The organism is Anaerocolumna sp. AGMB13025, assembly GCF_029689925.1.
Lineage (GTDB): Bacteria > Bacillota > Clostridia > Lachnospirales > Lachnospiraceae > Anaerocolumna.
Genome location: NZ_CP121445.1, coordinates 350,686 through 408,356, shown reverse-complemented (window position 1 = coordinate 408,356; position 57,671 = coordinate 350,686). Strand labels below are relative to the sequence as shown.

The 57,671-nt window shown below is 38.8% G+C and carries 49 protein-coding genes, 2 pseudogenes and 1 other annotated feature (2 of these 52 only partly in view); of the genes and pseudogenes, 2 read left to right on the top strand and 49 right to left on the bottom strand.

The window, feature by feature from the left end:
* The 36 genes and pseudogenes from fusA to QA584_RS01485 all read right to left on the bottom strand — a co-directional run.
* A protein-coding gene (gene fusA, locus QA584_RS01660) for an elongation factor G (RefSeq protein ID WP_278272784.1) crosses the window boundary here: on the bottom strand, nt 1-1,662 show its 5' portion. The gene continues 459 nt to the left of window position 1, outside the view; 1,662 of the gene's 2,121 nt are visible here — the first part of the coding sequence; the start codon lies at nt 1,660-1,662; its stop codon lies off the left edge, out of view.
* 178 nt (nt 1,663-1,840) lie between these two features.
* On the bottom strand, nt 1,841-2,311 hold the full coding sequence (rpsG, locus tag QA584_RS01655) for a 30S ribosomal protein S7 (protein WP_278272783.1): 471 nt from the start codon (nt 2,309-2,311) through the stop codon (nt 1,841-1,843).
* A 271-nt stretch (nt 2,312-2,582) separates the two neighbouring features.
* Entirely contained in the window at nt 2,583-3,002 is a 420-nt protein-coding gene (rpsL, locus tag QA584_RS01650) for a 30S ribosomal protein S12 (protein WP_185257749.1), read from the bottom strand.
* A gap of 179 nt (nt 3,003-3,181) precedes the next feature.
* Nucleotides 3,182-5,281, bottom strand: coding sequence for a ribonucleoside-triphosphate reductase, adenosylcobalamin-dependent (gene nrdJ, locus QA584_RS01645; protein ID WP_278272782.1), 2,100 nt, complete (start codon nt 5,279-5,281; stop codon nt 3,182-3,184).
* Nucleotides 5,282-5,753: 472 nt separating this feature from the next.
* Entirely contained in the window at nt 5,754-6,965 is a 1,212-nt protein-coding gene (locus QA584_RS01640) for a nitrogenase component 1 (RefSeq protein WP_278272781.1), read from the bottom strand.
* A 1-nt stretch (nt 6,966) separates the two neighbouring features.
* Nucleotides 6,967-8,256: a nitrogenase component 1 gene (locus tag QA584_RS01635; RefSeq protein ID WP_278272780.1), complete on the bottom strand. Its 1,290-nt coding sequence runs from the start codon at nt 8,254-8,256 to the stop codon at nt 6,967-6,969.
* 23 nt (nt 8,257-8,279) lie between these two features.
* Nucleotides 8,280-9,020: a nitrogenase iron protein NifH gene (locus tag QA584_RS01630; RefSeq protein ID WP_278272779.1), complete on the bottom strand. Its 741-nt coding sequence runs from the start codon at nt 9,018-9,020 to the stop codon at nt 8,280-8,282.
* 133 nt (nt 9,021-9,153) lie between these two features.
* Nucleotides 9,154-9,975, bottom strand: a complete 822-nt coding sequence (locus QA584_RS01625) for an ABC transporter ATP-binding protein (protein ID WP_278272778.1) — start codon at nt 9,973-9,975, stop codon at nt 9,154-9,156.
* A 48-nt stretch (nt 9,976-10,023) separates the two neighbouring features.
* Nucleotides 10,024-11,046 (bottom strand): FecCD family ABC transporter permease, encoded by a 1,023-nt coding sequence (locus QA584_RS01620; protein ID WP_278272777.1) that lies wholly within the window; start codon nt 11,044-11,046, stop codon nt 10,024-10,026.
* The gene (locus tag QA584_RS01615) at nt 11,047-12,078 is read right to left on the bottom strand and encodes a FecCD family ABC transporter permease (RefSeq protein WP_278272776.1); all 1,032 of its coding nucleotides are present in this window, start codon (nt 12,076-12,078) and stop codon (nt 11,047-11,049) included. It lies immediately after the preceding gene.
* A 98-nt stretch (nt 12,079-12,176) separates the two neighbouring features.
* On the bottom strand, nt 12,177-13,250 hold the full coding sequence (locus QA584_RS01610; RefSeq protein WP_278272775.1) for an ABC transporter substrate-binding protein: 1,074 nt from the start codon (nt 13,248-13,250) through the stop codon (nt 12,177-12,179).
* Nucleotides 13,251-13,371: 121 nt separating this feature from the next.
* Complete coding sequence (locus QA584_RS01605; RefSeq protein WP_278272774.1) at nt 13,372-14,214, bottom strand: helix-turn-helix domain-containing protein; 843 nt, start codon at nt 14,212-14,214, stop codon at nt 13,372-13,374.
* A 570-nt stretch (nt 14,215-14,784) separates the two neighbouring features.
* Nucleotides 14,785-18,525 (bottom strand): DNA-directed RNA polymerase subunit beta', encoded by a 3,741-nt coding sequence (gene rpoC, locus QA584_RS01600; protein WP_278275099.1) that lies wholly within the window; start codon nt 18,523-18,525, stop codon nt 14,785-14,787.
* A gap of 139 nt (nt 18,526-18,664) precedes the next feature.
* Nucleotides 18,665-22,495, bottom strand: coding sequence for a DNA-directed RNA polymerase subunit beta (rpoB, locus tag QA584_RS01595; protein ID WP_278272773.1), 3,831 nt, complete (start codon nt 22,493-22,495; stop codon nt 18,665-18,667).
* A 745-nt stretch (nt 22,496-23,240) separates the two neighbouring features.
* The gene (rplL, locus tag QA584_RS01590) at nt 23,241-23,606 is read right to left on the bottom strand and encodes a 50S ribosomal protein L7/L12 (RefSeq protein WP_278272772.1); all 366 of its coding nucleotides are present in this window, start codon (nt 23,604-23,606) and stop codon (nt 23,241-23,243) included.
* An 80-nt stretch (nt 23,607-23,686) separates the two neighbouring features.
* Nucleotides 23,687-24,181, bottom strand: a complete 495-nt coding sequence (gene rplJ, locus QA584_RS01585) for a 50S ribosomal protein L10 (protein WP_278272771.1) — start codon at nt 24,179-24,181, stop codon at nt 23,687-23,689.
* A gap of 104 nt (nt 24,182-24,285) precedes the next feature.
* Nucleotides 24,286-24,420 (bottom strand) — a sequence feature (ribosomal protein L10 leader region).
* Between the two features lie 55 nt (nt 24,421-24,475).
* Nucleotides 24,476-25,171, bottom strand: coding sequence for a 50S ribosomal protein L1 (gene rplA, locus QA584_RS01580; RefSeq protein ID WP_278272770.1), 696 nt, complete (start codon nt 25,169-25,171; stop codon nt 24,476-24,478).
* Between the two features lie 154 nt (nt 25,172-25,325).
* A complete protein-coding gene (rplK, locus tag QA584_RS01575) occupies nt 25,326-25,751 on the bottom strand; it encodes a 50S ribosomal protein L11 (protein ID WP_278272769.1) in 426 nt (141 codons plus the stop codon).
* Nucleotides 25,752-25,882: 131 nt separating this feature from the next.
* Entirely contained in the window at nt 25,883-26,398 is a 516-nt protein-coding gene (gene nusG, locus QA584_RS01570; RefSeq protein WP_278272768.1) for a transcription termination/antitermination protein NusG, read from the bottom strand.
* Nucleotides 26,399-26,413: 15 nt separating this feature from the next.
* Nucleotides 26,414-26,623 (bottom strand): preprotein translocase subunit SecE, encoded by a 210-nt coding sequence (gene secE, locus QA584_RS01565; RefSeq protein WP_278275098.1) that lies wholly within the window; start codon nt 26,621-26,623, stop codon nt 26,414-26,416.
* A 119-nt stretch (nt 26,624-26,742) separates the two neighbouring features.
* Entirely contained in the window at nt 26,743-26,892 is a 150-nt protein-coding gene (rpmG, locus tag QA584_RS01560; protein ID WP_161836870.1) for a 50S ribosomal protein L33, read from the bottom strand.
* Nucleotides 26,893-27,237: 345 nt separating this feature from the next.
* Nucleotides 27,238-28,257 (bottom strand): LacI family DNA-binding transcriptional regulator, encoded by a 1,020-nt coding sequence (locus tag QA584_RS01555; RefSeq protein ID WP_278272767.1) that lies wholly within the window; start codon nt 28,255-28,257, stop codon nt 27,238-27,240.
* A gap of 276 nt (nt 28,258-28,533) precedes the next feature.
* Nucleotides 28,534-29,043, bottom strand: a complete 510-nt coding sequence (locus tag QA584_RS01550; protein WP_278272766.1) for a Gx transporter family protein — start codon at nt 29,041-29,043, stop codon at nt 28,534-28,536.
* Nucleotides 29,044-29,180: 137 nt separating this feature from the next.
* Entirely contained in the window at nt 29,181-30,038 is an 858-nt protein-coding gene (locus QA584_RS01545; protein WP_278275097.1) for an RnfABCDGE type electron transport complex subunit B, read from the bottom strand.
* A 33-nt stretch (nt 30,039-30,071) separates the two neighbouring features.
* Nucleotides 30,072-30,647, bottom strand: a complete 576-nt coding sequence (gene rsxA / locus QA584_RS01540; protein WP_278272765.1) for an electron transport complex subunit RsxA — start codon at nt 30,645-30,647, stop codon at nt 30,072-30,074.
* A 15-nt stretch (nt 30,648-30,662) separates the two neighbouring features.
* Complete coding sequence (locus QA584_RS01535) at nt 30,663-31,430, bottom strand: electron transport complex subunit E (RefSeq protein ID WP_331487815.1); 768 nt, start codon at nt 31,428-31,430, stop codon at nt 30,663-30,665.
* Between the two features lie 13 nt (nt 31,431-31,443).
* Complete coding sequence (locus tag QA584_RS01530; protein ID WP_278272764.1) at nt 31,444-32,082, bottom strand: RnfABCDGE type electron transport complex subunit G; 639 nt, start codon at nt 32,080-32,082, stop codon at nt 31,444-31,446.
* Nucleotides 32,075-33,079, bottom strand: a complete 1,005-nt coding sequence (locus QA584_RS01525) for an RnfABCDGE type electron transport complex subunit D (RefSeq protein WP_278272763.1) — start codon at nt 33,077-33,079, stop codon at nt 32,075-32,077. The genes QA584_RS01530 and QA584_RS01525 overlap by 8 nt, the downstream gene beginning before the upstream one ends.
* 18 nt (nt 33,080-33,097) lie before the next feature.
* The gene (rsxC, locus tag QA584_RS01520; protein WP_278272762.1) at nt 33,098-34,417 is read right to left on the bottom strand and encodes an electron transport complex subunit RsxC; all 1,320 of its coding nucleotides are present in this window, start codon (nt 34,415-34,417) and stop codon (nt 33,098-33,100) included.
* A 363-nt stretch (nt 34,418-34,780) separates the two neighbouring features.
* Nucleotides 34,781-35,839 (bottom strand): FAD:protein FMN transferase, encoded by a 1,059-nt coding sequence (locus QA584_RS01515; protein WP_331487814.1) that lies wholly within the window; start codon nt 35,837-35,839, stop codon nt 34,781-34,783.
* 131 nt (nt 35,840-35,970) lie between these two features.
* Nucleotides 35,971-37,104, bottom strand: coding sequence for a hypothetical protein (locus tag QA584_RS01510; RefSeq protein WP_278272760.1), 1,134 nt, complete (start codon nt 37,102-37,104; stop codon nt 35,971-35,973).
* Nucleotides 37,105-37,251: 147 nt separating this feature from the next.
* On the bottom strand, nt 37,252-38,157 hold the full coding sequence (locus tag QA584_RS01505) for a UbiA family prenyltransferase (RefSeq protein ID WP_278272759.1): 906 nt from the start codon (nt 38,155-38,157) through the stop codon (nt 37,252-37,254).
* Between the two features lie 69 nt (nt 38,158-38,226).
* Nucleotides 38,227-39,204, bottom strand: a complete 978-nt coding sequence (locus QA584_RS01500; protein WP_278272758.1) for a polyprenyl synthetase family protein — start codon at nt 39,202-39,204, stop codon at nt 38,227-38,229.
* On the bottom strand, nt 39,197-41,230 hold the full coding sequence (locus QA584_RS01495) for an NAD(P)/FAD-dependent oxidoreductase (protein WP_278272757.1): 2,034 nt from the start codon (nt 41,228-41,230) through the stop codon (nt 39,197-39,199). The genes QA584_RS01500 and QA584_RS01495 overlap by 8 nt, the downstream gene beginning before the upstream one ends.
* A 440-nt stretch (nt 41,231-41,670) precedes the next feature.
* Nucleotides 41,671-41,835: pseudogene (locus tag QA584_RS01490) on the bottom strand (sporulation transcriptional regulator SpoIIID); the annotation flags it as partial.
* Nucleotides 41,836-41,852: 17 nt separating this feature from the next.
* Nucleotides 41,853-43,136, bottom strand: coding sequence for an HD domain-containing phosphohydrolase (locus QA584_RS01485; protein ID WP_278272756.1), 1,284 nt, complete (start codon nt 43,134-43,136; stop codon nt 41,853-41,855).
* Nucleotides 43,137-43,453: 317 nt separating this feature from the next.
* Here QA584_RS01485 and QA584_RS01480 point away from each other — a divergent pair, with 317 nt between their 5' ends.
* Nucleotides 43,454-43,678 (top strand): helix-turn-helix domain-containing protein, encoded by a 225-nt coding sequence (locus QA584_RS01480; RefSeq protein ID WP_278272755.1) that lies wholly within the window; start codon nt 43,454-43,456, stop codon nt 43,676-43,678.
* Between the two features lie 96 nt (nt 43,679-43,774).
* Here the strand turns inward: QA584_RS01480 and QA584_RS01475 are convergent, their stop codons facing one another.
* From QA584_RS01475 to QA584_RS01450, 6 genes are all read right to left on the bottom strand, one after another.
* Nucleotides 43,775-45,409, bottom strand: a complete 1,635-nt coding sequence (locus QA584_RS01475; RefSeq protein WP_278272754.1) for a recombinase family protein — start codon at nt 45,407-45,409, stop codon at nt 43,775-43,777.
* Between the two features lie 543 nt (nt 45,410-45,952).
* Nucleotides 45,953-46,588: an ABC-2 transporter permease gene (locus QA584_RS01470; protein ID WP_278272753.1), complete on the bottom strand. Its 636-nt coding sequence runs from the start codon at nt 46,586-46,588 to the stop codon at nt 45,953-45,955.
* A gap of 220 nt (nt 46,589-46,808) precedes the next feature.
* The gene (locus QA584_RS01465) at nt 46,809-47,663 is read right to left on the bottom strand and encodes an ABC transporter ATP-binding protein (RefSeq protein ID WP_278272752.1); all 855 of its coding nucleotides are present in this window, start codon (nt 47,661-47,663) and stop codon (nt 46,809-46,811) included.
* Between the two features lie 4 nt (nt 47,664-47,667).
* Entirely contained in the window at nt 47,668-48,042 is a 375-nt protein-coding gene (locus QA584_RS01460) for a GntR family transcriptional regulator (protein ID WP_278272751.1), read from the bottom strand.
* Between the two features lie 442 nt (nt 48,043-48,484).
* The gene (locus tag QA584_RS01455) at nt 48,485-49,018 is read right to left on the bottom strand and encodes a dihydrofolate reductase family protein (protein WP_278272750.1); all 534 of its coding nucleotides are present in this window, start codon (nt 49,016-49,018) and stop codon (nt 48,485-48,487) included.
* A gap of 612 nt (nt 49,019-49,630) precedes the next feature.
* Nucleotides 49,631-51,049 carry an NCS2 family permease gene (locus QA584_RS01450; RefSeq protein ID WP_278272749.1) on the bottom strand — a complete coding sequence of 473 codons (1,419 nt, stop codon included), beginning with the start codon at nt 51,047-51,049 and terminating at the stop codon, nt 49,631-49,633.
* 506 nt (nt 51,050-51,555) lie between these two features.
* Between QA584_RS01450 and QA584_RS01445 the strand changes: the two genes are divergently transcribed.
* Nucleotides 51,556-52,491, top strand: a complete 936-nt coding sequence (locus QA584_RS01445; RefSeq protein WP_278272748.1) for a magnesium transporter CorA family protein — start codon at nt 51,556-51,558, stop codon at nt 52,489-52,491.
* Nucleotides 52,492-52,612: 121 nt separating this feature from the next.
* Here the strand turns inward: QA584_RS01445 and recQ are convergent, their stop codons facing one another.
* The 7 genes and pseudogenes from recQ to QA584_RS01410 form a co-directional block, all read right to left on the bottom strand.
* Nucleotides 52,613-54,502 (bottom strand): DNA helicase RecQ, encoded by a 1,890-nt coding sequence (gene recQ, locus QA584_RS01440; protein WP_331487813.1) that lies wholly within the window; start codon nt 54,500-54,502, stop codon nt 52,613-52,615.
* 12 nt (nt 54,503-54,514) lie between these two features.
* Nucleotides 54,515-54,745 carry a hypothetical protein gene (locus tag QA584_RS01435; RefSeq protein ID WP_278272747.1) on the bottom strand — a complete coding sequence of 77 codons (231 nt, stop codon included), beginning with the start codon at nt 54,743-54,745 and terminating at the stop codon, nt 54,515-54,517.
* A complete protein-coding gene (locus QA584_RS01430) occupies nt 54,738-55,229 on the bottom strand; it encodes a DUF3990 domain-containing protein (protein ID WP_278272746.1) in 492 nt (163 codons plus the stop codon). The genes QA584_RS01435 and QA584_RS01430 overlap by 8 nt, the downstream gene beginning before the upstream one ends.
* Entirely contained in the window at nt 55,219-55,440 is a 222-nt protein-coding gene (locus QA584_RS01425; protein ID WP_278272745.1) for a DUF3791 domain-containing protein, read from the bottom strand. The genes QA584_RS01430 and QA584_RS01425 overlap by 11 nt, the downstream gene beginning before the upstream one ends.
* Before the next feature lie 118 nt (nt 55,441-55,558).
* Nucleotides 55,559-55,684, bottom strand: a pseudogene (locus QA584_RS01420) (sporulation transcriptional regulator SpoIIID); the annotation flags it as partial.
* Nucleotides 55,685-56,016: 332 nt separating this feature from the next.
* Nucleotides 56,017-56,502, bottom strand: a complete 486-nt coding sequence (locus QA584_RS01415; protein WP_278272744.1) for a ferritin-like domain-containing protein — start codon at nt 56,500-56,502, stop codon at nt 56,017-56,019.
* 251 nt (nt 56,503-56,753) lie between these two features.
* Nucleotides 56,754-57,671 carry the 3' portion of an APC family permease gene (locus tag QA584_RS01410; RefSeq protein WP_278272743.1) on the bottom strand. 441 nt of this gene lie beyond the right edge of the window, so 918 of the gene's 1,359 nt are visible here — the last part of the coding sequence; its start codon lies beyond the right edge, outside the window — the gene reads right to left on this strand; its stop codon occupies nt 56,754-56,756.

The following is a 57,671-nucleotide window of genomic DNA, read 5'->3' as shown; positions in this document are numbered from 1 at the left end:
AACTGCTGGGATGTATTCCTTAGGAATAGCACCACCGACAACGGTTGATAAGAATTCAAAAGTCTTCTCTGCATTCGCATCCATAGGCTCGAATTTAACTTTACAGTGTCCGTATTGTCCACGACCACCGGATTGTTTTGCATATTTACTGTCAACTTCAACTGCTTTGGTAAAGGTTTCCTTGTAAGCAACCTGAGGTGCACCTACGTTAGCTTCTACTTTGAATTCTCTTAAAAGTCTGTCTACGATAATTTCAAGGTGGAGCTCACCCATACCTGCAATAATAGTCTGACCAGTTTCTTCATTGGTATAGCATCTGAATGTAGGATCTTCTTCTGCAAGTTTTGCAAGAGATTCACCCATCTTATCCTGTCCGGCTTTTGTCTTAGGTTCGATAGAAACTTCGATAACCGGTTCAGGGAATTCCATGGATTCAAGGATAACAGGTGATTTTTCATCACAGATTGTATCACCGGTTGTGGTTATTTTGAAACCAACTGCGGCTGCGATATCTCCTGAATATACTTTTTCAAGGTCTTCTCTCTTATTAGCGTGCATCTGTAAGATACGTCCAACACGTTCTTTCTTTCCTTTTGTAGAGTTAAGTACATAAGAACCGGAGTTTAATGTACCGGAATAAACTCTAAAGAAAGCAAGCTTTCCTACGAAAGGATCGGCCATAATCTTAAATGCCAATGCTGCGAAAGGTTCATCATCAGAAGATCTTCTGTGAACTTCGTTACCATCATCATCAACACCCTTAATATCAGGGATGTCAGTAGGAGCTGGCATGAATTCAATAACAGCATCCAGTAACTTTTGAACGCCCTTATTCCTGTATGCGGAACCGCAGGTAACAGGGATAAGTTTTACATCTATGGTTGCTCTTCTAAGAGCAGCTTTTAATTCTTCTGTAGTAGGTTCTTCACCTTCTAAGAATTTTTCGATTAATTCATCATCTGTTTCACAGATTAATTCGATCATTTCAGCTCTGTATTTATCAGCTAATTCCTTCATATCATCCGGAATCTCTTTTATTGAAATATCTTCGCCCTTATCATCATTGTAATAATAAGCTTTCATTTCAAATAAATCGATAACACCGATAAAGCTGTCTTCCTTACCGATTGGTAATTGAATCGGTACAGGAGTCTTGCCAAGTCTTGTTCTGATCATGCTTACTACGTTGTAGAAATCAGCACCGGAAATGTCCATTTTATTAACAAAGGCCATTCTGGGTACGTTATATTTATCAGCCTGACGCCATACTGTTTCAGATTGGGGTTCAACACCGCCCTTAGCACAGAATACACCCACGGCACTATCAAGTACACGTAAGGAACGTTCAACTTCTACTGTAAAGTCAACGTGTCCCGGTGTATCGATAATGTTGATACGATGTTCTAAAGCACCAGGAATTTTCTTATGTTCAAATTCCTGAGTCCAATGACAGGTTGTGGCGGCTGAAGTAATTGTGATACCTCTTTCCTGTTCCTGCTCCATCCAGTCCATGGTTGCAGTTCCTTCGTGAGTATCACCGATTTTATAGTTTACACCGGTATAGTATAAGATACGTTCGGTAAGTGTTGTCTTACCAGCATCTATATGAGCCATAATACCAATGTTCCTAGTTCTCTCTAATGGATATTCTCTTCCAGCCAAGGAAATTCCTCCTTAATTCAAGTGGTTCACCCATTCGATCATAATCGATAACAGGTTATATCAATAATTTCATAGTAAAATGCAAAAAAATGCCGCTTCTGATAATATACCACTAACGGCAGTAATTATACTCCTAGTACGATCACTGCCAAAAGTTTTCCTATTATCTGTAGTCTTCTTACCAGCGGTAATGAGCAAATGCCTTATTTGCATCCGCCATTTTATGCATATCTTCTTTCTTCTTAACAGAGGATCCAGTATTGTTCGCTGCATCCATAAGCTCATTGGCTAATTTTTCTTCCATTGTCTTTTCTCCTCTTTTACGAGAATAAAGTGTAAGCCAACGAAGAGCCAAGGCCTGTCTTCTGTCCGGTCTAACCTCGATTGGTACCTGGTATGTTGCACCACCGATACGTCTTGCTTTAACTTCTAATACTGGCATGATATTGTTCATAGCTTCTTCGAATACTTCGATAGCTTCCTTACCAGTTTTAGCTGCTACTTTGTCAAATGCTCCGTATACGATCTTTTGTGCAGTACCTTTCTTACCATCTAACATAATGTTATTGATAAGTTTCGTAACAATCTTGCTGTTATAAATCGGATCTGCTAATACATCTCTTTTTTGTATATGTCCTTTACGTGGCACGTTTCTTCCCTCCTTAATAATCCTTATTGGAATCCAATAAGATTTTCTTAATTCATCGGTACTCACATAGCCCCAGAGTCTGGGTCAGTACGGGTATTCCCCATACTATCATTGTGTTCGCGCACAGTTTAACTCTCTTTCAAATCTATTCGTCCTTCTGAAAACAAGTTTCTTAAACGTCGGTGATAAAACGCAACCCTTAAAATTTTATCCGAAATCTGAAAATAAAAATTAACCCGGCACTTAATGATTAGTGAAAAAAACCTTTATATTACTTACCTGCTTTCGGTCTCTTCGCTCCGTATTTGGAACGGGCCTGTCTTCTCTTAGCAACACCTGCTGTATCCAGTGTACCTCTGACGATGTGATAACGGGTACCAGGTAAATCCTTTACCCTACCACCTCTGATCAGAACAACACTATGCTCCTGAAGGTTGTGACCTTCACCAGGGATATAGCTTGTTACTTCGATTCCGTTAGAAAGACGAACTCTGGCAATTTTTCTAAGAGCTGAATTAGGCTTCTTAGGAGTAGCTGTTCTAACTGCTGTACAAACACCTCTTTTTTGTGGTGATGAAACATCAGTTGATCTCTTATTCAAGGAGTTAAATCCTTTTTGAAGAGCTGGAGAAGTAGATTTCTTTTCTACTGTCTTTCTACCTTTTCTTACTAATTGATTAAATGTAGGCATTAATTTTCACCTCCTGATGATTATTAAAAATACTTGGGCTGCTGTTGGTTTTTGCTTGAATGCACATAAACATTGACGCAATATAAAATCGCGCTTACTGATTATACTTTATATTTTAAAGATTGTCAATAGTTTATAATTAATTCCTGTAACCATAAGGTTAAATCTCTGTAAAATAGCTAACGGATAGGGCAAAAACCACTTTCACAGTCTGCCTCCATAAGTTCCTGAGTCTCATCCACGTCAAATTTTGATAACAATTCATAATCAATGGGTTTTATGCTGTTTAAGCGTTTTTCATAATCCTCTTTGGTAGTCCTCTCAAAAGGCAGCAAGGGATAGGTTTCTTCATATAATGGAAGGAACGTAATGCCAACACCGCAGTCAAAATTATCATAAAGCCAATCAGCAACCTCCCCCCACTCCTGTTCCCTGACATGGACCGTTATGGAGGTATTATGATCTGTCCAGTTTAGCATAGATAACTTATATAGCTCAAGCTGTTCGATGGCACCTACATCATATTTTGTCCGACCCTCCGGTGCTTTTACTGGGAATTCTATTACTTTAATGGTACAGTTTTCATCTGTTTGCCCCACCTCATTATAGATAGGATAGCAGCCTTGCTTCTCAAGCATTTTATAGAGGGGGTCCGAGGTGGCAATCCGGACTCTGCGGATATAATAATTCGAATGTGCATAATGGATTCCGCTGCTTACGCAAGGAAGTGTTGATAAGGTTCCCTCCGGCTTTATGGTGGTCATTAAAGACGGGACAGGTATAGTTAGTTCCTCACAAAAACGCTTTCCCTCTTCATGGACCGTTTCCCTTAACTGTTTAAAAAGTCTGCCTAGTTCCTCATAACTCATACCGGTTTTATTCACCATATCCATAATACCGGTAAGGGATATGCCTACAATCCGGTCTTCCTCCATAACTTTATTCCACTCCGGCAGTTCTGCCTTAACCAGAGTCATCCTCAGGGCAACCCTAATAGAGAGCCTCAGGATTTTTTTAAGTTCTGCCACATCTAATTTATTATCCTCATCCACAAATGCAAGTAGATTATTCGTAGTCAGGTTGCAGCATTGCTTCGAACTTAATAAGATTTCTCCACAGGGATTAAGTCCTTTAAAAGTACCTTTTCTTCTCAAAGCTTCCTCTGCATTAATAAATCCCGGTTCACCGTTTATCCTGATAGACTCAAGGATTTCTCTGATTCTTTTAAGAGTAGGTTTACCCGTATAGATTACAGAATTATTACTCATTTTTCTATGGGAGATTTCCGTATCTTCCACCCAATTACCATCTACAACGGTGTAAATATTTTTTTTTGCATTAATTACTGCATCATCAGTTTCATCGCAGATAACCATCATGGCACTTCGCCTAACACCGCCGGACACCACATTTTCGCTGATTATTGTGGCAATATCAAGCATATCGATGGATTGTAGTTTACCGTTTTCATTTTTTAGTATTACTGAGTTGATTTTTTCAAACATTCTTTTTAAGGATTTATGACCGGAAGCTCTTCCGCCAAATCTGCGCAGTCTCTCACCCTCTGGTCTAACATAGCTGTAATCGATTTCTATTTTAACTATATCTTCGTACTCTTCTTTTGATATTAACTTAAAATATAGATCAAGAGCTTCACACCAGCCTTCTTTGCTGTCACCTACTGTAAGCCGGGCGGTTTTGCCATTGCCTGTTTTATCAGTCTTAGTATCTATAACAGTATTCTCCATTAAATCTTTCGGTGTCTGCCTGCGTATATCCGCATTATAAATGCCTTCTAATTTGACTTTTCTTACCCTTGGAAATAAGCCGATTAATTGCAAATCCAGACGGACACCCACACCGCAGCCTAACATCAGCAGATAAAATACATCGACAAAATCATGAAAGTTTTCTATTTCGGTAAAACAGCAATTATAATTAGAAAGCGGGTATTCCTTTACAATGTCGGTTCCGCCCATGTATAAAGTCCTTCCAGAGGTAAAAGTACGCAGATGAAAAAGGTTATCAAATAAAAGCTCTGCTTCCTTTTCTTCCGCTGCCAAATCGACAGCTATACCCTGTTTCTTTTTATAAGCGATTCCCAGGTCTATATTATACTCGGCAGTCCGAAGTACCGTTTCATACCAGTTTTCCCTTCTTTTTTTATCCTCTAAGTATCTTGAATAAGTCCTCAGATAAACAAACTCGCCGATTGGACTTAAGGGTGTCTTTTGATTTTTGTATTTATTTAAGAAATGTTCCGATAATATGTTTGCCATAGGTTTTCCTCCGAACTAAATAATTCAATACTATTATGATTCCATTGCCTTATATTTACTCTGTAAATTTAGGTCTGTTATCATACTTTCATTTGTGGAATATGTTTTTATATGTTTTTTAATGTTTTTTAATGTTTTTTATGTTTTTTAATGTTTTTTATGTTTTTTATGTTTGGTTTTTTATGTTCTTTCTGTTCTTTCTGTTTTACTTACGCATATTCAACACACTATATATTGTGTTGCTAATTATATCACCATACTATATATATGTCAATACAGATGAAATGTTACTAAAGCACAAAAGCTGCGTTGCAGTTGCAAATATATAACCAAGAGATTCTCCTTTTGATAATTCACGGGATCTTTTATAATCTATTAACCAATACAAAAAAGGTATTGAAAAGTTTAGTTCATTTTTCAATACCTTGATTGCATATTTTCTTCCTAAATCAATTATTACCCTGTAAGAAAGCTATAACAGTTCTTCCAGCCACAGTGAGCACAGATTCATTGCTCCCCGAAAGCCCATATAAGGAGATTCATACTTATTAAAATTTCTGTTGTTAAGGCTCCGGTTTATGATGGGACCAGATATTCTGCCTGCCATCTGGTACGCTGCTTTATCCGCCATTAATATGCCGCTAAAGCCTGTTGTGATATTGTTAATCAGATTTTCTTCTGTCTGATAGGGTATAGACTCGTCTTCGTAGTCTTTTACATCACACCAGACATACTTTTTCTTTAAACCGGCTTCCGTAATACCAAAATCCAGAATCCCTTTCACAGCATCATAATTTCCTCCAATAGAAATACAGGCTTTTTCGGGGCTCATGACTGCAACCCGCCGGCAGTAACGGAGGATGTGGCTTCCTTCTTCCAGTTCACGGTCAACAAATTCCAGGTTAAGGGTCAGGTTGAGTTTATCTCCAATCTCCTTAAGCCATCTGAGAGTTCCCTGATATCCATACGGACTGCCATATAGATAATCCGTCTGAAAAGTTTCTTTTAGTAATTCTGCTGCTTTTATTCCTTCCCGCCTAAGAACCAGGTTAATATGTGCCCCTCCCATATTCTTTATTTGACCGGCGGAAGTATCCAGTGGGAGCATACAAAGGGCCTCCATGCCAAAAGCACCTTCTAATATTCTTTGCACCTCATAGGCATCTGCCTGGAACTTAGCTGCATCAATACAGGTTCCAATCAGGTTATAGGTTATTTTTTCCGTCCTGTTAATCTTTTTTTCCGGTACTTTTTTAACCAGGCAGTATAACCCTTCTTCGATACCATGATGAAGCTTTTCATGAAAACCTCCCTTTCTTGGCAGAATGATTTTTTGTCCAAACTCTGATTCTGCCTCTTTACATAAAATTTCCATATCCATACCTGTGATTTCCGGTATGGCAGACGGAAGGACAAAGATAACCTCCGGTCTTTCTTTCTCAATAATTTCCCTGACGGCAAGGGAAAATCGTTTTGTAATCCCAAGGGCAATATCTTTTTCGTCCAGATGGGTGGTATAAAGTTTTCCCTGGTGGCTGGGGACAGACTGCCACATCCATCTTTCTGCATAGAGCATATGACCCATGGATCCAAATTCCAGGAGGGCAGTATCCTTTATAGATCCTAATGTCCATAACAATCCCATTCTCCCGGAGGGTTTTGGTGCATAACGGTATAATCCCATATTATTTTGCTTCTCCTCCTTCGGTTTTAAGAATCATGCTTAGAAGTTCCCTGCTTCTTTCAAAGCCGCATAAGGAAGATAGGGAAGCCAGGGAAGAATCCGGTATCCAGCTATTCTGTTTTAAACCGGTACAGCTTCCAAGGGATAGCTCAGGTATCGGATCAAAGAATGTCTGAATTACTTTTGAACGGTCTGTGATATAAGTTATATACGGATTATGCCCCATAGCAATGATGTTTTCTTTATGTAAAAAACTATCTTCCTCAAACTCTTCTACGTGGAGCAGTTCCGGTATCATACCAAGGCTGCATAAATATCCGGCAACAGGGAGGATGTCCAGTTCCGGATAGGTTGCAATATAAGTAATTCCCTCAAATTTCTTCTGAATCTCCTGCTGAAATTTCAGCAGATATTCTTTTCCCTTCCTAAGTCTGCTATAATCCATAAGGTTCAATAATTGCCGGATTTTTTTATAACCTTCTTCAATGTCCACAGCCGAATACCTGTCAGCCATATTGACATAGGGTACACCTTTATTTTCCAGCGCTTTCCCTGCTTTTAACATTTTACGGTTAAAAATAATACTTAAAACCGCTTTCTCCGACCTGCATAAATCATCAAAGGAAAACCCACCGGAATACTCATTGATTTCGTATCCATTTTCTAAAATTATCTCTTTTAGCAATTCAAATTCTTTCCCGCCGGCCGCACCAAATAAATTTACACTTGCTGTGGAAGGATTGATAAAGCCATCTTGAGATTCTGCCTTGGTTTCGGTATTATTCAGTATTCCGATTAACTGCTCTATGATTCCAAAATACCCATACTGGTACCCATTTCTTTTAAAATGTGCAGCATCTATAAATACTATCTTTGCAGCCATAAGAGGCTTTAATTCATCAATTAATGAGGCTGTATCCTCTCCAATCAAAGCCGGAACACAGGTTATAATAACTGTGATTACTTTAGCACCCTCCCTGTCCATGGAAAAAAGAGCCTCTTTTAAGCCTTCTCTGCAGCCAAAGACTACCTCACTGGAATCCAGTTCATAAACGTAATGAAGCTCCCCGCTGCCGCCATAGGGTGAAGCCGCCACAAATCTGCTGTAATAGCCGCATTCTGCCATACCAACCACAAGACTAGAGACTCCCTTTATAGCTTTTATTGTTCCAAGCGCCATGTGGAGCGGACAATGGCTTCCGGGAGCTGCTGCTCTGCTTAAAAATTTTACTCCGGCATTATTATTAATATCCGAAAGACGGTTTATAAACGCAAACTCTTCTTTAATCATAAATCTCCTTATCTGGTAATTCCTCAGCCAAATAATAACTCTGTCAATTTCTTATATTCTAAAGCCATATCACTCTCCGGGAAAGCAGAAACCACTGTTTTTCCTTCCTCTTCTGCCCGCTGGACCAATGGATTACGTTCAATTTTGTATATGATATCTGTTTCGATTTCCTTTGCCGCATTCCTAACAAGCTCTTCTTCTTTTTCTATATTTTTGGCATTTAATATCAGACCTTTTAAAGAAGCATATCCCCGTTTTCCAAAGCTTTTGACCGCATGGGCTATGTTGCTTGCCGCATATAACGACATCATCTCACCGGAAGTTACAATGCAGACCTCTTCCGCATATCCTCCTCTTATGGGCATAGCAAAACCGCCGCATACCACATCTCCCAAGACATCATAAATCACTATGTCCGGCTGATAGATTTCATAAGCATTGAGTTCCTCCAGTTTTTCAAAGGCGGTAATGATTCCTCTTCCTGCACACCCAACGCCGGGAACCGGCCCGCCTGCTTCCACGCATAATACCCCCAGGTCGCCTTCCATAACAATATCCTTAAGCTCAACCTTATCCTTCTCTCGGAGTATGTCAAGCACTGTCGGAATCTTTATGCCCTTTGTCAGATTTCTGGTGGAATCAGCTTTCGGATCACAGCCAATCTGCATTACCTTAATCCCTTTTGAAGCTAAAGCAGCAGAGAGATTGGACACTGTTGTGGATTTTCCGATTCCGCCTTTTCCATATACCGCTATTTTTTTCAACTCATTATCACCTATAACATACCATTTGGCCGGTATGTTATTGCCACGGACAGAAACCGCTCACGAAATCTATCCGCGGCACTCCTTCCTTTGTTCTTCTACCTGTTTCATATCAAAATTTGTATGAGAAAGATTAAGCTCCTCTTTTTATCCGTTTCTTTTTCTTATCATTATTTAACAGTCCGTAAGACATACAGACCCGACAGCCTGTCTCTGGGTCGGAAACAATATTCGCCCGTATCTGGTAGACCGCCTCCAATACCTTTTCTGTCATAACCTCTTTTGGAGAACCCGACTTTATTATTCTTCCGGAACCCATGGCAATCATGAAATCTGCAAATCTGGAAGCCAGATTCAGATCATGCAGCACCATAATTATGGTACAGCCATGCTCTTTATTCAGTTGCTCTAACAATTCCAATACTTCCAGCTGATAAGCCATATCCAGATAGGTGGTAGGCTCATCCAGTAAAATTACGTCTGTTTCCTGAGCCAGTGCCATCGCAATCCAGACCCGCTGTCTTTGACCTCCTGATAAGCTATCAACCATTTCATACTTTAATTCTTCCAGGTTTGTAGCTTCCATGGCCCAGGATATTATTTTTTTATCCTCTGCCTTTAACTTCCCCATTCCTTTCTGGTACGGGTACCTTCCATATGAGATCAATTCTTCCACCATCAACCCTTCCGGCGCTGCGGGGGATTGGGGTAAAATCGCCAGCTTACAAGCCAGCTCCTTTGTGGACATCTTATGTATTTCTTTTCCGTCCAAATAAATGGCACCTTTTTTTATTGTTAAAATACGCCCCATTGTTTTTAATAGCGTAGATTTTCCACAGCCATTGGGTCCAATAATGGTTGTAATTTTACCCACTGGGATTTTAGTAGATAAATCATTTATAATAACTTTATCACCGTATCCTGTCTGAATGCTTTCCACACGGATTCTTTCCATTTTGCCTCCATTTTCCGTATACGTTTATGTATATCATTCTTCCAATTATCATGACACTGCTGCCCTTCGATTTATTATTAATAAAACTATAAAATAAGGTGCTCCGATAATGGACACGACAATCCCGTTAGGGATTTCAGCCGGTTTTATAATCGTCCGGGAAATAATATCTGCTCCAGTCACCAGTATGGCTCCAACCAAAGCACTAGTTGGAAGGAGTATCTTATGTCTGGCTCCCACCAGTCTTCTGGATAAATGAGGAGCAATCAACCCTACAAAATTAATATTACCGCTGATTGCAACACTGGCCGCTGCCAAAGCTACTGCAAGAAAGAGTAATTTTCTTTTTTCTTTCACCACCGCTATCCCTAAGCCAAGGGATATTTCATCTCCCATAGCCAGAATATCCAGCTTTCCAGCCATAAAGATAAGGCATATAAAACCCATCAATATCCATGGCAGTAAAGCGATTACGGAATTCCAGGTTGAATTCCATATGCTGCCTGCCTGCCAGGCTGCCAGAAATTCTGCCTGAGTATCATCTAATTTTAAGACCAGCAAAGTCATGACTGCATTGATTCCTGCCTGTATGGCTACACCATTTAACACTAACCTCATAGGCGATATTCCGTAATCTTTCCGGTTTGACAGCAGATAAATGACACTTCCCGTTAATAAGGCCCCTGCTAAGGAGAACACCGGAAGGGATAGTATCCAGCCAGTTGTCAGTGTACCGCTTAGAACCATAAACGTTAATACCACAATGCCCGCACCGGCATTGATTCCCATTAATCCCGGATCTGCCAGGGGATTTTTTGTAATCCCCTGTAAAATGCAGCCGGATAATGAAAATCCCGCACCTACCAGCATGGCAATTACGATTCTTGGGAGCCGGAACTGGAATACCACAATATTATTCCTGGGCGAACCTCCACCGGTCATCACTTGAAACAACTCCGTCAGCTTGATATCCGTATAACCTACATTTATACTTAAGAAAAACAGCAAGGGAAGTAAAAGAGCAAGCAGTAACACTATTTTATATTCTCTTTTTGTATTTTTTTGCTTCACTTATAGTCCCCCTTTTTGTTTTCCTGCCAAATATAAGAATACGGGGACTCCTAACAACGCTATAACTGCACCTACAGGCAGTTCTGCCGGAGGGATGAACGTTTTTGAAAATAAATCTGCCGCAGTAAGTAATATTGCCCCTAAAACCCCGCTTACAGGAATAATAAGACGATAGTCCGGACCTACCAGAAATCTAGCAAAATGAGGTATCATCATACCGATGAACGTAATCGTACCTGCGATCGCAACGGAGGTCCCCGCCAGCAAGACTACCAACACGGTTCCAAGTAATTTAACCAGCCTTGTTTTTACACCAAGACCCAGTGCCACTTCTTCTCCCATACTTAAGGCAGAAACGCCCCTGGAAATACAAATTGAACCGGCAAACGCCGCTAATATAACAGGAAGCGCAAATTGTATCTGCTTCCAACTGGTACCAGCCATGGAGCCCATGGTCCAAAAGGTAATGTTTAAAGTAACATTGCCGCTAAGTGCGATACCCTGACTTAAAGCTGATAAAAGGGTACTGACAGTAGCTCCGGCTAAAACCAGCTTCATAGGATGGTTCCTGCCCGGAACCAAATTACTGATAATATAAACCAGCGCGACTCCAAGAGCTGCTCCGAGAAAGGAAGCCATTATGATCTGGGTATAGGATGTTCCTTTTAAATAAGCAAAACATAAAGCTACCGCCAGACCTGCACCTGAATTAAGTCCCATAATGCCCGTATCCCCAAGGGGATTTCCCGTCATTCCCTGCATAAGTGCACCTGCCACAGCCAGAGCACAACCCACAAAAGCGGCCCCGATTACTCTTGGCAACCGCATGTCCCGGATCAGTAAATGTCCTGAATTATCATGTTCAAAGGAAGTAAAGGCCTTAATTACCCCTGAAACAGGAATAGATGCCGCTCCTTGAGTGATGGATATAATCATTATAAAGATAAGAAGAGCCAATCCAACTGCTATTACAACTGCAGCAATAACACCTCTGCTCTTATTTATATTAGTGGTTCCGTTTTTATCATTCATTGCTGATACTGCTCCCGGATATTATTCTGTCTGAAACTATTTCACTGTTATAATCATATTATGGTGTTTCAAGCAGCTGCCTTGCTTATACCCTGTTCTTATTCAATCAAAAGTGCGTTTACGATTTTATTAATGGTGTATTGCATTGCCAGTCCGCTATTGGCATGACCAGCCCCGTCAAGCTTTACTACATGGTCTGCCTGCACTGCTTTTAATGACTTCCATACAGAATTATTTGTAAGTTCTTCATAAATTGCTTCATCTCCATCAAAAACGTTAACAAAAATATAATCCGGATTCATTGCTACTATAGCTTCCATAGATACCTGCTCATAATTTTCTGACGTAGTGTGACCTTCCGGGGCAGTCAAACCAAGTCCTGCTTTCTTATCATATAAAACAGGACGGTATGAGCAGTAGTATTTATCCACATCCATTAAAGACATCTGAAAAACTGTCTGTCCTTCATATTTTCCCTGTAATTTTTCCCTGGAATCCGCTATTTTTTTATCAAACTCAGCTATTACTTCTTCTGCTTTTTCTTCTCTTCCGACCAGTTTACCGACTTCACGGAGGCTTAACCTCCAATCCATCTTCGTTTCGGGGCCAAATACCGCTACAGGTGAAATCTTTTCAAAATTGGCAACATCAATATTGCTTGGATCCGCTACCTGATGTAAGAATACATCCGGTTGAAGCTCTAATAACAGCTCCAGATTTACCTCAGAAGAACCAAGGTCTATTATCTCTCCCATATTAAGATCCTGAAAAGGATCCCAGGTAGCCAGGTAATTTTCTGCACCGGATGCAGCAACCGGCGTTATATCAAGTAAAAGTAAGGTCTCCCAAAGTGGCAGATAATCCGTTGCAATTTTTACCGGTTCCTTCTCAAGGATAACTTCTCTCCCGGATACATCTACATAGGTATAGGGATATCTTTTTGCCGGTACACCGCTATCTTCCTGGGTAGCTTGATCCTCTGTACCCGCTGGCCCAGTATCCTCTTTTGTTGTACCTTTTTCCAAAGCCCCTTCGGTTTCTCCATCCTCAGAAGCTTCCTGATCTGTTTTCACTCCCTCAGTTGTGGTTATCTTGCTGCTTTCTTTACCACATCCCGCCGCAAAAACTGCTATCATTGCTGTTGTTATCATTAACCTGATTAGTTTTTTCATATTAAACACCTATATACCTTGTGGTATTCCTTTCTTCGACACGTTACACTGATTATGATTTTCATTCTCATTAGACTCATAAAATATAACATACCTTCAGGAATTGTAGAATAGGTTTTTTTCAAATCCGCCATGGATTTTTTTCAAAATTATTTCGGTAATGACTTGGGGAGATGCCAGTATTCTTCTTGAAAATTCGGCTGAAATGCAGAGCATCTTCATATCCCACCATTGCAGATATCCGGGTTATGGAATAATTTTCATCCTCTAAAAGTTCTTTTGCGCGCTTAACCTTGCATTGTATCAGATATTTCTTCGGACACATTCCCATTCTTTTTAAAAACAGGTAATAAAACTGCCTGGAGTCCACACCTGCCTTTTCTGCCAGTTGGGATATACTTAACGGCTTATCCAGGTTATTCTCAATATAATCTAAAATGAAATCCATCGTTTCTTCCTTTGAGGCAAACATAGTTTCTCTGGCTGCTTGCAGTAACTTCTCTAAAAATGCATAAAGCAGGGTTTTGCTTTTTAAACCGCTCATAGGTCCTCTCTCCTCCTGCAGTTTTAAAAGTTTTTGCAACTTTGGTTCTAATTCCAGGCTTTTATTTAAACCAATATGAAACGTAAAATTACTTGTTTCCAGATGCTTTTTGGCACTATCTTCTCCATTTAATTTATAGTGAAGCAGTATATATTTCCATTCCGAGTTTCCCAGAACTTCCTTATCCAGTTCTATTCCTGAGCCGGCATGCAAAATGACTCCGGGTTTTAATTCAACGGGATGCCGGTCTATAGTAAACCTGGCCTTACCTTTAAGCGGAACCACAATTCCACAGACCCCTTGAGAAGTAGTTCTATTTAAGGATTTACCCCCAGGAAGTATGGTTACGCAGTATATGTCATACAGTTCAATGTTTGCTTTTGCAACAGACTGGATTATTTCATTTAAATCAAAATCCATGACTCTCCTTTCTTATATATAGAAGACATTTTGGTAAGTGCGAAACTATTTAGTTTTCTGAATCTGCCATACAATTAATACGAATTTCAGAGCTTCAGTTGCCCTTTAGGCAAGATTCAGCTCTGAAATTGCATTAATTGCATGGTAGATAGATACAATAATAGAGTTTCGCAATTGCCTAATATAGAAAACATTAAGTAGTGTTATTGTCAGGTTAGACATAGCTAACTCCTTGATATTACTATGTTTCCAGAAATTTTGCAAGTACCTAGTTTTAGTATAATTAAAAGTCATATCATTTAATAGGTTTATAAAATATAATTAATTTAATAGAGATAGAAATCTATTGTTATTTATCGCCATGAATATTTCAGGCAGAAGTATAATTTATTATATTTTACATTCACTGAATGTACTTTCAAATTGCTTATAAGAATTCTTTAATAAATAAAAAAATAAATTAAACCTTGAATTAATGAAAAAATCCGCTCAGAAATGATAAAAACTTTCATCTCCGAACGGATTTCTCTTTTAAATTAACAATCTATACATAAACTAAAACCAATTTTATTAATCGTTATTCTCTGAATAACTTTCTGCAACAAATTCTTCTTCATCTTCAAAGTCTTCGTCCATTAACTCTTCCTCGTCATCAAATTCATCAACCTCAATACCGTCAATGTCATCCATTCCAGACTCAGAATAATGGAAGTTTTCATAGTCATCATCTTCGAAATCTTCAGAGATTAATAATTCCTCATCCATATCACTGTCTAATTTTACGGAACGGTATCTCTTCATACCGGTACCTGCAGGAATTAATTTACCAATAATAACATTTTCCTTAAGACCGATCAGTGGATCAATTTTTCCGTTAATAGCAGCTTCTGTTAAGACTTTCGTAGTCTCCTGGAAGGAGGCGGCAGATAGGAAGGAATTCGTAGCTAAGGATGCTTTGGTAATACCAAGCATTACCTGTTTACCTTCTGCAATTGGTAAGCCTTCGGATTCCAGCTTTTCATTGATATCATCAAAGTCCAGAGTATCCACTAACTTACCAGGTAATAATTCGGAATCACCGCTGTTTTCAATACGGATCTTCTTAAGCATCTGGCGTACGATAACCTCAATGTGCTTATCGTTAATTTCAACACCCTGTAAACGGTATACTCGCTGTACTTCCTGAATCATATAATCCTGAACGGCACGAACACCTTTAATCTTTAAAATATCATGAGGATTAACACTACCTTCTGTTAATTCATCACCAGCTTCCAGTATATCGCCGTCTAAAACTTTGATTCTGGAACCGTAAGGAATTAAGTAAGCTTTAGATTCGCCGGTTTCCTCATTGGTTACAATTACTTCACGTTTTTTCTTTGTATCTTTAATGGTTACAACACCGCCGAATTCAGCGATAATTGCAAGACCCTTAGGCTTTCTGGCTTCAAAAAGTTCTTCGACACGGGGAAGACCCTGTGTGATATCATCACCCGCAACACCACCGGTATGGAAGGTACGCATGGTAAGCTGTGTACCGGGTTCACCGATAGACTGAGCCGCAATAATACCTACCGCTTCACCAACCTGTACTGCTTCGCCGGTTGCCATGTTGGCGCCATAACATTTTGCACATACACCGATATGGGATTTACAGGTAAGAATCGTACGAATCTTAATCTTTGCATTAAAACCAGCTTCCTGTACTTTCTGGGTTGCAACGATTCTGGCTGCTCTTCTTGGTGTAATCATGTGATTGGCTTTTACGATTACTTCGCCATTATCATCTGCAATGGTTTCACAGGAATATCTTCCGGTGATACGTTCTTCCAGACTTTCGATTACTTCATTTCCATCGGTAAAAGCTTTAATCCACATACCAGGAGTTTCTTTGCCTTCGCAGCAGTCTACTTCACGAATAATTAAGTCCTGGGATACGTCTACAAGACGACGGGTTAAGTATCCGGAATCGGCGGTACGAAGTGCGGTATCGGAGAGACCTTTTCTGGCACCATGGGCAGAAATAAAGTATTCCAATACGTCAAGTCCTTCACGGAAGTTGGATTTAATAGGCAACTCGATAGTACGACCGGAGGTATCCGCCATAAGTCCACGCATACCGGCAAGCTGTTTAATCTGCTTATCGGAACCACGGGCACCAGAGTCAGCCATCATATATATATTGTTATATTTATCAAGACCAGTTAAAAGTGCATCCGTAATATCATCATCGGCAACTTTCCAGGTATCAATAACTGCTTTATATCTTTCATCTTCCGTCATAAGACCACGGCGGAAGTTCTTAGAGATTTCTTCCACTCTCTTTTCCGCATCCGCAATAATGGTTTTCTTCTGAGGCGGCACTGTCATATCGGAAATAGAAACCGTCATGGCAGCTCTTGTGGAATATTTATATCCTAAGGCTTTGATTGCATCCAAAGTTTCAGCAGTCTTAGTAGCACCATGAGTATTGATGCACTTCTCAAGAATCTTCTTTAACTGCTTTTTGCCTACATGGAAGTCAACTTCCGGCACTAAGAAGTTTTCTGGCTTTGTACGGTCAACAAAACCCAAATCCTGACTGATAATCTCATTAAAGATTAACCGGCCTAACGTGGATTCAATGGTTCTGGTTTCCATTACACCATCATTGTTCATACCGGATTTCCTTACTTTAATTAAGGCATGAAGAGTAATAGCACCATTCTCATAAGCGAGAATTGCTTCATTTACGCTCTTAAAGCAGTGACCTTCACCCATATCGCCAGGTTTTTGTAAAGTCAGGTAATAGATACCAAGTACCATATCCTGTGAAGGAACGGCAACCGGTGCACCATCTGAAGGCTTTAACAAGTTATTCGGAGACAGTAATAAGAATCGGCATTCTGCCTGTGCTTCTACAGATAAAGGCAGATGGACAGCCATCTGGTCACCGTCAAAGTCGGCGTTAAAAGCAGTACAAACCAGAGGGTGAAGCTTAATAGCCTTACCTTCTACTAATACGGGTTCAAATGCCTGGATACCAAGTCTGTGAAGGGTTGGGGCACGGTTTAGCATAACCGGATGTTCTCTGATTACTTCTTCTAATACATCCCAAACCTCAGACTGAAGTCTTTCAACCATCTTTTTTGCTGATTTTATATTATGAGCAGTTCCCCTGGCAACTAATTCTTTCATAACGAAAGGTTTAAATAATTCGATTGCCATTTCTTTGGGAAGACCGCACTGATAAATCTTTAATTCCGGTCCTACTACGATAACGGAACGTCCAGAGTAGTCAACACGTTTACCAAGTAAGTTCTGACGGAAACGTCCTTGTTTACCCTTTAACATATCAGATAGGGATTTTAATGCACGGTTTCCTGGTCCGGTAACCGGTCTGCCTCTTCTGCCGTTATCTATAAGGGCATCCACTGCTTCTTGAAGCATTCTCTTTTCATTACGCACAATAATATCCGGTGCGCCAAGTTCTAAAAGTCTCTTTAAACGGTTGTTACGGTTAATAATTCTTCTGTATAAATCATTCATATCGGAAGTCGCAAAACGACCACCGTCTAATTGTACCATTGGTCTTAAATCCGGAGGGATAACCGGTACTACGGATAAGATCATCCAGTCAGGTCTGTTGCCGGATTCTCTGAAGGCTTCTACTACTTCAAGTCTTTTGATGATTCTTGCTCTTTTTTGACCGGTGGAATCTCTTAGACCTTTCTTCAGGTCCGCAGATTCTGCTTCCAGATTAATGGCAAGTAAAAGCTCCTGAATTGCTTCGGCACCCATTCCTACACGGAACTTGTTGCCATATTTTTCATAGGCTTCTCTGTATTCTTTTTCATTTAAAACTTGTTTGTACTGTAAATCTGTGCTGCCTTTATCCAAAACGATATAAGCTGCAAAATAAAGTACTTTTTCCAAGGTCCTGGGAGATAAGTCTAAAATAAGACCCATTCTGCTTGGAATTCCTTTAAAATACCATATATGGGATACTGGTGCTGCAAGTTCAATATGACCCATACGTTCCCTGCGGACACTTGCTTTGGTAACTTCAACACCGCAGCGGTCACATACTACACCCTTATATCTGATCTTCTTGTATTTACCGCAGTGACACTCCCAGTCTTTACTGGGTCCGAATATTTTCTCACAGAATAAACCGTCTTTTTCCGGTTTTAAGGTTCTGTAGTTTATTGTCTCAGGCTTTTTCACTTCACCTCTTGACCATTCTCTGATTTTCTCAGGAGAAGCTAAGCCAATTTTAATCGCGTCATAGGTAATTTCCCCGATAGTTTCATTGTTTACTACTTCTGGCATCATCTGGCACTCCCTTTCATAGTAACGGATTGCTTTATCCGCTTTTTTGCATTCGACATCAGCTATAACGGATGCCTGGTATCCGGGGATGGTCAGGAACAGACAGCTTTACTGCCTATCCTGACTTCTCCGGTCTTATTTAGTCGTCAAGGTCATCGTCCATATCACTTATCTCAACCGTATCCTCTTCAAAGGAATCAAAGAAACTTTCTTCCTCTTCCGCAGTTGTTTCACGGTAGCCGGCGTCACTGTAATCTTCATCGTATCTGAAGTTGTTGTCGCCTTCGATTAATGGTGTTAAATCTCCATCGCCGTAATCTATATTCTCTGTCATCTTAACTTCCTGACCATTTTCATCCAATACAATAACATCCAGTGCCAATGACTGTAATTCCTTAAGGAGTACCTTAAAGGACTCAGGAATTCCAGGTTCGGAGATGTTTTCACCTTTGATAATTGCTTCATAGGTCTTAACACGTCCGGTAACATCATCGGATTTTACTGTTAATATTTCTTGTAGTGTATATGCAGCACCGTATGCTTCCAGTGCCCAAACTTCCATTTCACCGAATCTCTGTCCACCAAACTGGGCTTTACCGCCGAGAGGCTGCTGTGTTACTAAGGAGTAAGGACCGGTAGAACGTGCATGGATCTTATCATCTACCAAGTGGTGAAGTTTTAAGTAATGCATGAAACCTACGGTTACAGCGCCGTCAAAGAATTCTCCGGTACGTCCGTCACGAAGTCTAACTTTACCGTCACGGTTAATAGGAACGCCCTTCCACTCTTCTCTGTAAGCTTTGTTATTATCTAAATAATCAAGGATATCCGGGTCTAAAACATCTTTATACTTTTCTTCAAAAGTATCCCATTCTTCATTGACATAATCATTGGCTAATTCCAGGGTATCCATAATATCAAACTCGTTGGCACCATCAAATACCGGTGTAGCAACTTTAATTCCAAGTGCTTTTGCAGCAAGACTTAAATGGATTTCCAGTACCTGACCGATATTCATACGGGAAGGCACGCCCAAGGGATTTAATACAATATCAAGAGGTCTTCCGTTTGGTAAAAACGGCATATCCTCAGCAGGTAATACACGGGATACTACACCCTTATTACCGTGACGGCCGGCCATCTTATCACCAACCTGGATTTTTCTCTTCTGTGCAATATATACACGTACGGTCTGATTTACACCTGGTGACAATTCATCACCATTTTCTCTGGTAAATACTTTCGCATCAACAATAATACCATATTCACCATGAGGAACTCTTAAAGAAGTGTCTCTTACTTCTCTTGCTTTTTCACCGAAAATTGCACGTAAAAGTCTTTCTTCTGCAGTCAGTTCAGTTTCACCCTTGGGCGTAACTTTACCAACTAAGATATCTCCGGCACGTACTTCTGCACCGATTCTTATGATACCTCTTTCATCCAGATCCTTAAGGGCATCATCACCAACACCGGGAACATCTCTTGTGATTTCTTCCGGTCCCAGTTTTGTATCCCTGGATTCTGCTTCATATTCTTCGATATGGACAGAAGTATAAACATCCTCCTGTACCAGTCTTTCGCTTAAAAGTACAGCATCTTCGTAGTTATAACCTTCCCAGGTCATAAATCCGATTAACGGATTCTTACCAAGTGCCAATTCACCTTCCGAAGTAGAAGGTCCGTCAGCAATAACCTGACCGGCATCCACCTTGTCACCTTTGAACACAATTGGTCTCTGGTTGATACAGGTTCCCTGATTACTTCTTGAGAATTTTAACAATTTATAGGAAGTCTTAGTTCCATCCTCATTCTTAATAACAATTTCCTTGCTGGTAGATTTTTCTACAGTACCTGATTTTTTGGAAACCACGCAGACACCGGAGTCAACTGCAGACTTCATCTCAATACCAGTTCCAACTACCGGTGATTCGGTAATTAATAGCGGAACGGCCTGACGCTGCATGTTAGAACCCATTAACGCACGGTTCGCATCATCATTCTCAAGGAATGGAATCATGGCTGTTGCCACGGAAAATACCATCTTAGGGGAAACGTCCATCATATCAATCTTGGACTTTTCAAACTCAGAGGTATCCTCTTTATAACGACCGGATATGTTAGTTCCAATAAAGTATCCGTTTTCATCCAAAGGTTCGTTTGCCTGCGCTACAACATACTTATCTTCTTCATCTGCCGTCAGATAAACAACTTCATCTGTTACTTTCGGATTTGCTGGATCTGTTTTGTCAACTTTACGATAAGGCGCTTCAATAAATCCGTACTCATTAATCCTTGCATAAGAAGCAAGGGAGTTAATCAGACCGATGTTAGGACCTTCTGGCGTCTCGATAGGGCACATTCTGCCGTAATGGGTATAGTGAACATCTCGAACCTCGAAACCTGCACGGTCACGGGACAAACCACCCGGTCCCAAAGCGGATAAACGTCTCTTATGAGTTAATTCACCTAAGGGATTATGCTGATCCATAAACTGTGACAACTGGGAACTTCCAAAGAATTCCTTCACTGCGGCAGTTACAGGCTTAATATTAATTAAAGACTGAGGGCTTACGCCTTCCAAATCCTGTGTAGTCATACGTTCTCTTACCACACGTTCCATTCTGGAAAGACCGATTCTGTACTGATTCTGCAGTAATTCACCAACTGCCCTGATTCTTCTGTTTCCTAAATGGTCTATATCATCTGCATTACCAATACCATATTCCAAATGGATATTGTAATTGATAGATGCAATAATGTCTTCTTTTGTTATATGTTTAGGTATTAATTCATTGATATTTTTCTTAATTGCAGTCTTAATATCTTCTATATTCTTAAACTCATCCAAAATACCTTTTAATACGGGATAATATACTTCTTCCGTAACACCGAGTTCTTCTTTATCGACATCAACATAATAAGCTAAGTCAACCATTAAGTTTGACAGAACTTTTACATTACGTTCTTCCGCTTGTACAACAATAGAACGAACAGCAGCATTCTGAATTTCTCTTGCAATCTGTTCCGTAATCACGGTGCCGGCTTCTGCAATGATCTCTCCGGTTTCTTTATTAATTACGTCTTCTGTCAAAGTAAAACCAACGACACGGTTTTTAAGGGCCAGCTTCTTGTTGAACTTAAAGCGGCCAACCTTAGCAAGATCATATCTTCTAGGGTCAAAGAACATGCTGTTGATTAAGGATTCTGCACTTTCTACGGAAAGCGGTTCACCGGGACGTAATTTTTTATATAATTCAAGTAAACCATCCTGATAATTATCAGATGGATCTTTTGTTATACTTGCTACAATTTTAGGTTCTTCACCAAATAACTCCTGTATCTCAACATTACTTCCTATACCAAGTGCACGAATCAGAACGGTAATGGGCACCTTTCTGTTACGGTCTACACGAACATAGAAAATATCATTGGAATCTGTTTCATACTCAAGCCAAGCTCCACGGTTTGGTATTACAGTTGAGGAATACAGTTTTTTACCGATTTTATCATGTCCAATTGCAAAATAGATCCCGGGGGAACGTACTAACTGGCTAACGATAACTCTTTCGGCACCGTTAATAACGAAAGTTCCAGTCTCTGTCATTAATGGTAAATCGCCCATAAAAATATCGTGCTCATTGATTTCATCGTTCTCTTTGTTGTGAAGTCTGACTTTAACTTTAAGTGGAGCTGCATAAGTTGCATCTCTTTCCTTGCACTCTTCAATTGAATATTTCACATCATCTTCACACAGCACAAAATCCACAAACTCTAAGCTTAAGTGACCGCTGTAATCTTCGATAGGAGAAATGTCTTCAAATACTTCTTTCAGTCCTTCATCTAAAAACCACTGATATGAGTTTTTCTGAACTTCAATAAGATTTGGCATTTCCAATACTTCTTTTTGCCTCGAGTAGCTCATTCTTACGCCGTTACCAACTTTGATTGGACGTATCCTGTTTTTATCCATTGACGTTTTCACCCCTTGAAATTTTATTTAGCATGTGGCTTTTATCCTGACATCTGCCCGGATAAATTCCATCGTCTGAATCCCATAAATATTTCCAAGAAATAGCCCACTTTTACTTCCAATTATCATATTTAGAAATATTATAGAATAATTTTGTGAAAATACTTTTCATTTTCCCATATATGTGCTATAATAGATGTTGTAGGCATATCACAGCACAATAGTGCATCTTTCATATTATCACAAGGTTTTCAAGATGTCAACATATTTTTGTTGACTTTTTCTATTTCAGCATGAATTTATGCAAATTATCCCTTAATTATATTGTTTGCCCAAAAATACCAGCTCTATACCGGAACCCCTGCCTTTTCACGAATTATATTATAGTATGAATTGATTACTAAAATAAGCGGAGCAAATAATATGACGAGTCAGACTCTAACCCTAACAGCTGTCACATCCGTGATACCTTTTTCTTAAATCTAATACGCAGCCTTCACAAAGTACTTTTATTTTACCGGATAGTTCGGAGAATTTTCCAGTAGAACAAAGAGTCTGGCTCGCCAGACTCTAGCGCTGACGCGCTGTCACGACAGTGACAATCTTCCTTAAGTGCGTCATGTGCGTCATGCGCATCCTGCCTGGAAGGCTTTTTATTTATAGGTAAGTTCGGAGAACTTTCCTATAAATAAATAAAAAGTCTGTCCCAAATACATATGAGACAGACTTCATTATAAGGCATAAATTACTTAATTGTAACTTTAGCGCCTTCAGCTTCAAGCTTAGCTTTGATATCAGCTGATTCATCTTTGGATGCTGCTTCTTTCAGTGTCTTAGGAGCTCCATCAACAAGATCTTTTGCTTCTTTTAAGCCAAGGCCAGTGATTTCACGAACAACTTTGATAACCTTAACTTTGTTAGGACCAACGTCTGTTAATTCTACGTCGAATTCAGTCTTTTCTTCTTCTGCTGCTCCACCTGCTGCAGGACCTGCTACTACTACGCCTGCTGCTGCAGATACACCAAATTCTTCTTCACATGCTTTTACTAAATCATTTAATTCTAATACTGTTAAGCTCTTAATAGCTTCAATAAATTCTTGAGTTGTCATTTTAAATACCTCCGTTTATATTTGTTTTACTGTTATTCTATTATTCTATCTTTGTCCATAACATTCCGTTATGACATTCCTTATGCTACTTCCTCTTGTTTCTCAGCGATTTGCTTAAGAACACGAGCGAAGTTGGTAATAGGAGACTGTAAACTTCCAAGTAATTTGGAAATAAGTACTTCTCTTGAAGGGATTGTTGCGATAATCTGAATACCTTTTTCATCGTAGTAAGTTCCGTCAACAACACCAGCTTTAAACTCTAATTTAGGAGCAGTCTTTATTGCATCGTTAATGATTCTTGCAGGAGCTGTTGCATCTTCAAGACCGAAAGCGATAGCTGTTGGTCCTTCTAAATGTTTGGTCAATGCTTCGTATTCTGTTCCTTCAAATGCACGCTTTAACAATGTATTCTTGTAAACCTTATATACAACACCTGCTTCTCTTAACTGTTTACGAAGTTTTGTATCTTCTTCTACAGTAAGTCCACGGTAGTCTACAGCCACAACTGCCTTTGCGTCTTTTACATAACCTTTAATTTCGTCAACGATAGGTTGTTTTAATTCTACTTTTGCCATTCTAGTACACCTCCTTATAGATTTTACATAAATGCATGACCGCATTCACGTTTAGATAAGCTTATCTATCTGCTTCACTGCTTTACAACACGTTCTCTATCAGGATATTCCTAAAAAAGTCCCTTACTGAAAAACAGTAAGGGACTTCATAAGTCATCTAAAGATTCTTATCCCTCGGTAGGCGTTTTCACCTTATGCCTTACGGCACCTACTGTCTTCGGCAGTTATTGCATTCAAAAGTATAACATTAATCTATTATAGTGTCAACCATAAATAAAATTTTCTTTTGCAAAATTACTGGCTTAATTTAGCTGTGTTTAATTTAACACCAGGTCCCATAGTGGAAGCTAAGGTAACGCTCTTAAGATATTGTCCTTTTGCAGCAGATGGTTTTGCTTTATTGATTGCACCGATCAGCGTATGGAAGTTGTCCGCTAATTGATCTTCGCTAAAAGAAGCTTTTCCCAACGGCACATGAATAATATTTGTTTTGTCTAATCTGTACTCGATCTTACCTGCTTTAATATCTTTAACAGCTTTTGTTACATCCATGGTAACAGTACCTGCTTTCGGGTTAGGCATTAAGCCTTTCGGTCCAAGTACACGTCCTAAACGACCTACAACACCCATCATATCAGGAGTTGCAACTACAACGTCGAAATCTAACCATCCATCATTCTGGATCTTAGGTACTAATTCGTCACCGCCAACGTGATCTGCTCCGGCTGCTTCTGCTTCTGCAACTTTATCGCCTTTTGCGAATACAAGCACTTTAACAGTTTTACCAGTTCCGTGAGGTAATACTACCGCACCACGAACCTGCTGGTCAGCATGACGTCCATCAACACCAAGTCTGATGTGTGCTTCTACTGTTTCATCGAATTTAGCAACTGCTGATTTTTTAACTAAACTAATTGCGTCTGCTGCATCATAAAAAGTAGCTCTGTCGATAAGCTTGGCAGCTTCAGCGTATTTTTTTCCTCTTTTCATTCTATTAACCTCCTAGTGGTAGTATCGGGAGTAGCATAAACTGCGTTTATGCTTAAAAAATTGCTTCGCAATTTTTCATGGCGGCTACAGCCACTGTTGCTGTGCTGCCACTGGTTGTCTTGCAACCATTACCCTCCCACAGTATTACGATATCTTAGTCAACTACTGTGATTCCCATACTTCTTGCAGTACCGGATATCATGCTGATAGCTGAATCAATGTTTGCTGCATTTAAGTCAGGCATCTTAAGTTCTGCTATTTCCTTAACTTTTGCTTTAGTGATTGTAGCAACCTTTGTCTTATTCGGTGTAGCGGAACCAGACTTAAGGTTACATGCTTTCTTTAAAAGAATTGCAGCAGGCGGAGTCTTTGTGATAAAGCTGAAGCTTCTGTCCTGATATACTGTAATTACAACAGGAATAATCATTCCTTCTTGATCTGCTGTTCTTGCGTTGAATTCTTTTGTAAATTGTACAATGTTAACACCGTGCTGACCTAAAGCTGGTCCAACCGGTGGAGCTGGTGTAGCCTTTGCAGCAGGGATTTGTAATTTAATATAACCTGTAACTTTCTTTGCCATTATAGCATACCTCCTAAAATTGTGGTCTTATCGGGATTGCCCTCCCACCATCCGGATTGGTTTTGCAACGGAAAAATTAGTATCCGGATGTTTTTTGTCTACATTCTGTAACTATAGCGACTTAAAAGCCACTACATTTTTTTGATATCTGTGAAACTTATTTCGACAGGAGTTTCACGACCAAACATATCTACACTGATTGTGACGATCTGCTTATGCGTATTAATCTGCTTGATGATACCGGTTGTATTCTCCCACACACCGGAAATAACTTCTACGGCATCACCCAATTCAAAGTCTATCACAACATCGTCTTTTTTGATTCCCATGGATTTCATCTCTAAATCCGTTAAGGGAACTGGTTTGGATCCGGGACCGACAAAGCCTGTAACGCCTCTCGTATTACGAACTACGTACCAAGTATCGTCGTTCATTTCCATGTTAAGTAAAACATATCCAGGGAACATCTTCTTCTGAACTTTTTTCTTAACGCCGTTCTTCACTTCGATAACATCCTGAAGCGGAACGGAAACCTCTAAGATCTGATCTTGAAGTTTTCTGTTTTCAATTGTTTTCTCAATGTTGGCTTTAACCTTATTCTCATATCCTGAGTAAGTATGAACAACGTACCAATTCGTCTTTGACATATAATCACCTATATCCTATTTGATAAGAACATCTATACCATATTTAATACCCAAATCCAGTATAGAGATTATTACACCTAAAATTACGGATATTACAATGACTGCCACTGACTGCTTCGCTAGTGATTCTTTGTCAGGCCATACTATCTTATTAAATTCAGCTTTCAGACCTTTAAACCAACTTTTCTTTGGAGCTTTCTCTGTGGTATTAGCAGTTTCTCCCATGTTTTCACTTTCCTTTCTTAACAATGCAGTTATAAAGCTGCCTAAACCATCTTGCAAAGATGCCTTATGCTTATAAATCCTTTATAGTGTTTCTCTGCTTGTATAGAAGATTAGACATTTTATTTTGTTTCTTTGTGTAATGTGTGTGACTTGCAGAACTTACAATATTTCTTTGTTTCCATTCTGTCTGGATGTGTTTTCTTTTCCTTTGTCATGTTATAATTACGTTGTTTACATTCTGTACATGCCAATGTGATCTTTACGCGCACAACTATCCACCTCCGCTTAAATTTTAAATTATGTGGACTTTCATTTTACTTTATAAATTAAGTTATTGCTTAAGTATTTCGTAAAACAACAGTACACTGGGTTTTTAGGCATAAAAAAAAGACCTCTTCCATCGCTAGTCTAATATAACATACTCTATCCCGTACGTCAATATTTTTTTTAAAGTGCTCTATTATTATAATACTTTGCTCTCTATATTTCAAGAAAAAATTAATAATAGAATGTAAATTAAACATGAAGTCCTCTTTACTTGCTGTCTGGGTTAAATTATTTACGGACTTGCGCCGTAAATAATTAACCGTTAAATAACTGTCTGAATCCGCTTTTTATCTGTTTTCATTTAAGTTCTTGACAGACGCTCCCTTAACCAGCTGGACTTTAAGATAAATGTTATCAAGAGATGTAGTCATTGGACTTTCAATGAGATTGATTAACTGCTTGGCTGCTTCCGTACCAATCTTATCTGTATCCTGTTTCACCGTGGTAAGTTTGGGTTCCAGGGCCTGAGCCACTGAGATACCGTCATACCCTGCCACCGAGATGTCCTCCGGTATTTTAATACCTAATCTTCTGGCAGTATTCATTACCCCAAGGGCCGCATAGTCATCAGAGGCCAGAATACAGGTCGGCGGATTGGGAAGCTTAAGAAGCTTTAGGGCAAGTTCCTCCGAGGACTCCGCGCTGCGATAAATGCCTTCCACAAAATATTCATCGGGAATGGAGATTCCATTTTCTTTTAATACATTATGAAAGCCTACCAGGCGGTTATGGGTTACAGAGGATTTCGTCCCGTGGATATAGGCTATCTTTTTATGTCCCTGATCGATGATATACTGGGTTAACTGCCTCATTCCGTCAGCATTATCAGACAATACTGATATTGCTTCATTAAAGGCATGGTCTATCGTCACCACCGGATAATCACTGTTCACCAGTTCCAATACCTCCGCTTCGCCGAATTCTGCACAGGCAATAAATACACCATCAAAATTCCGGTAACGGCAATGATCCAGATAAGTCATCTTACGATTACCTATATTATGTTCAATGAAAGTTATATCATAACCCCGTTTTGCTGCTTTTTCTTTAAAGGATGCCAGTATGTGGGCGAAATATTCATTCCTTAATCCGTGTTTTGACATGGTGGAAAATAAAACACCAATATTATAGGTTTTCTTCATCTTTAAGGCCCTGGCATTGGCATCTGGAAAATAGCCTGCATCATTGGCTGCTTTTAATATTCTTTCTCTTGTTGCTTCACTGATGTCCTGATAACCGTTTAATGCCTTACTGACCGTTGAAACTGACACACCGCATCTTAATGAAAGATCTTTAATTGTTGCCATTTTTTATACCCGCTGCATATCGCAAGTCTTCTTGTGATACTGCCACATATAAAATGTGAAACAAGTTTCACAGGTTGGAAGAATCGTATAGTGGCATCCCTTCAATTCTTATATTTTCTTTCAACCTTCCCGCCACGATGCTGCAGAAGCAGCATCTCAAACAATAGAAGAAGCTGATTATGAAATTCCTTGATTTCATTTTGAAGTTCTTCCAGTGTTAAGTATCTTAACTCTTGTGAAGATGCTTTTCTTCACACTTTTAATACCATTTTCCCTTTATGAGTTAAATATTTTTATTTGTACTTTTAATATCCAACCCCCAAGAAGTCCAATTAACAGTCCGGTTACTGTACCAGATATAAGCAGTACGGGTAAGTAATAACCGATACTTTTTGTCTGCAGCACGATAGCTGCCACAACGATCTGACCAATATTATGGCTGATACCTCCGGCTATGCTGACACCTGCAATGCTTAAGGATTTTATCTTTTTACAAAGGCACATAACCCCCCAGCTTAATAGTCCTCCTGCCAGGCTGTACAAGATACTGAACATATTGCCAAAGGTAAATCCTACCAGAACAATACGGATACATGATATTACAAACGCTTCTTTTGCCCCCATGGCATACAATGCCGTGAGTACCACTATATTAGCAAGTCCAAGCTTAAAACCAGGAACTCCTACCGCCGAGAAGGGAATTAATACTTCTATATAACTAAAAACAAAAGCCAGGGCAACAAACATGCCATATAAGGCAATCCTTTTTGATCTAGAATTCCTCATTCCAGTTACTTCCTTTCGTAAACTCCCTTTTTCCCCATTCTTATGGACAAGAGTACAGGAGCTGTTACCATTTATCCTGAAAGAAATATCGTGCAACAGCTCTGTATTCTACCCTGTCTGTTTAAGCTTTTACACTTTTAAGCACTGATGTTTTTCTCCTTCAATTCCCCAAGGATGACTTTAGTCGGACACTTCTGGGCACATTTGCCGCAGTTGGTGCATTTGGCATAATCAATACGGGCAAGATTATTCTCAACAGTCACTGCCTCGAACTCGCAGGCCTTTACGCACATCATACAGCCGATACAGCCGATACTGCAGGCTGCCTTAACGTCCTTGCCTTTATCTTTGGAGTTGCAGCGTACAAAATGACCGGTTTCATATGGTACTAGTTCAATTAAATGATTGGGGCATTCCTTAATACATAAACCGCAGGAAGTACATTTTTCTTTATCAACAACCGCCACGCCATCTATTACATGAATAGCATCAAACTGGCAGACCTTTACACAGGAACCAAAGCCGGTACAGCCGTAGCCGCATTGTTTTGGTCCTTTACCTGGGGTAAAGGCAGCTTTTTTACAATCAGGAATTCCATAGTAATTGTATTTCACTTTGGTTTTATCGCAGGTTCCGGCACATTTTACAAATGCCACCTGTTTTTCACCCTCTTCTATATTAGTACCCATTACCTCGGCAATTCCTTCATGGGCTTTACTATTTGCCACAGGACAGGCGTTGGCCGGTGCATTACCGGAGGCAATTGCCTGGGCCAGATTATCGCATCCCGGATAACCGCAGGCCCCGCAGTTATTACCTGGTAAGAGTTCACGCACCAGCAGTTCTTTTTCATCCACTTCAACTTCCAGCCTTTTTGCCGCTACACCCAGAAAAATTCCGATTATAATTCCGGTTACACTAATTAATAGTGTTGCGATACCTACTCCCTTAAAATTCAGTGCAAGGATCGGAAAATTGTTAACGATATCCTGCATTACTATCAGATTTAAATTCATATCTTCCTCCTCCTATAATAAACCAGAGAATCCGAAAAAAGCAATAGCCATAAGTCCAGAAGTTATTAAAACTATGGGCATTCCCTGAAAGGATTTGGTTATATCATTGTTCTCGATCCGCTCACGTATTCCAGCTAAGAGTACAATTGCAATCAGGTATCCGGCTGCTGTTCCCACTCCGTTTACCACACTGGTAATAATGCCATAGTCTTTTTTAACATTGATCAGGGCTACACCCAGTACGGCACAATTGGTAGTTATAAGGGCAAGATATACACCCAGAGCATTGTATAGCGCAGGGCTGTATTTCTTGATTACCATTTCAACAAATTGCACCAAAGCGGCGATAACTAATATAAATACGATAGTCTGTAAATATTCCAAACCGCTTGGTATCAAAATGAACCGGTAGATTAAACTTGCACAGATTGAAGCGATAGTCATAACAAATACTACTGCAAAACCCATTCCTGCTGCTGTCTTTATTTTTCTTGAAACGCCTACAAAGGAACATAAGCCAAGGAACTGACTTAGCACGACATTGCTGACAAGGGCAGATCCTATAAATATCAGTAATAATTCTCCCATCTAAATCCTTCCTCCTTATTTTTTCTCTGTGTTTTCATTTATTTTTTCTATTTCCAGTTTCTCTCTGTTCACCATACAGGAAATCCCGCCACAAGCCTGGCAGTCTCCTCCGCAGGCAAGATTAGAGCTAGGCGCTGATCCGTTGGTGGCAGACTTTAACTGAAATTTATTCTGCAATGCCGTCAGTACGGCCAGGACAAAGAAAGCACCTGGGGCCAGTATGAATATAATGGCAGGTTCATAGGATTTTGGCATAACCTGTATATTAAAGATTGTGCCATTGCCAAGGATTTCCCTGAACATACCAATTAAGAGAAGTCCCACGGTAAAGCCAAGACCCATTCCAATACCGTCCATTACGGATAACCCGACAGAATGCTTATTGGCATAGGCTTCCGCTCTTCCGAGGATAATACAGTTTACTACAATAAGCGGTATATAGATACCCAGGGAATCATAAATAGCAGGTACATATCCTTGTAACAGGAACTGTACTATCGTTACAAAGGACGCAACAATTACAATGTAGGAAGGCATTCTTACTTTATCCGGAATTATATTTCTTAATAGAGATATTAATAAGTTCGACATAATAAGTACGGCTGTGGAAGATAACCCCATGCCTATAGCATTACTTGCGGAGGTGGTTACGGCTAAGGTTGGACATAAACCCAGCATTAAGATAAAAGTAGGATTCTCTTTTATCAGTCCGTTTATTAACGGTTCCATGTAATTTGGTTTATCTGTCTTTTTATTGTTAGTGTTCTCGTTATTATTACTCATCCTGTCCCCTCCTTTAGTTTCCATTTTTCAGGTCCGCTATGAAGCATAATCCTGAATTCACTGCATTAACAACGGCTCTGGTGGTAATCGTTGCACCGCTTAGAGCATCTATCTCATTATCACTTTTTGCTCCGGTCTTGGTATAGGCAAATTCCGTCACTTTTTTCTCTGCGAATTGACTCTTAAATTCTTTACCACTGGCTTTTGCACCAAGCCCGGCTGTTTCGTTCATGGATAAGAGTTCGATTCCATTAACAGTGCCGTCTAAGGTATAACCAAGGGATAATGTAATTGCTCCGCCATACCCCTCCTGTGTAGTAACTACGACTACATATCCCAGTTTGTTATTATTTTCATCGGTGGCAGATAGTGCTTCATCGATTGTTATATTGGTGTATCCTTTTGAGGTAAGTAACTCAGGTGCCGCTAATAGTTTTTCTTTAAGTATATCTTCTTCCGTGAATTCGGCTGCACCAGGAAATACAGTACGATAGGCTTCCATCTTAGCCTGAAGCTGTTGAGCTTCTATCGCCGGAAGGGTAATTTCATGTACAAATCCTAAGGCAAAACCAGCAATTAAGGTTATAATAAACAAGATAGCCGCATCTTTTAAAATCGTACCGCTTTTCTTTGCATTCGCTTCTTTACTCATTGGCTTTTGCCTCCTTTCCAAACATGTTTGGAAGTGTTACCTTCTCTATTAAAGGCACCAGCATATTACAGAATATAATGGCAAAGGAAACTCCTTCCGGTGAGGCTCCAAATAAACGGAATACTCCCGTCATAATACCAAGTATAATGCCATAAACAACATGCCCCATCCTTGTAATCGGACTGGTTGAATAGTCGGTTGCCATGAAGAAGGCACCTAACATAAGTCCGCCGCCAAAGAGATGTCCTATAAGAAAATTCATATTAAAACCTCTGCCCCCAAAAAGCAGGACAAAGACGGAAAAAGACGCAAGATATAAAACCGGTATTCTCCAGGTAATTACTTTTCTAAGCAAAAGATAGATACCACCAATTAATATGGCAGCAACACTGGTTTCACCTATGGTTCCTGCGGTTTTGCCTATGAATAAGTTAAGAAGATCAACTGTTTCTCCAGCTCTTAAGGATGCAAGGGGCGTTGCACCGGATATACCGTCAATTGCAACGACTCCTTTACTCAAGTATTGGAATATCTTGGGGGTGGAAGCAGATCCGCTTACCTGTTCAATTACATAATTATTCATTCTTCCTGCAAAACTGATTAATAAAAAGCACCTGGCAGCCAACGCTGGATTCATAAAATTCTGTCCAATGCCGCCATAAAGCATTTTAACTACCAAGATTGCAAATATACTTCCTATTACGGGAATCCACAAGGGAACGGTAGGTGATAGATTAAGTGCCAGTAATAAACCGGTTACAACCGCACTGAAGTCTCCGGTGGTTAAAGGCTTTTTCATGGCCTTTTCATATATATATTCTGTCAAAACACTGGTCACAATAGAAGTTAAAATTATTAATAGGGCATTCATCCCAAAATTAAAAATTCCAAAGATACTGGCAGGAATTAATGCAATGGTAACATCCTGCATGATCGTCGCGGTTGTTGTCCGGCTTCTTGTATGGGGAGAAGCGGACACATTATACAATTTATTCAAGGTCGGCACCTCTTTCTTTTACTTTTTTCTGTTATTTAGTATGCTTGCTCTCATTTCTTTAAATGACTGATTTAGATTCAGCTTTGCAGGGCATACAAAAGTACAGCATCCACAATCACAGCATTCCATTCCATTATACTTTTCAAAACTCTCGCCATCAAAACGAATAGAATATTCATACAGCTTCTGTGGCACGATACGGCTCGGACAGGCCTCTACGCACCTGCCGCAGCGGATACAGGCAGCTGGCTGCATTTTGGCCGCCCTGTCTCTTCCATATGCTAATATGGCAGATGAGGTTTTTGTTACGGGAATATCCAGCGAATATAATGCCTGACCCATCATGGGACCTCCGGAAATTATCTTTTCCGGCTCTCTGGTAAAACCGCCTGCAGCTTCTATAAGCTCGCTAAAGTTTGTTCCTGTTTTTACAATAAAGTTACGGGGATCTTTTACAGCATCACCGGTTACGGTTACGATTCTTCTCATTAATGGTGTAGATTCCGCCACAGCCATATGGATTGAGATTATAGTATCTACATTATTAACAATGCATCCCACATTCAAAGGAAGCAGGGAGGAATTGATTCTACGTCCGGTACAAGCAGAGATCAGCCAACGTTCCCCGCCTTGAGGATATTTAGTTTTTAACGCTTTAACCTCAATTCTTGGTTCATTTTTAACCACTTCCTGCATCTTTATAATGGCATCGGGTTTGTTATCTTCAATTGCAATAATTCCTTTGGCATTAGGGAATAAACTAAGTTCGATTTTAAGCCCGCTTGCAATTTTCTCAGGTTCTTCCATTAACATCCGGTAATCCGATGTTAAATACGGCTCACATTCCGCAGCATTGACGATAACATAATCAATTTTGTTATCATCTTTCGGAGTTAATTTTACATGGGTAGGAAATGCTGCTCCTCCAAGTCCTACAAGACCGGCTTCTTTTATGATATCTCTTATTTCGGATTTGCTTAATTTGGTATAATCTCTTTGTTCTCCCAAGCCTTCAATAGCACTGTAATTATTATCATTTTCAATAATTACAGATAATACCATTGCTCCGGATACTGTCATTCTGGGTTCAACTGCCTTTACCGTTCCCGATACGGAACTGATAATATTCGCTGAAACCATGCCGTCTGCTTCTCCGATTTTTTGGCCCATCCGTACATAATCACCCTTAGATACAAGCGGCATTGCCGGTTTACCAATATGCTGTGCCATTGGAAATACCATATCACCCTTTGGCATTAAAACTGTAGTCGGCTTGTCTTTCGACAGATCCTTGCCTTCATAGGGATGAATTCCGCCTTTAAATGTCGCTGTTCCCATATTACTAGCCTTCTTTCTGTATTATTTTATTAAATCACAACTTAATTCCGGACTGAATTAGTCACGTAATATAATACTAACATAAAACCAATGATTTTTGTAGTTTTTTTTATGGAGCCTTATACCTTTACCATGTTCTGGATAATATTTTGATGTGTTTTCATTACTATTTCGGCATAAAATTTAAGCCCGGAAAGCGGATTATTTTTATCATACTTTGTCCTAAGTCCCTATAAATAGACAGCTGCCTTCCAATCGGCAGCCATCCCGTGTACTTTGCACAAAGTCTGAACAATACATAATCCATATTCCAGACCATTCATTTTAAATTATTTTTTAATTATTCAAACTTCTCAGTTATTTTTATTGTTTTATATAAGAAGTCTTAATATAAGATTCAAAATGCGAGCTGTATTTCACCTCACCATTTTGAAACACCCATAAGGCTTCGGTATCCGGTATGGATTCAATTAACTGAAGCCCCTCTTTAAAAGGCATATTAATTATTTTAGCAAGACAGTCTGCCATACCAGAATCCTTGGTAACAATGGATACGGATAAATAGCCTTCTGCAGGCATCAGGGTATCGGGATCAATTATGTGGTGATATTGTTTGCCGTTTACCGTATAATACCGCTCATATACACCGCTGGTAACCAACGACATATTCTTCAGATTTAATATATATAAATATTTATCCTTACTTTCCAAATCAGGATTTTGAATGCCGATACTCCAGGGTTCTTTGGTATCCGCTTTGGAATCCAAGGTACGGACATTACCGCCAACACTGATGGATCCGCTTTTAAAGCCCTGTTCATAAGCATACTTTGCTACCTGTTCCGTAGCATATCCTTTGGCAACTGCACCGACATCCAGACTCATTTCGGGATCCTCAAGGTATACGGTTGAATCTTTTTCATTGATGATTACCTTATTGATATCTGTATGCTTTGCTCTTTCTTTTAGGACATCCATAGGAGGCAGTTTGGCATTAGCGGGGTCATTTACCCCACTGGTGCGGTAATCATGCCAAACACTGAGAACGGCACCGAAGGCTACGTTCATCTGCCCGCCGGTAAGTTCATATCCTTCCTTGGCAAAGGTAAGCATATCTATAATTTTCTTGTCAACTTTAACCGGTTTTATTCCGGCATTTTCATTAATGGTTTTAATATTGTTAATTCCATCATAATCATTGTATATATCATAGAGCTGATGATAGACCTTTAAGTTATCGTATATCATCTGGGCATATTTCGTGAATTCTTCCTTGTCACTGGCATATCCCGTAATGGTTGTTACCGTATCAAAAAGTTCCAGGAAGCTTGCATCAAAACGTTTTAGTTTCGTTGTGTGGCAGGCAGTCAGATTAAAGACAAAAACTATGGACAATAAACATGCTAGTAATTTCCTGCTCAAATTAATCACCTCATATCAGTAACCGACAGGCCGGCTAACTTTTCATGAAAATAGGGCTGCTGCATAAATCATAAATTTATGACCTGCAGCAGCCCCAATGTAACGTATTAAACTACATCGTAATATTGTAATTACTGTGCTGAGTTTGCAATCGCTTTATCGATAGATGTTACGAAGTTTCTGATATCGATAGTTACTGAGCTTGTTAAGTCAGCAATGGTAGGACCGCCTTCTTCATTAACAGCGATTCCCTTTAATTCGTCTACAGTCTTGCCAACAGCATACTGAGCAAATGCATTTGCTTCTTCATACCATTCTTTACCAAGACCGGATGCTTTCTTCATACCATAAGCTTCTTTTAACTCATCTTTTGTCTGAGGAGCAACTGTAATATCGTTTGTGATCTTACCTGTTGTATCAAAGTTAACAACACCTTGAGATGCATCGATTAAACAGCTTGTGATTTTGCCTGCTGCATCAGAAGTTGTTACTACATAGTAGGAATATGCCTGAGCTACACCAGGAGCATCTGCTGTTGCATCTTTGGAGTTTTCCATATTAGTTGATACGCCAAGTCCAAGTTTATCAGCATCTGTTGCACCGATATCCTGTGCATTAGCAACTGCTTTTTCTACTGCAGCAACGAAATCTCCGATATGTACTGTTACAGAGGAAGCTAAGTCAGCATCTGCTGCTGTTCCTTCGTCACTAATTGTAATACCTTTTACTTCATCTACTGTTTTGCCTGTTACATAATCAGCAAAAGCATTAGCCTGTTCAAACCATTCTTTGCCAATACCGGAAGCGGATTTCATTCCATATTCTGCTCCAAGTTCCTGTTTTGACTTAAATGTTGATTCAGCAGGTGTAGTTAATTTACCTTCTTTAGAGAAGTTGATTTTTGTCTGAGCCATATCAAGTTTGCAATCCAGAATCTTTCCATCCTGACCAACTAATACTGCTACTACAACAGAATTAGTCTGGTTAACACCATCTGCATCTGCAGTTGCATCTGTAGATGAGCTTATGTCATTGATAACAGCAAGACCGGTTTTTGCCGGATTTCCTGTACTTGTTTCTGTAGGTGCTGCTGTTTCTTCCGTTGCTGCTTCAGTAGGTGCAGCATCCTCTGTTGATTCAGCTGTTGTAGGTTCTACTGTAGGTGTTGTTGTTGAATCACCACTGGTTTCGCTTGATTTGCCGCATCCGGTAGCCATAACAACAACCAGAATTAAGCTAAGTAATAAAGCTGATAATTTTTTCATTTTTTATCCTCCTAGATAATTTTTTTTATTTCAATCCGTCTCTTATCAATTTATATAAAAGTTAAAAACTTTTATAGAATGATAAAAACGGAAGAATAAACTGTAACATATGAATCAGTACCAATTAAGTACTACAAAAGCTTACCTTTAACGAAGAAAGGAGCTTAGAAATATCAGGATTCCATTGCTGCCCATGATAATGATAAAATTCCTGATGGAAAGTATAAAGGTAGTGGATTTCTCCTGTTTTTTATTAAACTTATTAATATTCCCCTGGACTGCAATTATGGTAAGCAGAGAAAGCAGGCATACCGGCGAGAGAATTTTAACAATGACCATGACAATCACCGCTGCATAAGTCATGTAATAAAGCAAAGCAAACAACACAAGCGCTGACTTCCTCCCAATATAATAAGGCAGTGTATGCCTCTTGACCAAGATATCTTTTTCCATATCACAGATGTTATTAGCCAGCATAATATTGGCTGTTACACAAAAAGGTATAACAGAATAGATAAGCAGGGATAAAATTGGTACTACCTGTAAGGTGAAAGAAACTGTGTTAAAATTTAGACTAAGTAAGACATACGTTCCTTTCGGGGCATTGATATAAAATAAAATAAATGGAATTAGTATACCGTAAAAAGCTCCCGACAAAACCTCTCCGAGAGGCTGCCTGGATATGGGTACCGGTCCATAAGTATATAAAATACCGCACAAAAAGCAGAAACCTCCTGCAATTAAAATTACAATATCAGTAAACCAGGCTAACAATAAACCGGTCAGTATACTAAGACCCAATAATACATAAACCAAAATCAGTGCCGTTTTACGGTCAAAGGGTAACTTTTGTCCATTACCCTTTGAATCTATATAATTATTTATTGCTGTAGTTGTTAAATCAAATAAAAACATGGAAGCGAAAAACAGCAGAGACAGTTTCCAGTCGATGGTCCGCTTCTGGTATAAAAGCAGGGCAATCGTCATGAAAAAGGTAAATGTACTTGTTATCTTAGTCCTTATCTCTACATAATCCAAAAATCTATTAAACATGAATCTCCTTATCAGACCCTTATTCCAGTTTAAATTAACCACCTGTATCATACCCGAATTCTTGTTCTATCACATACGGGAGGCTTTCTTTAAAACTGTCATAAGCTTCTCTCTTTTGCTTTCCAAAACATCTAATTCATGAATAATCTTTTCAGCTTTACGGTAATATTTTTTAACTACCATATGGGTATAAGTAAGACCACCGCTTGTTTTTACCGCTTCATTGATTTCAGCTCGGGAAACTCCATCGTTTATGGCTTTCTCATTAAAACTGCTGATGTTTTTTAATGCATGGATAAGGGGCAGCGTTATAACTCCCTGCTCATAATCCGACTGTACCGGCTTCTTCGCTGACTCTTTTGTATCTTCAAAATCAATACAGTCATCCGTCAGCTGAAAGATCATACCAATATAATACCCCAATTGTTTATATCTCTTGCATTCTTCCTTGCTGCTTTTTGAAAAAACAGCACCGGCATGGAAAGAAGCCTCGAAAAGAGCAGCGGTTTTTCCTGAAATAATCTTTAAGTACTGGTAAACCGATAAATTAATATTGGCATTATTAACGTGCTGATTTAACTCGCCCAAACAGACTTTACCCATATAATCCGGCATATCGATGTCCAGATAATCCTTTTTATCGGATATGGAAGCCGCCAGATTAAGTGCCGTACACAAAAGATAGTCACCGCATATAACTGCAGTTCTTTTTCCGTACTTTTTCTGTAAGGTAACTTCGCCACGTCTTAAATCAGCGTTATCAATTACATCATCATGCACTAAGGTAGCAAGATGAAGAATTTCAATCGCTGCGGCAATCTTAACGGCATTAGGATTTACGAAGCCGTCTTTATCCTCCGCGCATATAATGACTGACCTGGCGCGGATAAACTTGCCATGGGAAGCCATCAGATGCTTGGTATAACTGCGAATTATAAGCGGTGCTTTGGCCAGGGTGTTATCCGAGACCTCTTTCACCAACTCGATTGCCTTATCAAATCCTATCAATTCAATCTTGTCATTCACTTTTGTTTTATCATTAATCATTATAAATATACAACTTTCTTACGAGTGGTATTCTCTTCCATAATTTTTTTAATCCAGGCATTGCATAATAGTCAAGACCTAAAGTTCTGCCTCCGCCGATTAATACTGCCACTCCGGCAAATATCATCCAGAAGGTGTTTAAATATAATCCAGTTGTAGTTACAAACATAAAATTAAGTATCAGTGATAATGCTGCTGCAGGTGTTGTTAATAATCCGCCAATCAAAGCAAGACCAATTAAAATTTCTGCAAGTACGATGAAGATCTGCATTGCTGTCTGAACTGCTGCATGAGGTAAAATAAAAGTATTAACAAACCAGTTCATTGCAGGTACGTCTAACTTAAATGCTAAATCACTGATAGTGGAGCTTGCTAAATCTTTACCGCTTACGAAAATAACTTTGAATATATTTAAAAAGTTAAAATGTACTAATACCTGACCAATTGCATCGGCTACTGCTCCAGCTGCATCCGTTGCTGCTCCGGTTGCACTTGCTACCGCATCGGCTACTGCAGGGGTAGGGGTTGCTGCGGCTGCTGTCGCACTAGATACCGCATCAGTTCCGCCAGGCGTACTGGTGGTTATATTAAGAATACTGTTATACCAGGAATTTGCTCCGCCAAAGAAGCCAGTAAGCTTTGGTCCTTTAAACCAGCCTTCTACTATCTTCATAACACCTTCATATACCCAGACTGCGCCAAGCCATACTCTTAAAGGCATTAATAAAAAGCTAGGTGTGCGGTTGGAGAAATGACCTCCCACAAAACTTCTGCAATTACGAACCGTAAAGAATTCGTGCTTTATATAACTGAATATCTTGTTCCAGCCAAGTACCTGGATAAAATAGATAATATTAATAAAATGCTTTGCAAACATTGCAAAGAAGGAGGGCAGGCTAAAGAAATGATTCGGAAGTCCAACATGAGCCACACCATAACGTCCGCCGATGCAAACCATTACACCGTGGAAAGAAGGTTTATAAACTTCCATACTACCTTGTCCGGTAATCGCACAGGCAATGTTATGGGCTGCTACATCAGCACATTGTTCACAATTTTCAACCATCTGAGGAACGGGACGTTCTTCCCCTTCCGGGATATAAAACATGTTATCACCGGTAATGTACACATTCTCATCTTTTACGGAGCGCAGATAAGTATCTACCTGAATACGTCCGCCTCTTGTAAGTTCAAGAGTTTTTCCTGCTTCCTGGGTTACATCTGCGCTTTGGATTCCGGCAGCCCAAATAACAGTTCCGGCCGTGTTATGAAGTACCTTGTCATTCTGCTTTAACTCGATAAAATCGGTTCCTACAGCACTAACCGTAGCATTCATGATAAGTTCAATACCCATTTTGTTCATACGTTTTGCAACTTTGTTAGATAATTTTTCAGGCAGGTTAGGAATTGGTCTGCTTAAACCGTCAACATTGACCATAGTAACTTCCTGTCTGTTTATTTCATATTTTTCACAAAGTATTGGTACGTATTCTGCTAATTCACCAATCATCTCAACACCGGTAAATCCAGCACCTACTACATAGAAGGAAAGCAATTTCTTCCTTACTTCTGCATTAGGCTCGCAGGCTGCTTTTCTGAAGGTATTATGGATGTGGTCCTTTAATAATACAGCGTCTTCATAAGACCAGAGCTTAAAGGTATATTCCTCTGCGCCTGGAACGCCATAAAAGGTAGGCTTGGAACCTGCTGCCAATACTAAAACATCGTATTTATAAGAAGTACCTGCTCCTACAACCGTCTTTTTGCTAAAATCTATGGAAGTCACAGTATCAAGCTTTACATCAACTTTTCTACCTGCAAACACTTTTTTCAGACTAATCTTAATACTATCCTCATCAACACGGTTTGCTGCAACTTCATGAAGTTCAGTAAGCATTGTGTGGAAAGGATTTTTGTCAATGATGGTAATACTTACATCATTGTTCTTTTTAAATTTCTTTGCTAGTTTCTTTGCAGTCAGAATACCGGAATACCCAGCACCGACTATAACAATCTTTTTCTCCATTTTCTTCTCCTTTGCCAAATTTACAGATGCATTGTAACAAATTTCACCTAATCCGTCAATGAATTGTTAAAATTTTAATAATCGTTCTCATTATTCTAAATTAACAGATTTTGTGAATCAAAAAAATCAATGATATCATTATAACATAATGCTCGCAAAAATAATACATCTAATTTATGTAATATTTTTAAAATAACAATTACGCTCCTATATTTTTCCAGATGATGTCTGCATTTTGTGGGTTATGTTACTATTTACATAGATTTTATAGGTTTTATGGTGCAAATTAGCAAGAACCGGCTCTCCTTCCTGAGGTCACCGGTTCTGTGATTTTTCATATTCTGTTTGATTTTCTTATTTTTATAGAAGGGACAGGCGGAAAAATCTTTAACAATAGTTTCTGCAGGCCCTCCTATTTTTATGTAAAATCTTAATCTCTGTTAAAACACCTGACTGTATTTTGATTTATGAAGGTACTTTTCTTTTGTGGCTAAACCTCCTCTTATGTGTCTTTCGGATTTGTTAAGGTCTAATACCACTCTGGCTCTGTTGGCAAGGGATGGATTGATCTGTCCAAGACGTTCTGTAACATCTTTATGTATGGATGTATTTAAATGGAACGTTAATCCTTTCTTTCGTATTCCTTACTCAGCACTATCATATCCTCGTTAAATATTAAATTCCAATTCATCTCAGTACAGACCTGGATGCAGGCATCCACCACTTCTGCGTCATAATATATTCCGGAATATTTCTTAATCTCTTTTAAGGCATAGGAAATTCCCAGGGCAGGTTTATAGGGTCTGTGAGCCGTAATCGCTTCGACTACATCGGCAACGGATATAATTTTAGCTTCCAAAAGAATATCTTTGTCTTTTAGACCATGCGGATAGCCTGACCCATCAAGTTTCTCATGGTGCTGTAATACGATGTCTGCTACCGGCCACGGAAAATTAATCTGGCTTAAAATATCATAAGCATTCTGTACATGGGTTTTGATCAGCTCAAACTCCGCTTCCGATAACTTATCTGGCTTTGATAATACTTCTGAGGGTATACCAATTTTGCCGATATCATGCAGCATGGCGGCAATGTATAAACCTTCAAAGCAGTCTTTTTCAAGTTTCATTCTGGCTGCAATCTTGCAGGCTAAATATGCCACTTTTTTCTGATGTCTAGCGGTATATAAATCCCGTTTTTCTACGAGAAGCCCCAGTGCCGTAACCGTATCCATCAGATACCTTTTCTCATTGGCTGATATTTTCTGCTTCTTTATGGTATCTTCTTCACCTAATCTTTGCTGCAGTTCCCAGAGATTAAATTTTAAGTCATTATTTATAGTAATCAGTTGTTCATAGGATAGCTTCATCTCTGCATAATTATCCAGCAACTTATTACTCTCTTCCTGATCTTTTAGCTGATATGACAAGAAGTTGCTTATCAGGATTACATGGTTCTCAATAAAACCTATAATCGATTCCAAATAGTCCGGTTTTTCCGCAGAACATTCATTCGTTTCAAAAGGATCCTTCTGCTCTTTTTCAAATCCCTTCCATGTGCTGTTATATGGGGTTTCTGTCATATTTTCACATAAAAAAATATTAGCTATTACCGTATCAATTATGTATACTGGTATCCTATACATTTTTAATCCGCAAAGGCAGCTGACTTCCCTTTCACATTGGAGACAATCCGCATTATTTTTCCAATATTCCTTTAAACATAAGGTATGAATCTCCTCATATTTACACTGAATATTGGAACAGGTCGTTTTCCAGCCCGCACACACAACGACTTCCCCGCTGATATCAACTATGGATATCGGCACTTTAGCGATTTTATAAAAATCATGCAGCAACTTATCCAATAAGTTTAAATCAAACAGTTCCTTGATTTTATATTGCATTTCTATAACCCCCAACAAAATTGTTATCCGGCAATAGAGTCGACCTGGTGGCGTTCTATTGTTTAAATTAACGGATACCCTCCCACGTTTCATGATTTTGTTAATGAAAACAATCTTGTACCAAATTACTATGTCATACATTTTTGTATGTAACTTGCTTAATAAGCAAATTATACCATTAAACTTACTCTATAATCAAGTTATATCAGCAAAAAAATACATAAAAAAGAATATTTTGGTATAATTATGTAATTTTGTGGAGTTTTATTCTATATTTACCCAATATAAAAATAAGAAAAGTGATGTGATGCATGAAAATGAAGAATTTAATAGGCGACCGAGTGCGAGAAGCACGCCATAGAAGGAATCCAAAGATAACACAGTTAGATTTATTGGCAAGACTGGCAATCCGCGGAATTTATATGGAGAGTACTTCCATTTCTAAGATAGAATCCTATAAACGTCCGGTTACAGATATTGAATTAGTTGCGATTGCCGAAGCTTTGAATGTTAGCATTCTTTGGCTTTTGAAAAAAGAGTAGTTTTTAATCGTATGATTATTTTTTGCTGATATTCGTAAAGCACTATCAGCTAATTCAACCTGATAGTGCTTTAAAGATGAGTTTGTATGTAAACCTTTAAGTAAATAACTTTAAGTATACGTCGATTTTACCGGCCGCATCAACTTCGATACAATCTATCAGCTTTCTCACAATACATCCACAGGTATCCGGATTTTCAAAGAGTTCTGTAATTTTCTCCATAAAATCATTATTGGTATAGGTAACCGGCTTTTTATTTTTCTGTGTCTTATAGATTTCCAGTTCCAGCTTCAATTTTTTAATTTCACTAGTAAGCTGATTTGACTTTTCTTTTAATTCTTCTATTGTTATTATTTCATTGGTATACATATCCATATATTTTTGTTTTTCTCTAATATGCTTATTCAACCGGCAGGTGCAGGCTTGCTCTTTCTCCTTACTATCCCCGTTTCGCAGGGTTTTACGGCTGTACTCCATTACAGCATTCAAAACAATACCCGGATTTTCTTTTAAACCCATAAGAAAATAATCCTTAACCGCATCCGACAGCACTTTCTCATCTACTGACGTTTTATTGGCACAGTACTCTGTTCCTTTACTGTTACGCCCGTTACAGACCCAGGTGATATAGGTATTTTTGTAGGTCCTGACCAGCCTTCGAAACGCAGAGCCGCATTGACTGCACCTTAGCAGCTGACTGAACAGGTATTTATTGTAGTTGTATTTATTATTACTGCTAATATCGATGTTTTTGCTCCCGTCGATGTTTCTCCTGCTGTTACTGCTATCGCCGGCATTACTATAATTGTTATTGCTGTTGCTGTTATGACGACTGCTGTTATTGCTCCTGTTGTTACCGCTTCCGCTTCCATTATCTTCTGAATAAAATAATCCGGATCTTTCCTCCCGTATTTTCTGAGCCTTATAAAATACTTCTTCTGAAATAATCTTAAGCTCTGTATTGTTTACTACCAGCCACTGATTTTCTTCTCTGTTTTTCCTTTTACCTGTAAGGAAATCTTCTATTTCCTGCTTACCGTTTATAACCTTACCGGTATATATTTCATTGGATAAAATTCGGGAGACAGCATTCTGGGTAAAGGTACATCCCCGTTTTGTTTTTATGCCTTCTTTATTAAGCAGGCAGGCAATCCGGTTTGTTCCCATATACTGTTCGGTATATAATTCAAATATGTTTTTAACTGTCTGAGCTTCAATTTCATTTATATTCAGATGAAAATAATCTCCCGGCGTTTTATCATAACCGAATATTAAATTGGGCACCCTTCCCTGTTCGGCATTTTGTTTCTTTCCAAACCGGACACGTTTGGAGGTATTGGCACTTTCCTCCTGAGCAATGGCGCTTAACATGGTCAGCATGAATTCAGAACTGTCTGAGGAGGTCTGATCATAATTCACAAAAATCACCCGGACCTTTAGAGCACGCAGCTTACGTATGCTTGTCAGAAAATCGACTGTATTACGGGCCAGACGGGATATGTCTTTAATCAGTACTACCTCAAAGCTCCCCAGCGCGGCATCGGAAAGCAGTTTTAAGAGTTGGGTTCTGTTCTTCATCTTCGTACCGCTTTTTCCCTCATCTGCATATATGTTTACTAAGTCATAAGCGTTCTTTACTGCATATTCGGCAAAAAATTTCTGCTGGCTCTCTAAACTGTCCAGCTGCTCTTCTTTACTGGTGGATACTCTGCAATAAGCTGCTGCTCTCATCCCTTGTCCCCTTTCCCAAACTTTAGTTACTTACTATCTGTGGGTCTTTATGGTTTTAACTGTCCCTTAAGTAACAAAGCAGTAATTTCAGGACGTACGCAGCCGTATCCTCTGCTGTATTGGGATTGTGGAAGTTTATTTGATACCGGCTGGCTTTTTTATTTTTTTTAACCTGCTTTTTGGGGGGTGTTGTTTTGACTGGCGGAGTCTTTTGTGTGAATTGTTTTTCTTGTTCCATCTTTTCTGCCAATTAAGTGATTTGTACATATTATGTTTGTTTTATTTTAGATATGCTTGTTTTAATATGAATGCAGGTGGGATTATATGCAAAAAAGTGAATTTTTGTGACCTGGGTGGGGAAAAATGAATGAAATCAACTTTTGATTACTGAAAAAGCAGCAGCTGTCCTGTCGTTTGAAGGCTTAGATTCTTTGCCTGAATTTACAGACTTTGAATAAACCATAATCAAATGACGGGACAGCCGCTGCTCCTGTTTGGAGGTTTTGGGCTGATTTCATACTGCTTCTATTTTGGATGTGTGACTTATAATTCTTTTTTATTAAATATTTTTACGGATATATTATAAGATAAGAATAGTACAATTAAAACAATGACCGGAAAAGCATAGCATAACATTTCTATTTGCTCCTGGCTAGGTTGTGGTACATTTAGTTTTAGCATAAGTTTAACAAATAAGGTGACTAACAGAATTGGTATTCCAAATACTGCAAACATAAGCATTCTCGCTTTTTCTATTCCATATTTGTACAATACCGGTATTAATATACCAAATAGAAATAGCATTACTAATGAGACCGCTCCACTTGCCAATAATAGTTCTTTGAGGCTTAGTAACTTCATAAATGCCGACATAATAAGGGCCAGTATAGTAGATAAAGCTGCTCCTGCTACGGTGCTTAATATTAACAGAAGGTATTTTGACAGTACAATATCTTTTTTTAATATCGGCATGGTTAAGGCGTATTTATCCCATTTGGCATACTCATCATAGGACATGGAGGTTATTACCATCATGGAGGTCATCATGGTAATCATGCCAATTAAATATGCCGGGTTTTTCAGATTAATGGCAAATAATCCAAATACCACTATCGAAATGCTGATTTGTTTTACATATCTCCTTAAGTTGTAGATATCTTTTAATAATAATCCGTACATAGTTCTACCCTTTCAGATTGCAAGTTCTTTTGCAATACTGCCTTCCTTTCCTTTTCTTATATTTTCTATCAACCTTTGAAAGAATCATATTGATGCAGTCTTTCAATTCATAGATTATCTTTCTTCCTTTCCATCATGATAGGATTCCTGAGGTTCATGAATTTTAAGAAATTTATGAAAATCTAATTAATTGGCTTTTATATCTTTAACAGGCTGAATGTTATTCTCCTCTTACTTTATATAAAATAATCTCTTCAATTGAGGTATTGTCAACGACTAAGTCCTTTCTGCCCCGTTTTAACTCCTCTTTATTATCCACCATGACTTCGTAACCAAACTGACTTCTTCTGACACCTATTATGTGGTTTTTATCCAATTTATCGAAGTCCTCTTTTCTGCAATGTACAACTCCGCAGCTATATATTAAATCATCCTTGCTTTTGCTGAATACGATTCTGCCGTTATGGATAAAGGTGATGTAATCCGCAACTTTTTCCAGATCGCTGGTAATGTGGGACGAAATCAACACGGTATGTTCCTCATTTTGGATGTATTCCTGAAAAATATCTAGGATTTCGTCTCTTACAATGGGATCAAGCCCGCTGGTGGCCTCATCGAGTATTAGTAGTTTCGCCTGATGGGAGAGGGCAACCGCTATGGATAATTTCATCTTCATACCTCTTGAATATTCTTTGATGATCTTATCTTTGGGCAGCTTAAACTGGTTGGTGTATTTTTCAAACGTAGCTTCCTGCCAGTTGGAATATACCTTACCCATAATTTTAGATATATGTCGTATGGTCAGATTGTCATGAAAATAACTTTCGTCAAATACCACTCCAATTTGTTCCTTAATTTTTCTCTCATCTTGTTTATGGTCCAACCCAAAGACTTTTATCTCTCCTTCATTAATATCAACCAGATTCAGGATAGTCTTTAAGGTTGTAGTCTTGCCTGCTCCATTTTCACCGACAAAACCCATAATGCAGCCTTGAGGCACTCCAAAGGATACCTGGTCTAATTGAAAACTGCTGTAATGCTTTGTTACATTGTTAAGTTCAACCGCATATTCCATGAATTTAATCCTCCTTATATACCATATCTAATATTTCATGCAATTCTTCCAGCCTGATACCGCTCATCTTTGCATTATCAGCTGCTTTTTGCAGACATTCTTCTATTATTCTTAATTGCTCTTCTTTGACAAACTCTGTATTGGTTTCGGAAACAAAACTGCCTTTGCCCACCAGGGTGGTGATAAAACCATCTCGCTCCAGATCTTCATAAGCCCTCTTGGTTGTAATTACACTGATTCTTAATTCCTTGGCAAGAAGCCTCATGGACGGCAGGGACTGTCCGGGCTTTAGCTCACCGTTTATAATCATATTCTTCATCTGCCCGGTTATCTGTTCATAAATTGGTTTACCACTTGAATTGCTGATAATGATATCCACTGATTCACCTCTTTAATGTTATTATTGTATATACTTTATATATACATTATATATTTAAAGTACATTTTGTCAAGAGGTAATTTATTTTATTTACAAACTCCTATTTTATTAGAAATAAAAAACGGGAGCTTAACAATCACAGCATGTTGTTTTATTCGCATCAATAATGCTTTTGCTAGCCCTCTACCTGTCCGTTTCTTTTAGTATTCCTCTTATAGCACATTGCCATCAGAAAAATCTTTAAAATAAAAAATACAGAGGTCTAAGATAAAATCTCATACCTCTATATTTAATAAGCTTCTATATTTTATTAATCTTCTATTTTTTTTAATTTTCTGCATTTTAAGTTTCTACATTTTAAGTTTTTGCTTTTTAAGTAACTGCTTTTAAGTTTCTACACTTTAATTTTTTGTATTTTAAGTTTCTGTATTCTAATAATCTTCTATTTTCTTACATAATGTAATTCAGCAAATTGATTATGTCTTTTAATATCAACTAAGTTTAATTCCGTTTCAAAACTGTTTTTTTGAAACAAGGGTATCCCTTTACCAATCAACACCGGTGCCACGTTAATAATAAATTCATCAATCAAACGATTCTTTATAAAATCATGGAGTAAATCCCCGCCGCCTATAACCCAGATATCCTTACCTTCCTCTTGCTTTAACCTGGCTACAAGCTCAGATACCTCTTCATTCGTAAATTCCACGTATTCTGTTTTCCCTTTTAACGTATTGGAGTAAACATAGCATTTCACATTTTTATAAGGGAAGTTGTCCTCACCCTCTTTCTGGATTACCCAGTCATAAGTCCTTCGCCCAACAATAATCGCATCAATCGTATCGTAAAATGCAGAATACCCGTTATCTCCTTCACCCTCCACCTTAAAAAGCCATTCCAGAGAATCATCTTCCGTAGCGATATATCCATCCAGGCTCATTGCAATATATACTACTACTTTTCTTTGATCAGACATAATATCAACTCCTTATCAGAAATTTACCGGTTAAGTAACTTATCCGTTTATAACCCTGCCTTTATTATGATATATTACGAAACACCCTACGGCTGAATTATATCCCAATTATAACACAAATCCCCATCCCAGTTATAGGCTTAAAACTAACTTTAATATCTATTTTTTCTAAGAACGAAACATATATCCAGCCACGCATACTTATTATAAACCTTTTAACATCGCCCGACTGCCAGAGACTACACTATAATAGTATCCCAAAAATACAGTTAAAATTTCCCAGTCCGCAACCTAAAAATACTTGATATAATCAGATTAATAAACCTAAATAGAAAGCATGATCCTGATATCGTTCATAAGCGCTTTATACGGAGTCTGCAAATTCACTTATGACCTTTTATGGGGTTCAGAGCGAAAAGACACACTGTCTGACGAGCATAGCGAGGAGTTTGTGGCTTTTCACTCTGCTTTACCGCATAAAAGAGTCATTAGTGAATTCAGACTCCGTATACTAAGCTTATGAACGATATCAGAATCAGTGCTTTCTCATAGCATCCATTGCTGATTATATCAAGTATTCATTACAAAAAACTTCGAAGCCAATAACAAAAATTAAAGAATTGCCAAAATAACAAAATTCATGATAAACAGTCCGGTTGCAACCCAAAGTACCGGATGTACTTCCTTTGCTTTGCCTTTACAGATCTTAACCAGACAGTAAAAGATAAATCCAGCTGCTATACCATAAGAAATACTGTAGCAGAACGCCATAAAGATTGCTGCAAAAAACGCAGGGATTGCTTCGTCTAGATCAGACCAGTTAATTTCCTTAAAGGAAGATAACATCATAATACCGACTGCGATCAGTGCAGGTGCGGTAGCCTGAGTTGGAACAATGCCTACAATTGGTGCCAAAAACATGCTGGCAAGGAATAATAAAGCTGTAACAACAGAAGTCAGACCGGTACGTCCGCCGGCACCGATTCCGGCGGCACTTTCTACATAAGTTGTTGTATTGGAGGTACCAAAGATGGCACCAATGGAAGTTGCGATGGAGTCAGCAAATAAAGCTTTATCCATTTTGGACTTAAATCCGGAACCATCCTGAAGGGCTATTTCATCCGCCGCATCAAAAATTCCGGTACGTTTACCAGTACCAATAAAGGTGCCAAGTGTATCAAAGGTATCAGATAAACTGAACGCAAAAATAGTCATTAAAACCAAAGGAATCTGGGAAGCGTCTTTAAATAAAGATAATAATCCATCCTTACCAAGGGCTGCTCCAAAAGTTGTCCCAAGCTGGCTAAAAGATTCTTTTAAGTCAGGAGTTGTGCTAAGTGCTGATAAATCCACTACACCCATTGGAATTCCAATGATGGTGGTAGCCGCTATACCAATTAATATAGCGCCTCTTACTTTTAAAATAAGCAGTACGAACATAAGAAAGATTCCGATGATCGCTAAGATTATGGCAGGTTTATTTATTTCAATCAATGCCGGTACAATACGGCTGTTCGCTATTACTGTACCATCCTTTAACTGGGTGTAAGTATCAGGGTCCGCAGTAAATTTTAATAATCCTGCATTCTTAACACCAATATAGGCTATAAAGATACCAATACCACCGCCGATGGCATTCTGAACGCTGACCGGGATGGCTTTGATAATTAATTTACGGACTTTTGTAACGGTAATGATAATGTTAATAACACCACATAAGAATACCATAGCCAATGCCTGCTTCCAGGAAAACCCAAGAGCGAATACAACATTGTAGGTAAAAAATGCGTTAAGTCCCATACCCGGAGCCTGCGCATATGGCACATTAGCAAAAAGAGCCATTACCAGAGTGCCGGCTACCGATGCAAAAATTGTTGCAAGAAATACCGCCCCACTTGGTATCCCTGTCTGACTTAACATCTCCGGATTAACGATAATGATATAAGCCATTGCAAAAAAAGTGGTAATACCGGCAACTACTTCCGTTGAAACCGTCGTGCCGTTCTTCTTAAGTTTAAAAAATTTTTCCATAACCTTCTCCTTTAACTTTTATCTTAAGAAATTCACATGACTAATCTTTTCGTAAGGAATCTCTTAGTTTAAATATTATTAATAAATTTTATAAAGTGTTTATGAACAGGTATATTATACATGATTATATTGATTATTCAATCTAATTTTATAGTGGTTTTTATTAGAATTATTAATTAATAAAGGTCGTTATGCTTATAAATCAGTGGTTTTTTAAATAAATTCGGTTAATCAAAAGAAATAGACCTGATTCTTTTTCTATTATAGTGTTATATTTTCTTTGTTTTATTCTATTGTTTCTTAACATTCCTGTATTTACGCAACGATCCGTTTTAGATACTGGAAATCCTTGTTATGTTTTTGCAAAAAATATGTTATACTCTTAGATAATAATAACAGGCAGCTTGCGATTCTTTAGCATTTCATCCATATACCCTGCACTTGGTACGAACTACATAGTTTCGCATTTGCCTAATCTAATAAATTTTGATGAAAGGATACGAATTATGTTTTATCAAATTCAAGATGATTTAGAACCTATAACCCTTGACGAATATGATAAGGGTATTCTGACCTTCGGCGTAATTACGCTTCAGGAATTGGAAGAGTGTTATGAGAAGTTTGGTTTTGCCAGAATCACAGTATTGGAATGTAAACATGATACCCATCAGGTACACGGTGAAATTGAAGTGTACGAGGACTATCATTTTGGAATAATTACGGGTATCGATACCAGGCATTTTATCCAGGTAGAGGACAGAATTGGAATTTATATAAAGAAGAATTTATTTTTGATTGTGGTTATTGAGGACCAGGATGACAGTATGAGACTGGAATTATTTGAATCCCTAAAGCATTTAAACCTGGCTAAAGTATCTTTGGAACGGGTGGTATACGGATTTTTGGAACGGCTGATTTTTGATAATTATTCTGGTCTTGAACAGATTGAGAAAGAAATAAGTACCCACGAAGATAAAATCAACGACAATAAATTAAGCCGTAATTTCAACTACGAAATCACCGGCATCCGGAAAAGACTTCTGCTGCTTAATAATTATTACGAGCAGCTTATTGTCATCGGAGAAGAGTTAGAGGAAAATGCTATCGACATTTTTAAAGATGAAAATCTGCGTTACTTCAAATTGTTTACCGACCGGGTCAACCGGCTAAGCAACAACACCAGGATGCTTCAGGATTATTGCGTGCATGTAAGAGATGCCTACAATGCACAGTTAGATTATAATCTTAATAATATCATGAAGATGTTTACTGTCGTTACCACCATATTCCTTCCCCTTACCCTGATTGTAGGCTGGTATGGAATGAACTTTAAATATATGCCGGAGTTAAGCTGGAAATACGGGTATCTTTTTGTAATTATCATCAGTATTATTGTGGCAGTCATCTGCATCATATATTTTAAAAAGAAGAAGTTTTTATAACTTGTTAACACCAAGTACACAAAGCAGTAGGGAAAACCAGGACAACCCAAAAATCATTTTTTGTCTTGGTTTTTCCGTTTCCTAAACAAATTATTATCTTATTTCAATTAAACTTACAATTTTAATCCGTCTCTGCTTTCTCTTTATACTCCTTAATAGCCTCCATAAACCGTTCCCCATATTTATCATACTTAAATCGTCCGATTCCAGAGATGGAAAGCATGTCCTCTTCGCTAAGAGGCATGTGAAGACATAATTCCAGCAGAGTTTTATCGGAAAATACAATATAAGGAGGTATCTTTTCTTCCTTGGCAATGTCACTTCTGAGTTTTCTAAGCAGCTCAAATAGTACCTCATCTGCTTCTTCATAATTTTGTTTCCCATTGCCGGTTTTGCGGGCATCTTTCTCTGCTGCCTTTTTAAGTCCGGATTTCTTTACCTTTTCCTTCTTACTAATTTCCCGTTCCTTTGCTAATTTCATGATAATCTCTTTTTTGCCTTCCAGCACTTCCCACGACTTGTCTGTTAATTTTAAAATGGAATACTCTTCATTCGTCAGAAATAGATAATCCTCTAATACCAGGTAGTTTAACACCTGCCTGAGTCGGTATACGGCTTCTTTTGCCAAACTGCCATAAAATTCATTCTCATCCATATGATATTGCCTTAACTTGGCGGTTTTATTACCGTGAACCGTATCGACAATAACCCCCATACCATAACGCTGCCTGGACTGACTGACACAGCCGATTAATTTCATGGAAATGTCCGTTACGTCACTTTCTTCAAACTGGGTCAGACAGTTGGAACAATTACCGCAGTAATTTGTACCATATTCGCCAAAATACCGAAGGATGTAATCTCTTAAGCATTCGTTGGTAAAACAATAAAAGGTCATTTTCTTAAGGCGTTCCCGGTCTCTTTCCTTAACCGCTTTTAAGGTTTCTGGGTCAAGTTCTTCATTGTCATTATTATTTTCAATAAAGAACTGGTTTGTAATAACATCCTGCCCACTGTATAAAAGAATGCAAAAGGCCGATTCCCCATCTCGCCCGGCCCTGCCTGCTTCCTGATAATAACTTTCGATGTTCTTTGGCATGTTATAATGAATCACGAAACGCACATTGGATTTATCGATGCCCATACCAAAGGCATTGGTAGCTACCATTATGGGTTTTCTGTCATAGATAAAGTCCTCCTGATTGGTTTTGCGCTCTGCATCACTGAGACCGGCATGATATCTGGTCACAGGAACTCCCTCTCTATTTAAGCGGTCACAGACTTCCTCTACGACTTTTCTGGTAAGACAGTAAATAATTCCGCTTTGGTCTTTATAATCTTGCATATAGTTTTTCAATGCTTCAAATTTATCTTTGGGGGTTTCTACGGCAAAATATAAGTTCTTTCTGTCAAAGCCGGTAACTTTGACAGTAGGAGCTTTTAGCCTTAAAATCCTTATTATGTCTTCGATAACTTCCCTGGTGGCAGTTGCCGTAAACGCACTTAAGACAGGTCTTACAGGGAGCCTGTCCAAAAATTCCACAATTTTTAGATAACTTGGTCTAAAGTCCTGTCCCCATTGGGATACACAGTGGGCTTCATCTACGCTGACCATGGAGATTCTTGTATTTAGGGCAAACTCTAAGAATTCCTCGGTTATCAGTCTCTCCGGTGCTACATAGATGATTTTATACCGGCCTTCCTTTGCATAGGAAAGAGCTAACCGGTATTGGCCCGCCGTCAAAGAGCTGTTTAAAAATGCCGCATGTATCCCTGCCTGGTTTAAGGTACTGACCTGGTCCTTCATAAGGGATATTAATGGCGATATCACAAGGGTAATCCCCTCAAGCAACAGAGCCGGTATCTGAAAGCAGATTGACTTGCCTGCTCCGGTCGGCATTATGCCAAGGGTATCGGTTCCGTTAAGAATGCTGCCCGTTAGTTCCTCCTGTCCTTCCCGAAAATCATCATATCCAAAATACTTCTTTAGTAATTTTATTCTTTCATCCAATTCGTTTTCCCCTTATAAATTTTTTTCTCTGAAAAATTCGTCTACAATAAACTCAGCACTTTCACACCACATTAAGGAACCGGTTTTTTGTAAGGCTTCATAAACCTTTGATTGGTAAAAATCATAGAGACATTCATCAAAAGGTCGGTCCGTCTGATCTGATATCAAGCGAACCACATGCTCAATCTTCATGATGATATCTAACGTGACATCCTGACCTTTATAAATATACCGATTAATCATGAGTCTTCGTCCTCCCTAAAAACTCTAGACATTTCAATGCTCTTTCGCTATGTATGGAAACCTGATCATGAGGTTCATAGGTTCTTAACTGTTCGATGGCCATTTCCTCATTATAAATGCCTGCTACATATAATGCAACCGTTCTCATGGTATTATCATCTGCAACAGGACCGATTACAATATCATAGCCATGCTGGGTACCGCCGAACATACGATTATTTTTAATCATGGTAAGCCATTCCCTGGTAAGTCCGTAAAAGGTTTTTATATTCAATTCCTTAGAAGGTGTCAGTTTAAATTTCATAACAAAGATACCTTCCCCGCCATATCTAATGTACATATTCCCAGCCCAGTTGACTGCATATTCTTCCATGGTGGTGGTATAAAACCCCTTCCCAAAATCCCGTTTATCCTTGGAATGTTTTAAATCCACCTGGTCAAATATTACATTGGTCCCATGGTATACAATCAGCTCATCCTTCATTTTGTTTTCTCCTCAAAACATCTTCAACAAAATAAATGCTTTCCTCCAGGCTTTGGGAGTGCAGTGCCTGATATTGAGAACGAAGGAGGGGGATAATACCCTTTCTGGTAAACAATTCTAGTACATCTTTTGCATTGAGCGCATGATTATGGGCATATCCTTCGATTGCTTCCACAACCATCAAATTCATATCCCGTTCTGTTTGATTCAACTATGTCACTCCAATTTTATTCTCTATTATATTTATATTAACCTGGTGACATATAATGAACCGATTGAATGATTCCATTTAGAATAAAGTTTGTAATTTATGGTAAAACGTTCGTTGCTGTTACCTCTTTATGTACGGTTGATTTAGAAATGCCAAATTGTTTTGCTGTCTGCCTCACGGTTGCATTATTATCAATTATGTAATTGGCTATTTCTACTGCCCGTTCTTCTATATAGCCTTTCAAAAGGATATCCCCCTATTGTACTTGTTTCTATATTGTATGCGTGAAGGTTTTAAATTATATCCTATTTAGGGTTACTAACTTTACTCAAATAACAGCATATTTTCTTATAACAGGGATTGATTGATAAGAATATCCGATGATAGGGATGGGGCTGTACCCCATTTAGAAAATGATGATTTTAAACTGCCAGGACTGCTTAAAGAACAAAGACTCTGGCGCTGACGCGCTGAACTTTCCTTGTAAAATAATAAAGCAGCCTCTGGCAGTTTATTTCTACAATAAAGAATACATATAAAATCTTCTTTGATAGCAAGGAAGATTCCATTCCTTGCTTAGTAATCTTCTCTTAAACCAAATTCTGCGGATTCAACCCATTCCTCTGGTCTGGTTGTAAGTTTTACCAGCTCCTCCATAATAATGCAATGGATATCTTCCTGTTTTATTAAGTACTGGTAAGTTTCTTTTGCCTTACTATCCTCTGCCGCCTCCTGGAGGCTTCTATAAAACTTGAGGCTTTTTTCCTCCATCTCAAGAGCCATCCGGTATGAATCCAGCTGGCCCGGAAGCTCCTTAATATCACTCTTAAAGTCGGCCATCTTCCAGAATAAATCTCTCGCTTCTTTCAGAATATTTTTATCCTCTACATTAACGTCAAGCAAATCTGCTTTGCCAAGTAAAATTTCCACATGTTTTCTTTCTTCATCCGCTAACATGTTAAATACAACTGCCAGGCTGTTATCTTTATTTTTCTCTGCCTGTTCTGTGTAATATTTCTCTAAATCAAATTCCAGTGAAAGTGCTAAGTCTAACGTCTCCATATCCTTTCTGCTCCTTTTCTTACGTATTTGTGTACCTACTAATACCTTATCGTTTTCCACTTATAATGTCAAGACTTTTTAAGTGGAAACGAAGCAGGCATTGATTCGAAACCTCTCAAAGGTACTCGTTTCGTTAGAAAGAAATCTTCTTCCGAAAAAATAATAGGCAGCTTCCCTGTAATGCCTTAAATATATAGAATATCTGATTCATTCCCGTATATTTAAGCATTAAGACAAGCTGCCAAAACAATTTAACTTTTAAGCATTTCTTTTTTTTTACTATTATAATATACATATCCAATCCCACCTGCAAGTAAACAGATCAGCATGAATATAGGTACATACAGTGGATTGGAGACAATTCCCCCAATCAGGATTATGAAAGAGCCCAGTGTTCCTAAAACCGGACAGATAATGCCTTTAAAGGTACTTTTTATAATATTAGCCTTTTTCATCTTAATAACTTTTATATACAGGATAATATAACAAACATAGCTGAATACAATAGCTATTTCACTAACATCACTGTTTCCTATAATTCCGCTTTTCTGTGTTAGATAATGCAGCCCCATCCATACAAGAGTAACTACATAAGAAAGCAGACAGGATTTTAAGGATAACTGGTATTTTGGATGAATTACTGCTATTTTTGCGGCGCCAGGGAGCATATTCTTGCTGGCCAGTGCCTGGGGCATCCTAAGGCTTCCCAGGGTTATACCGTTTACAACTCCAAGGATGGAGATAATTACAAAGACCAGGATTATTTTACTTCCATGGCTGCCAAGGAGTATTTCACCAGCCTTATTCACCGCATCATTTCCGGTTGATAAGATATAACTGACTCCTAACATATTGGTAATTCCAAGGAAATATAAAAGATATACACCCAATACCACCAATGGTCCAATAATCAAGGCTAGAGGCATGTTTTTCTCCGGTTTTTTTACTTCATTGGTGATGCTGGTTGCTATAATCCAGCCGTCATAGGCAAAGGCGATTGGTGCCAGGGCCGCCAGCCATCCAAATCCCACATTACTTTCCGTAACCACCTTTATCCCCTGCGGGATTTCAGGACTGGCTGTTCCTAAAAATACGCCAAGGATTGCGATTCCCAGTAACGGAATCAGCTTAATAATCGTTGAAAGATTTTGAAAATACCCACCCAGTTT

Bases quoted from the DNA above. Each gene is read 5' to 3' on its own strand.
- rplJ (WP_278272771.1), bottom strand. From the start codon at position 24,181: ATGGCAAAAGTAGAATTAAAACAACCTATCGTTGACGAAATTAAAGGT.
- QA584_RS01475 (WP_278272754.1), bottom strand. From the start codon at position 45,409: ATGAGAGCAGCAGCTTATTGCAGAGTATCCACCAGTAAAGAAGAGCAG.
- QA584_RS01445 (WP_278272748.1), top strand. From the start codon at position 51,556: ATGTTTTATCAAATTCAAGATGATTTAGAACCTATAACCCTTGACGAA.
- nrdJ (WP_278272782.1), bottom strand. From the start codon at position 5,281: ATGGCAAACATATTATCGGAACATTTCTTAAATAAATACAAAAATCAA.
- QA584_RS01500 (WP_278272758.1), bottom strand. From the start codon at position 39,204: ATGATTAATGATAAAACAAAAGTGAATGACAAGATTGAATTGATAGGA.
- QA584_RS01635 (WP_278272780.1), bottom strand. From the start codon at position 8,256: ATGATTAAAGAAGAGTTTGCGTTTATAAACCGTCTTTCGGATATTAAT.
- QA584_RS01640 (WP_278272781.1), bottom strand. From the start codon at position 6,965: ATGGGATTATACCGTTATGCACCAAAACCCTCCGGGAGAATGGGATTG.
- nusG (WP_278272768.1), bottom strand. From the start codon at position 26,398: ATGTCAAAGACGAATTGGTACGTTGTTCATACTTACTCAGGATATGAG.
- QA584_RS01555 (WP_278272767.1), bottom strand. From the start codon at position 28,257: ATGGCAACAATTAAAGATCTTTCATTAAGATGCGGTGTGTCAGTTTCA.
- QA584_RS01435 (WP_278272747.1), bottom strand. From the start codon at position 54,745: ATGATTAATCGGTATATTTATAAAGGTCAGGATGTCACGTTAGATATC.
- QA584_RS01470 (WP_278272753.1), bottom strand. From the start codon at position 46,588: ATGTACGGATTATTATTAAAAGATATCTACAACTTAAGGAGATATGTA.
- QA584_RS01465 (WP_278272752.1), bottom strand. From the start codon at position 47,663: ATGGAATATGCGGTTGAACTTAACAATGTAACAAAGCATTACAGCAGT.
- QA584_RS01605 (WP_278272774.1), bottom strand. From the start codon at position 14,214: ATGGATTTTGATTTAAATGAAATAATCCAGTCTGTTGCAAAAGCAAAC.
- rplA (WP_278272770.1), bottom strand. From the start codon at position 25,171: ATGAAAAGAGGAAAAAAATACGCTGAAGCTGCCAAGCTTATCGACAGA.
- rplK (WP_278272769.1), bottom strand. From the start codon at position 25,751: ATGGCAAAGAAAGTTACAGGTTATATTAAATTACAAATCCCTGCTGCA.
- QA584_RS01505 (WP_278272759.1), bottom strand. From the start codon at position 38,157: ATGTTTAATAGATTTTTGGATTATGTAGAGATAAGGACTAAGATAACA.
- rpoB (WP_278272773.1), bottom strand. From the start codon at position 22,495: ATGGATAAAAACAGGATACGTCCAATCAAAGTTGGTAACGGCGTAAGA.
- QA584_RS01535 (WP_331487815.1), bottom strand. From the start codon at position 31,430: ATGAGTAATAATAACGAGAACACTAACAATAAAAAGACAGATAAACCA.
- QA584_RS01430 (WP_278272746.1), bottom strand. From the start codon at position 55,229: ATGAAGGATGAGCTGATTGTATACCATGGGACCAATGTAATATTTGAC.
- QA584_RS01455 (WP_278272750.1), bottom strand. From the start codon at position 49,018: ATGTCTGATCAAAGAAAAGTAGTAGTATATATTGCAATGAGCCTGGAT.
- QA584_RS01610 (WP_278272775.1), bottom strand. From the start codon at position 13,250: ATGAAAAAACTAATCAGGTTAATGATAACAACAGCAATGATAGCAGTT.
- QA584_RS01530 (WP_278272764.1), bottom strand. From the start codon at position 32,082: ATGAGTAAAGAAGCGAATGCAAAGAAAAGCGGTACGATTTTAAAAGAT.
- rsxC (WP_278272762.1), bottom strand. From the start codon at position 34,417: ATGGGAACAGCGACATTTAAAGGCGGAATTCATCCCTATGAAGGCAAG.
- rpoC (WP_278275099.1), bottom strand. From the start codon at position 18,525: ATGCCAGAAGTAGTAAACAATGAAACTATCGGGGAAATTACCTATGAC.
- rplL (WP_278272772.1), bottom strand. From the start codon at position 23,606: ATGACAACTCAAGAATTTATTGAAGCTATTAAGAGCTTAACAGTATTA.
- QA584_RS01615 (WP_278272776.1), bottom strand. From the start codon at position 12,078: ATGAATGATAAAAACGGAACCACTAATATAAATAAGAGCAGAGGTGTT.
- QA584_RS01625 (WP_278272778.1), bottom strand. From the start codon at position 9,975: ATGGAAAGAATCCGTGTGGAAAGCATTCAGACAGGATACGGTGATAAA.
- QA584_RS01545 (WP_278275097.1), bottom strand. From the start codon at position 30,038: ATGCAGGATATCGTTAACAATTTTCCGATCCTTGCACTGAATTTTAAG.
- QA584_RS01450 (WP_278272749.1), bottom strand. From the start codon at position 51,049: ATGGAAAAATTTTTTAAACTTAAGAAGAACGGCACGACGGTTTCAACG.
- QA584_RS01415 (WP_278272744.1), bottom strand. From the start codon at position 56,502: ATGGAGACGTTAGACTTAGCACTTTCACTGGAATTTGATTTAGAGAAA.
- QA584_RS01485 (WP_278272756.1), bottom strand. From the start codon at position 43,136: ATGCAATATAAAATCAAGGAACTGTTTGATTTAAACTTATTGGATAAG.
- secE (WP_278275098.1), bottom strand. From the start codon at position 26,623: ATGGGAGAAACTGCTAATACCACAGAGAAAGCTCCAAAGAAAAGTTGG.
- QA584_RS01480 (WP_278272755.1), top strand. From the start codon at position 43,454: ATGAAGAATTTAATAGGCGACCGAGTGCGAGAAGCACGCCATAGAAGG.
- QA584_RS01550 (WP_278272766.1), bottom strand. From the start codon at position 29,043: ATGAGGAATTCTAGATCAAAAAGGATTGCCTTATATGGCATGTTTGTT.
- rsxA (WP_278272765.1), bottom strand. From the start codon at position 30,647: ATGGGAGAATTATTACTGATATTTATAGGATCTGCCCTTGTCAGCAAT.
- rpsL (WP_185257749.1), bottom strand. From the start codon at position 3,002: ATGCCTACATTTAATCAATTAGTAAGAAAAGGTAGAAAGACAGTAGAA.
- QA584_RS01510 (WP_278272760.1), bottom strand. From the start codon at position 37,104: ATGAAAAAATTATCAGCTTTATTACTTAGCTTAATTCTGGTTGTTGTT.
- QA584_RS01495 (WP_278272757.1), bottom strand. From the start codon at position 41,230: ATGGAGAAAAAGATTGTTATAGTCGGTGCTGGGTATTCCGGTATTCTG.